The 56,291-nt window shown below is 69.5% G+C and carries 50 protein-coding genes, 2 tRNA genes and 3 pseudogenes (1 of these 55 running past the window's edge); 19 read left to right on the top strand and 36 right to left on the bottom strand.

Annotated features, from left to right (window positions below):
* Nucleotides 1-76: the beginning of a sugar phosphate isomerase/epimerase family protein gene (locus tag ACFWBQ_RS00275; RefSeq protein WP_385482198.1), read on the bottom strand. It extends 785 nt beyond the left edge of the window; the window shows 76 of its 861 coding nt (coding positions 1-76); its start codon is at nt 74-76; its stop codon lies beyond the left edge, outside the window.
* Between the two features lie 4 nt (nt 77-80).
* Entirely contained in the window at nt 81-3,578 is a 3,498-nt protein-coding gene (locus ACFWBQ_RS00270; RefSeq protein ID WP_385482195.1) for a ThuA domain-containing protein, read from the bottom strand.
* Nucleotides 3,579-3,776: 198 nt separating this feature from the next.
* Here ACFWBQ_RS00270 and ACFWBQ_RS00265 point away from each other — a divergent pair, with 198 nt between their 5' ends.
* Nucleotides 3,777-4,148, top strand: a complete 372-nt coding sequence (locus ACFWBQ_RS00265; RefSeq protein ID WP_385482192.1) for an MmcQ/YjbR family DNA-binding protein — start codon at nt 3,777-3,779, stop codon at nt 4,146-4,148.
* A gap of 7 nt (nt 4,149-4,155) precedes the next feature.
* On the opposite strand, the gene ACFWBQ_RS00260 is transcribed toward ACFWBQ_RS00265, so the two are convergent.
* Both ACFWBQ_RS00260 and ACFWBQ_RS00255 read right to left on the bottom strand, forming a co-directional pair.
* The gene (locus tag ACFWBQ_RS00260; RefSeq protein WP_385482189.1) at nt 4,156-5,055 is read right to left on the bottom strand and encodes a transketolase family protein; all 900 of its coding nucleotides are present in this window, start codon (nt 5,053-5,055) and stop codon (nt 4,156-4,158) included.
* A 41-nt stretch (nt 5,056-5,096) separates the two neighbouring features.
* Nucleotides 5,097-5,798 carry a transketolase gene (locus ACFWBQ_RS00255; RefSeq protein ID WP_385482186.1) on the bottom strand — a complete coding sequence of 234 codons (702 nt, stop codon included), beginning with the start codon at nt 5,796-5,798 and terminating at the stop codon, nt 5,097-5,099.
* Between the two features lie 129 nt (nt 5,799-5,927).
* Between ACFWBQ_RS00255 and ACFWBQ_RS00250 the strand changes: the two genes are divergently transcribed.
* Nucleotides 5,928-6,001 (top strand) — tRNA-Pro (locus tag ACFWBQ_RS00250).
* A gap of 408 nt (nt 6,002-6,409) precedes the next feature.
* Here the strand turns inward: ACFWBQ_RS00250 and ACFWBQ_RS00245 are convergent.
* The 6 genes and pseudogenes from ACFWBQ_RS00245 to ACFWBQ_RS00220 form a co-directional block, all read right to left on the bottom strand.
* A complete protein-coding gene (locus ACFWBQ_RS00245; RefSeq protein WP_385482184.1) occupies nt 6,410-7,249 on the bottom strand; it encodes an SDR family oxidoreductase in 840 nt (279 codons plus the stop codon).
* Nucleotides 7,246-7,545: a hypothetical protein gene (locus tag ACFWBQ_RS00240; protein WP_385482181.1), complete on the bottom strand. Its 300-nt coding sequence runs from the start codon at nt 7,543-7,545 to the stop codon at nt 7,246-7,248. The genes ACFWBQ_RS00245 and ACFWBQ_RS00240 overlap by 4 nt, the downstream gene beginning before the upstream one ends.
* Nucleotides 7,542-8,560, bottom strand: a pseudogene (locus ACFWBQ_RS00235) (zinc-dependent alcohol dehydrogenase family protein). Before ACFWBQ_RS00235 ends, ACFWBQ_RS00240 begins: the two are co-directional and overlap by 4 nt.
* 159 nt (nt 8,561-8,719) lie before the next feature.
* The gene (locus ACFWBQ_RS00230; RefSeq protein ID WP_385482179.1) at nt 8,720-9,091 is read right to left on the bottom strand and encodes a DUF2255 family protein; all 372 of its coding nucleotides are present in this window, start codon (nt 9,089-9,091) and stop codon (nt 8,720-8,722) included.
* A 19-nt stretch (nt 9,092-9,110) separates the two neighbouring features.
* The gene (locus ACFWBQ_RS00225) at nt 9,111-9,959 is read right to left on the bottom strand and encodes an aldo/keto reductase (RefSeq protein ID WP_385482176.1); all 849 of its coding nucleotides are present in this window, start codon (nt 9,957-9,959) and stop codon (nt 9,111-9,113) included.
* Between the two features lie 39 nt (nt 9,960-9,998).
* Complete coding sequence (locus tag ACFWBQ_RS00220) at nt 9,999-10,976, bottom strand: aldo/keto reductase (RefSeq protein WP_385482173.1); 978 nt, start codon at nt 10,974-10,976, stop codon at nt 9,999-10,001.
* A 244-nt stretch (nt 10,977-11,220) separates the two neighbouring features.
* Between ACFWBQ_RS00220 and ACFWBQ_RS00215 the strand changes: the two genes are divergently transcribed.
* Nucleotides 11,221-12,108, top strand: a complete 888-nt coding sequence (locus tag ACFWBQ_RS00215; protein ID WP_385482170.1) for a helix-turn-helix transcriptional regulator — start codon at nt 11,221-11,223, stop codon at nt 12,106-12,108.
* A 179-nt stretch (nt 12,109-12,287) separates the two neighbouring features.
* Here the strand turns inward: ACFWBQ_RS00215 and ACFWBQ_RS00210 are convergent, their stop codons facing one another.
* The 12 genes from ACFWBQ_RS00210 to ACFWBQ_RS00155 all read right to left on the bottom strand — a co-directional run bounded on the left by ACFWBQ_RS00210 (nt 12,288) and on the right by ACFWBQ_RS00155 (nt 25,231).
* Nucleotides 12,288-13,271, bottom strand: coding sequence for a terpene synthase family protein (locus tag ACFWBQ_RS00210; protein ID WP_385482167.1), 984 nt, complete (start codon nt 13,269-13,271; stop codon nt 12,288-12,290).
* The gene (locus ACFWBQ_RS00205; protein ID WP_385482165.1) at nt 13,268-14,629 is read right to left on the bottom strand and encodes a cytochrome P450; all 1,362 of its coding nucleotides are present in this window, start codon (nt 14,627-14,629) and stop codon (nt 13,268-13,270) included. The genes ACFWBQ_RS00210 and ACFWBQ_RS00205 overlap by 4 nt, the downstream gene beginning before the upstream one ends.
* A gap of 57 nt (nt 14,630-14,686) precedes the next feature.
* On the bottom strand, nt 14,687-16,255 hold the full coding sequence (locus tag ACFWBQ_RS00200) for a prenyltransferase/squalene oxidase repeat-containing protein (protein ID WP_385482162.1): 1,569 nt from the start codon (nt 16,253-16,255) through the stop codon (nt 14,687-14,689).
* A 51-nt stretch (nt 16,256-16,306) separates the two neighbouring features.
* A complete protein-coding gene (locus ACFWBQ_RS00195) occupies nt 16,307-17,383 on the bottom strand; it encodes a polyprenyl synthetase family protein (RefSeq protein WP_385482159.1) in 1,077 nt (358 codons plus the stop codon).
* A 156-nt stretch (nt 17,384-17,539) separates the two neighbouring features.
* Nucleotides 17,540-18,835: a cytochrome P450 gene (locus ACFWBQ_RS00190; RefSeq protein ID WP_385482156.1), complete on the bottom strand. Its 1,296-nt coding sequence runs from the start codon at nt 18,833-18,835 to the stop codon at nt 17,540-17,542.
* Nucleotides 18,832-19,452 (bottom strand): ATP/GTP-binding protein, encoded by a 621-nt coding sequence (locus tag ACFWBQ_RS00185; RefSeq protein WP_385482153.1) that lies wholly within the window; start codon nt 19,450-19,452, stop codon nt 18,832-18,834. Before ACFWBQ_RS00185 ends, ACFWBQ_RS00190 begins: the two co-directional genes overlap by 4 nt.
* Nucleotides 19,424-19,795, bottom strand: coding sequence for a DUF742 domain-containing protein (locus tag ACFWBQ_RS00180; protein ID WP_385482150.1), 372 nt, complete (start codon nt 19,793-19,795; stop codon nt 19,424-19,426). The genes ACFWBQ_RS00185 and ACFWBQ_RS00180 overlap by 29 nt, the downstream gene beginning before the upstream one ends.
* On the bottom strand, nt 19,792-20,220 hold the full coding sequence (locus ACFWBQ_RS00175; protein ID WP_385482148.1) for a roadblock/LC7 domain-containing protein: 429 nt from the start codon (nt 20,218-20,220) through the stop codon (nt 19,792-19,794). Before ACFWBQ_RS00175 ends, ACFWBQ_RS00180 begins: the two co-directional genes overlap by 4 nt.
* Nucleotides 20,217-21,485 carry an ATP-binding protein gene (locus ACFWBQ_RS00170; RefSeq protein ID WP_385482145.1) on the bottom strand — a complete coding sequence of 423 codons (1,269 nt, stop codon included), beginning with the start codon at nt 21,483-21,485 and terminating at the stop codon, nt 20,217-20,219. The genes ACFWBQ_RS00175 and ACFWBQ_RS00170 overlap by 4 nt, the downstream gene beginning before the upstream one ends.
* Before the next feature lie 955 nt (nt 21,486-22,440).
* Nucleotides 22,441-23,337 (bottom strand): DUF2510 domain-containing protein, encoded by an 897-nt coding sequence (locus tag ACFWBQ_RS00165; RefSeq protein ID WP_385482143.1) that lies wholly within the window; start codon nt 23,335-23,337, stop codon nt 22,441-22,443.
* 257 nt (nt 23,338-23,594) lie between these two features.
* Nucleotides 23,595-24,275 (bottom strand): response regulator, encoded by a 681-nt coding sequence (locus tag ACFWBQ_RS00160; protein ID WP_385482140.1) that lies wholly within the window; start codon nt 24,273-24,275, stop codon nt 23,595-23,597.
* Nucleotides 24,276-24,277: 2 nt separating this feature from the next.
* Entirely contained in the window at nt 24,278-25,231 is a 954-nt protein-coding gene (locus ACFWBQ_RS00155; RefSeq protein ID WP_385482137.1) for a HAMP domain-containing sensor histidine kinase, read from the bottom strand.
* A gap of 200 nt (nt 25,232-25,431) precedes the next feature.
* Between ACFWBQ_RS00155 and ACFWBQ_RS00150 the strand changes: the two genes are divergently transcribed.
* From ACFWBQ_RS00150 to ACFWBQ_RS00130, 5 genes are all read left to right on the top strand, one after another.
* Nucleotides 25,432-25,716: a DUF3040 domain-containing protein gene (locus ACFWBQ_RS00150; RefSeq protein WP_385482134.1), complete on the top strand. Its 285-nt coding sequence runs from the start codon at nt 25,432-25,434 to the stop codon at nt 25,714-25,716.
* Nucleotides 25,717-25,794: 78 nt separating this feature from the next.
* Nucleotides 25,795-26,517 (top strand): FadR/GntR family transcriptional regulator, encoded by a 723-nt coding sequence (locus ACFWBQ_RS00145; protein WP_385482132.1) that lies wholly within the window; start codon nt 25,795-25,797, stop codon nt 26,515-26,517.
* A 145-nt stretch (nt 26,518-26,662) separates the two neighbouring features.
* A complete protein-coding gene (locus ACFWBQ_RS00140; protein ID WP_385482129.1) occupies nt 26,663-27,430 on the top strand; it encodes a (Fe-S)-binding protein in 768 nt (255 codons plus the stop codon).
* Complete coding sequence (locus ACFWBQ_RS00135) at nt 27,427-28,971, top strand: lactate utilization protein B (RefSeq protein ID WP_385482127.1); 1,545 nt, start codon at nt 27,427-27,429, stop codon at nt 28,969-28,971. The genes ACFWBQ_RS00140 and ACFWBQ_RS00135 overlap by 4 nt, the downstream gene beginning before the upstream one ends.
* Nucleotides 28,968-29,603, top strand: coding sequence for a lactate utilization protein C (locus tag ACFWBQ_RS00130; RefSeq protein WP_385482124.1), 636 nt, complete (start codon nt 28,968-28,970; stop codon nt 29,601-29,603). Before ACFWBQ_RS00135 ends, ACFWBQ_RS00130 begins: the two co-directional genes overlap by 4 nt.
* A 215-nt stretch (nt 29,604-29,818) precedes the next feature.
* On the opposite strand, the gene ACFWBQ_RS00125 is transcribed toward ACFWBQ_RS00130, so the two are convergent.
* The 8 genes from ACFWBQ_RS00125 to ACFWBQ_RS00090 form a co-directional block, all read right to left on the bottom strand.
* Nucleotides 29,819-30,058: a hypothetical protein gene (locus ACFWBQ_RS00125; RefSeq protein ID WP_385482121.1), complete on the bottom strand. Its 240-nt coding sequence runs from the start codon at nt 30,056-30,058 to the stop codon at nt 29,819-29,821.
* On the bottom strand, nt 30,034-30,261 hold the full coding sequence (locus ACFWBQ_RS00120) for a hypothetical protein (protein ID WP_385482118.1): 228 nt from the start codon (nt 30,259-30,261) through the stop codon (nt 30,034-30,036). Before ACFWBQ_RS00120 ends, ACFWBQ_RS00125 begins: the two co-directional genes overlap by 25 nt.
* A 105-nt stretch (nt 30,262-30,366) precedes the next feature.
* The gene (locus tag ACFWBQ_RS00115; RefSeq protein WP_385482116.1) at nt 30,367-32,271 is read right to left on the bottom strand and encodes a DUF2264 domain-containing protein; all 1,905 of its coding nucleotides are present in this window, start codon (nt 32,269-32,271) and stop codon (nt 30,367-30,369) included.
* Nucleotides 32,268-33,296, bottom strand: coding sequence for a hydroxyacid dehydrogenase (locus ACFWBQ_RS00110; RefSeq protein ID WP_385482114.1), 1,029 nt, complete (start codon nt 33,294-33,296; stop codon nt 32,268-32,270). Before ACFWBQ_RS00110 ends, ACFWBQ_RS00115 begins: the two co-directional genes overlap by 4 nt.
* Before the next feature lie 38 nt (nt 33,297-33,334).
* Nucleotides 33,335-34,210: a carbohydrate ABC transporter permease gene (locus ACFWBQ_RS00105; RefSeq protein WP_385482112.1), complete on the bottom strand. Its 876-nt coding sequence runs from the start codon at nt 34,208-34,210 to the stop codon at nt 33,335-33,337.
* Complete coding sequence (locus tag ACFWBQ_RS00100; protein ID WP_385482109.1) at nt 34,207-35,208, bottom strand: carbohydrate ABC transporter permease; 1,002 nt, start codon at nt 35,206-35,208, stop codon at nt 34,207-34,209. Before ACFWBQ_RS00100 ends, ACFWBQ_RS00105 begins: the two co-directional genes overlap by 4 nt.
* 46 nt (nt 35,209-35,254) lie before the next feature.
* Nucleotides 35,255-36,622, bottom strand: coding sequence for an ABC transporter substrate-binding protein (locus tag ACFWBQ_RS00095; protein ID WP_385482106.1), 1,368 nt, complete (start codon nt 36,620-36,622; stop codon nt 35,255-35,257).
* A gap of 102 nt (nt 36,623-36,724) precedes the next feature.
* A complete protein-coding gene (locus tag ACFWBQ_RS00090) occupies nt 36,725-37,873 on the bottom strand; it encodes a substrate-binding domain-containing protein (protein ID WP_385482103.1) in 1,149 nt (382 codons plus the stop codon).
* A gap of 156 nt (nt 37,874-38,029) precedes the next feature.
* On the opposite strand from ACFWBQ_RS00090, the gene ACFWBQ_RS00085 reads away from it, so the two are divergent.
* A complete protein-coding gene (locus ACFWBQ_RS00085; protein ID WP_385482101.1) occupies nt 38,030-38,803 on the top strand; it encodes a sulfite exporter TauE/SafE family protein in 774 nt (257 codons plus the stop codon).
* Between the two features lie 22 nt (nt 38,804-38,825).
* On the opposite strand, the gene ACFWBQ_RS00080 is transcribed toward ACFWBQ_RS00085, so the two are convergent.
* Complete coding sequence (locus tag ACFWBQ_RS00080) at nt 38,826-40,355, bottom strand: amino acid permease (RefSeq protein WP_385482098.1); 1,530 nt, start codon at nt 40,353-40,355, stop codon at nt 38,826-38,828.
* Between the two features lie 74 nt (nt 40,356-40,429).
* The gene (locus tag ACFWBQ_RS00075; RefSeq protein ID WP_385482096.1) at nt 40,430-41,437 is read right to left on the bottom strand and encodes a hypothetical protein; all 1,008 of its coding nucleotides are present in this window, start codon (nt 41,435-41,437) and stop codon (nt 40,430-40,432) included.
* A 370-nt stretch (nt 41,438-41,807) separates the two neighbouring features.
* Between ACFWBQ_RS00075 and ACFWBQ_RS00070 the strand changes: the two genes are divergently transcribed.
* Genes ACFWBQ_RS00070 through ACFWBQ_RS00060 form a run of 3 tightly spaced genes read left to right on the top strand, consistent with a single transcriptional unit; the run spans nt 41,808 to nt 45,879 of the window.
* Nucleotides 41,808-43,241: an FGGY family carbohydrate kinase gene (locus ACFWBQ_RS00070; RefSeq protein ID WP_385482094.1), complete on the top strand. Its 1,434-nt coding sequence runs from the start codon at nt 41,808-41,810 to the stop codon at nt 43,239-43,241.
* A complete protein-coding gene (locus ACFWBQ_RS00065; RefSeq protein WP_385482091.1) occupies nt 43,238-44,659 on the top strand; it encodes an NAD(P)/FAD-dependent oxidoreductase in 1,422 nt (473 codons plus the stop codon). Before ACFWBQ_RS00070 ends, ACFWBQ_RS00065 begins: the two co-directional genes overlap by 4 nt.
* Nucleotides 44,656-45,879, top strand: a complete 1,224-nt coding sequence (locus tag ACFWBQ_RS00060; protein WP_385482088.1) for an FAD-dependent oxidoreductase — start codon at nt 44,656-44,658, stop codon at nt 45,877-45,879. The genes ACFWBQ_RS00065 and ACFWBQ_RS00060 overlap by 4 nt, the downstream gene beginning before the upstream one ends.
* A 15-nt stretch (nt 45,880-45,894) precedes the next feature.
* Here ACFWBQ_RS00060 and ACFWBQ_RS00055 read toward each other — a convergent pair whose 3' ends face one another.
* The 3 genes from ACFWBQ_RS00055 to ACFWBQ_RS00045 all read right to left on the bottom strand — a co-directional run bounded on the left by ACFWBQ_RS00055 (nt 45,895) and on the right by ACFWBQ_RS00045 (nt 47,450).
* Complete coding sequence (locus tag ACFWBQ_RS00055) at nt 45,895-46,281, bottom strand: hypothetical protein (protein WP_385482085.1); 387 nt, start codon at nt 46,279-46,281, stop codon at nt 45,895-45,897.
* 95 nt (nt 46,282-46,376) lie between these two features.
* Complete coding sequence (locus ACFWBQ_RS00050) at nt 46,377-46,799, bottom strand: DUF350 domain-containing protein (protein ID WP_385482082.1); 423 nt, start codon at nt 46,797-46,799, stop codon at nt 46,377-46,379.
* A 96-nt stretch (nt 46,800-46,895) separates the two neighbouring features.
* The gene (locus ACFWBQ_RS00045; protein ID WP_385482080.1) at nt 46,896-47,450 is read right to left on the bottom strand and encodes a DUF309 domain-containing protein; all 555 of its coding nucleotides are present in this window, start codon (nt 47,448-47,450) and stop codon (nt 46,896-46,898) included.
* A gap of 109 nt (nt 47,451-47,559) precedes the next feature.
* On the opposite strand from ACFWBQ_RS00045, the gene ACFWBQ_RS00040 reads away from it, so the two are divergent.
* The 5 genes and pseudogenes from ACFWBQ_RS00040 (at nt 47,560) to ACFWBQ_RS00020 (ending at nt 53,551) form a co-directional block, all read left to right on the top strand.
* The gene (locus ACFWBQ_RS00040) at nt 47,560-50,217 is read left to right on the top strand and encodes an ATP-binding protein (RefSeq protein ID WP_385482077.1); all 2,658 of its coding nucleotides are present in this window, start codon (nt 47,560-47,562) and stop codon (nt 50,215-50,217) included.
* Nucleotides 50,218-50,267: 50 nt separating this feature from the next.
* Nucleotides 50,268-50,341 (top strand) — tRNA-Pro (locus tag ACFWBQ_RS00035).
* Nucleotides 50,342-50,490: 149 nt separating this feature from the next.
* Nucleotides 50,491-50,612: pseudogene (locus ACFWBQ_RS00030) on the top strand (oxidoreductase); the annotation flags it as partial.
* Nucleotides 50,613-50,747: 135 nt separating this feature from the next.
* The gene (locus ACFWBQ_RS00025) at nt 50,748-50,969 is read left to right on the top strand and encodes a hypothetical protein (RefSeq protein WP_385482074.1); all 222 of its coding nucleotides are present in this window, start codon (nt 50,748-50,750) and stop codon (nt 50,967-50,969) included.
* Nucleotides 50,970-51,448: 479 nt separating this feature from the next.
* Nucleotides 51,449-53,551, top strand: a complete 2,103-nt coding sequence (locus ACFWBQ_RS00020) for an N-acetylmuramoyl-L-alanine amidase (protein ID WP_385482071.1) — start codon at nt 51,449-51,451, stop codon at nt 53,549-53,551.
* 78 nt (nt 53,552-53,629) lie between these two features.
* Here the strand turns inward: ACFWBQ_RS00020 and ACFWBQ_RS00015 are convergent, their stop codons facing one another.
* Nucleotides 53,630-54,628: a LacI family DNA-binding transcriptional regulator gene (locus tag ACFWBQ_RS00015; protein ID WP_385482068.1), complete on the bottom strand. Its 999-nt coding sequence runs from the start codon at nt 54,626-54,628 to the stop codon at nt 53,630-53,632.
* 661 nt (nt 54,629-55,289) lie between these two features.
* On the opposite strand from ACFWBQ_RS00015, the pseudogene ACFWBQ_RS00010 reads away from it, so the two are divergent.
* Nucleotides 55,290-55,585: pseudogene (locus tag ACFWBQ_RS00010) on the top strand (iron chelate uptake ABC transporter family permease subunit); the annotation flags it as partial.
* A gap of 8 nt (nt 55,586-55,593) precedes the next feature.
* Nucleotides 55,594-56,291 (top strand): ABC transporter ATP-binding protein (locus ACFWBQ_RS00005; RefSeq protein WP_385482065.1); only part of this gene is annotated, 698 nt, incomplete at its 3' end.

Raw genomic sequence — 56,291 nt, 5'->3', positions numbered from 1 at the left:
GTGCCGTCCCCACTGCTGCTGCTGCTGCGGCGACGCCCAGGGCCGAACCGAGAAACGCTCTCCGTGTGCCGTTCATGCCGTCACTCCCCTCCACGTACGTCGATCCGGACCGATCCGGTGCTGGTGTCGCCCTTGTCGTCGGTCACCGTCAGATGCGCGGTGTACGCACCCGCACGGGCATAGGTGTGCGTGGCGGTCGCGCCCTCCGGGGCGGCCGGATCCGTGTTGTCACCGAAGTCCCAGTGGTACGAGGCGATCGTGCGCCCGCTCACCGGTTTGACCACACTGCTCAGCGACACCGCCAGCGGCGCGTCACCGCCGGCCGGGGCCGCCCGCACGCCGACCTTCGTACCGGGCTTCTTCTCCACGCCGGTGCCGTTGAAATGCAGCCAGTCGACCGAGAGCAGGTCGGCCTTCTCGCTGCTCCAGTCGGGGTTGGTGAACACCGCGTACAGCTTCGTGCTGCTGCCGGGGTTCTCGAGCGCCGTCGTCGGCGACACGAACGAGCCCCAGCCGCCGGTGTCCGGGACGGACACGGAGCCGAGCAGCCGGCCGTCCGGTGAACCGGCCCGGAACTCGACCGTTCCGCCGAGGCCGCCGGAAGACGCACCGACCGTCACCGACGCGATGTTCTTGAGGTTCACCGGATCGAAGGCGACCCAGTCGCCGTCCTCGATCTCCGTCAGTCGCTTGCCGCCCGAGCCATCCGCTCGGTCCGCGACCACCACACCGTCGTGGGCGCCTCCGGTCGAGGTGAAGTGCTCCGCCTCCCGGAACGTGGTGCGCAGCGTCAGTGATGCCGAGCCGGTGAGTGCGGGGGAGTCCGGGGCACCCTTGTCCGTGTACTGCGCGGTGATCCCGTAGTAGAGGTTCTGGCCCGGCCCGTGGCTGTCACCGGCATCCGTGGCGATCTCACCCGCGCACCCGGTGTAGTTGTCGAGCGGGTGCAGGTGCGTGTCGTGGCCGAGCTGGGACTGCACCACGACCCGCGAGCAGTCGATCGGCGCGTCCTTGCCGTCCTCCTTGTCCTTCACCTTCACGGTGAAGGGGATGGTGTCGCCGAAGCTGAACATGCCACCGTCCGGGGGCTGTTGGATCGTCACCTGGGGCCTGTTGTTGCCGACGGTGATGTCCTGGACCGCGAGTCCCGTCAGACCACCCGGCCCGGTGACCGTGAGGCGCGCCGTGAACAGGCCCTTGGTCCGATAGGTGTACGAAGGGTTGGCCTCGGTCGAGTCGGTGCTGCCGTTGCCGTCGAAGTCCCAGGCGTACGTGACCGGTTGTTCGCCGGGGAGGCCGGATCCGGCGCTGGAGAACGCGACGGTCAGCGGGGTCGAGCCGTTGTCGCGGTCGGTGGTGATCTTCGCGTCGGGCAGCCGGCCGTCACCGACGTAGTCGATGCGGTAGATGCCCGCGCCCTCGTTGCTGCCACCGCGGCCCGTACCGCTGCCGAGCCCGAAGTCGATGACGTACAGCGCCCCGTCCGGGCCGAAGTCGGCGTCGAACGGCTGGTTCCACGCCATGTCCTTGAAGACGCCGTTGATGGACTGGAGATCGCCGGCCGCCACAGGAGCGAACCTCGGATCCGAGAACGTCTGGTCCTCCCGCTGGAAGGAGAAGGTCTTGAACCAGCGTCGGGTCAGCTCGTAGTTGAGCCACTTCCCCTCGAAGTACTCGGGGAACTTGGTGCGGTAGGTGTTCTCGGGGTCGTAGTCGTAGACGGGACCGCTCATCGGGCCGCCGCCCCCGGTGCCGAGCTCCGGGAATTCGGCGGACGCGGAGTACGCGTACCAGACGGTGGCCGGCTGTGCGGGCGGCAGTTCGCGCAGACCGGTGTTGTTCGGCGAGTCGTTGACGAGCGCGGCGCAGTCGAAGGCCGGACCCGAGGTCTTCGTGGTGAAGTCGTAGTCGTTGAACGGGGTGTTGTTGCCGGTGCAGTAGGGCCAGCCGAAGTTCCCCGCCTCCGTGATGCGGGTGTACTCGACCGTCCCCTCGGGCCCGCGGCCGGCAACGGCCTCCCTGGCGTCGGGTCCGTAGTCCGCGACCATGAGCGCCCCGCTCAGCGGGTCCGTCGTGATCCGGAACGGATTGCGCATGCCCATCGCGTAGATCTCCGGGCGGGTCCTGTCCGTGCCCGGCGCGAAGAGGTTGCCCTCGGGCACCGTGTACGTGCCGTCGTCCTCGGGAGTGATCCGCAGGACCTTGCCCCGCAGATCATTCGTGTTGCCGGAGGTGCCCTGTGCGTCCCAGGCGCGGCGGCCTTCGCCCTCGTCGATGGGCGCGAAGCCGTCGGATGCGAACGGATCCGTGTTGTCGCCCGTCGCCGCGTAGAGATTTCCGGCCTTGTCGAAGGCCAGCGAACCTGCCATATGGGAGTTGGCCCTGCCCTCGCCCCGGAAGGTCGGAATGGTCAGCAGGCGCTTCTCGGACGCGGGATCGACGGTGTTCCCGGAGGCGGTGAAGCGGGAGAGGTTCAGCCGTTTCTCGGTCTTGTCGGAATGCAGCAGATAGAGCCAGTTGTTCTCGGCGAACCCCGGATCGAGCGTGAGGCCGAGGAGCCCGTCCGACTGACTGGTCATCTCCGGCGTGTACGCGAAGTCCAGCGCCGTCGACACCTTCATCGTCTGCTGGTCGATGACCTTGAGCTTTCCCGTGCGCTGGGCGAAGAACACCCGGCGGTCGGGGGCGACGGCCAGCTCGAACGGGTCGGCGAGATCGCTGGTGGCCAGCGGAGTGCGCTGGAACGAGCCCGTCCGGGTGGCCGTGCAGTCACCCTGCTCGGCACCCGCGGCCCATTCGATGCCGCCCAACAGGTGCTTGACGAAGCCCTCCTCCTGGAAGGCCGAGGCCGCATGACCGCCCGCGGTGAACCAGGAACGCCCGCCGTCGTAGTTCTGGCACCAGGACCACGGATGGTCCACACCCTCGTCGAGCCCCGTGATGCCGTCGCGCACCTTGATCTGCGCGAGGGTGTGCACCTGGGAGGTCGGATTGGTGCGCCAGTTGTACCACTCCTCGGTACGTTCCCAGAGGTCGGGAAGGTCCTTGGTGGAGGGGTGTGCGTGGTCGAGGACCTTGACGCGTCCGGTCTGCACCGCCGGGTGCTGGTCGAAGATGGCGCCGACGAGACCCTCGTACCAGTCCCAGTCGCGCTCACTCGCGGACGCGGCATGCAGACCGACCCAGCCGCCACCCGCCCGGATGTACTTCTGCAGGGCGGCCCGCTCGTCGGCGGTCAGCAAGTCACCTTTCTCCGGTGTGGAGTTGGTGTTGTTGAACACGATGGCCTGGAAGCGGGCCAGATCGGTGTCGTTGAAGACGGCGGAATCGTCCGTCGCCTCGACCTCGAACCCGTTCTCGGAACCGAGTTTCTTGACTGCTTCGATCCCGGCGGGAATCGAGTCGTGGGTGAAGTTCGTGACCTCGGAGTAGACCATGACGCGGAACGGCGCCGCCTGGGCTCTCGGCGGAGAGGCCACCAGCAGACCGAGGATCAGCGCAAGAAGTGCGGTGAGGGCGATGAGGGGCGTGGGGAATGCCTGGGACGAGGAACTGCTCCGTAACGGGCGACTGCTCATTGGGCGCTCCCTGTGCGGTTGAAGCCGACTGTGGGGTGTAGAAAGCGCTTTCTGGAGTGCGTTGTTCAGAGTAGGTTCACGTCTTCGGCGGGGTCAATGGGTCGGCAGGGCTCGGTGGGACTTCCCGCGATTGTCGGTGCCGGGCGCTACGGTCGAACCGACCGCAGCCGCCGGAGCTCACCGGATCGGGGACCGTGGATGACCACCACCGCCGACGATGTACGCACCATCGCGTTGGCTCTGCCCGATACGGCCGAAAGGCTCGCCTGGGGGCAGCCCACCTTCAGGGTGGCCGGCAAGATCTTCGCCGCGCTGGGCGATGACGACACGACCATGGGTGTGAAGTGCCCGGTCGAGGACCGGGCCGAGCTGATCGCGTCCGAGCCCGAGAAGTTCTTCGTGCGCAAGGGGCACGACGACAACTACGCCTGGCTGCGGGTGCGGCTCGCCGCCCTGGAGGATGCGGCCGAACTGACCGCCGTCCTCACCGACTCCTGGCGGCAGGCCGCCCCGCGCAAGCTGCTCGACGCCCACCCGGAGCTGGGCCTTCCGCCGGCTGTCGACGGCTGAGGGGTACTCAGGGCCTCAGGAAGCCGGTGATCCGCTGCCGCAGACCGCGCGCATCCAGGCCGTGCGCCGCGAGGTGTTCCTCCAGCTGTCCGTACCTGCGCAGCTCGGCCCGGCCCACCCCGAGCCCGAGTACGCGGTGCGGCAGCTCGGTGAGTGCGTCGCCCGCCGCAGCCGTGGATGTGCCCGCCAGGTAGGGCTCGACGATCACGACATCGGCGGTGGGGCCCCCGCCGGCCGCCCGGCGCAGTCCCGCCGAGTCGAAGGGCCGCACGGTGGTCGCATACAGCACGGTCACATCCAGGTCCTGCGTCGCCGCGAGCACGTTGTCGAGCATCGGTCCCACCGCGATCACCACCCCGCCCGCTCCCTCCCGGACCGTGTCGAAGCCGGTCCCGCTGACGGGGCGGCCCGTTCCGTTGGACTGGAGGGAGAGGCGCACGTAGACACGGCCGTCCGCCGCGACTGCCTGTCTCAGGAGCGCCTCGGCCTCGTCCGGGTGGCCCGGCACATGCACCGTCCAGCCGTCGAGCGTGTCCAGGAGGGCGACGTCGCCCGGCGACATATGGGTGAAGCCCCCGGCCGGCCAGTCGTACGAGGCCCCGGCGCTGACCAGTACACCGCCGACCCCCTGGTGACCCAGGTCCAGCTTCACCTGCTCGAAGGGCCGCTCCACCAGGAAACTGGCGAAGGAGTGCATGAGCGGCCGCATCCCGGTCAAGGCCATCCCGGCCCCCGTGCCGATGAGCAGCTGTTCCCTGATCCCTACATTGATCACCCGGTCGGGATGCGCCCGCTCGGCCCGGTCGAAGCCGTCCCGGCTGATCTCGGCGAGCACCAGGGCGAGGCGGGGGTCCTCGTCCAGCAGTCGCGACGTGGTGGCGATGAACCGGTCACGCATGGTGTCCATGATGAAGTGCCTCCGTTGTCCTGTTCGTTGGGTGCGGGCGTTCAGCGCTTGGGTGTCACGCGGGCGATCACGGCGTGCGGCCGGCCGGGATGCGGCGCGGTGAAGGCGCCGTACAGCGCCTCGTGGTCCCGGCCGTCCACGACCCGTACCGACCAGCCGGCGGCCTCGAACCGTGCGGCGATGCCCCCGGGCCTGGCGTGGGTCGCGGAGGCGTTGTCGATCACCAGGGTGTGGAGCTGCTCGAGTCCGGCCGGGCCCGCGTAGGCGATCGCCTCGTGATTGCTGCCCTCGTCCAGCTCGGCGTCCCCCGTCAGTACCCAGACGCGTGGCTCGGTCAGCCCCTGCGCCCGAAGCCCCAGCACACTGCCCACGGCCAGCGGGAGACCGTGGCCGAGGGACCCGCTGCCGATCTCGGCACCCGGGACCAGCAGCCGGTCGGGGTGGTGCCCGAGCGGTGAGTCGTAGGACCCGAAGCCCGGGAGCAGCTCCTCGCCGAAGAAGCCGCGTGCGGCCAGCACGGCGTAGTACGCCATGGGTCCGTGGCCCTTCGAGAGCAGGAACCGGTCGCGGTCGGGGGCGTCGACGGTGCCGGGCGAGACCCGCAGCACCCGGTCGTACAGCACCCAGAGGGCGTCCAGTGTGGAGGTCGCGGCGGGCCCGTGCTTCTCGTCGCCCGTCATCAGGCTCATCAGCCGGTTCAGGTCGCTGTACCCGTGGACCGGCACGGCAGTCGTGTTCGTCATGCCGCTCAGCGTTCAACATCAAGCATGGTTGAGGTCAAGGTCCGTAAACGGGTTCGTGACCACCCGTCCGAGTGCGGTATTGTTCTCATGCGCGTTCGGCCAGGGGAAAAGACCAGGTCAGATGGGCATCGGGACGTGGCGCAGCTTGGTAGCGCACTTGACTGGGGGTCAAGGGGTCGCAGGTTCAAATCCTGTCGTCCCGACTCGAGAGAGTCGCAGGTCAGGGCCGTTTTCGGAGAAATCCGAAACCGGCCTTTGATCATTTCTGGGGACCAGTTGGGGACCGGTGTTCTTGGCTGACGCCGCCGGAGGTGGCGTCGGTGTCGGCGAGCATGAAGGCGTCGGCGTTATCGAGCGCCGTCGCACGGGCACGCGCACCACGATCTGCCCGGCTTCGGGTACGGGGACCTGGCGGGTGGTCCGGTCGGGTCAGGGACCACCGAGCAGGGCGGTCATCGTCTCGGGCAAGCGGGGCTCCCCCCGCGGGTGTTGGGTCAGTGGCTGCGGGTGCGCGGGGCGTTGTACGGCTCGTCGGTGATCCCTCGACGGCGGCGCGGACGCTCGCGGGGCGCGTTCCGTGCCTCTGGCTCGTCGCCCGCTCGAGCCCCCGGTCATTGTCCAGCGGGGAAGTCCGTCGAGGCTGCCAGGCCACGCTGCGCCTCGAAGTCGTCGATCCGCTTGCGCAGCACGCCGAGGGTCGAGTCCAGTGCTTGCGAGCCGAGCATCATCCGCAGGGGTGCCGGTTCGATGTCGACGGATTCGATGATGCGCGCGGCCATGCGCTGTGGGTCTCCGGGCGCCAGTCCCTTCGCCGGGTCGAGCATGGCCTGGAAAGCATGGGCGGGGTTGCCGTCGTAGACGTCCATGAGTTCGGCGACCTGAGCGCTGCCGTACCGGAACTCGGTGCGAGCCCCGCCCGGCTCGACGATCGTCATGCCGATACCGAACGGAGCAACCTCCTGTGCCACCGACTCGACGAATCCTTCGATGCCCCATTTGGTGGCGTGATACATGGAGTTGCCCGGGAAGGCGACCTGCCCGCCGTAGGTGGAGAGCTGGATGACGCGTCCGCCGCCCTGAACGCGAAGGTGGGGCAGGGCGGCGCGGATGAAGGTGATGGAGCCGGTGAGGTTGGTGGCGATGATGTGGTCGATCTGGGCGTCGGTGAGTTCTTCGGCGGCCCCGAACAGCCCGTAGCCGACGTTGGAGACGACGACGTCGACCCGGCCGGCGGCGAACGCCTCGTCCACCACCTTGCGTGCGGCGGTGGTGTCGGTGACATCGAGCAGGGGTGCCGTGAAGGTGTCCGGATAGGTCTCGAGCAGGTCGGCCACTGTCTCCGTGGACCGGACGGTACCCCGGACGCGGTCACCCTTCTGCAGGAGCTGAGTGGTCAGGGCGCGGCCGAATCCGCGGCTGACGCCGGTGATGAGCCAGGTACGCGTGGTCATGCTTCTTCCTTCGTGGACGTGGTTCTGGAGGCGGCGGCCGGGGCGATGGCATCAACGGTGGCCAGGGCATGGAGCATGCGCGGGTAGCCGACAGTGAGGGCGGCGATCAGAAGGGGGCGGTTGTTGTCGACGTTCAGGTTGGCCGCCACATGCCCCTTCACCTGTGGGCCGGCGCCGCCGAGGGCGGAGGCGAGCTGCGTCATCAGCCGTTCCGGATCGGTGACGGCCGGGGTCGAGACGTGGCCGGGGAAGAGCCGCTCGTGTGCCGCTGCGGTAGGGGGCGTGCGGGCGGTCACGGGCGCACCAGCACCTTCAGTGCCTCGCGGTCGTTCATCGCCCGGTAGCCCTCCGCGATGTCCTCCAGGTCGACCGTACGGTCGAAGACGCGGCCGGGCCGGATCGAGGCGTCGAGGATGTGCGGCATCAGCTCCTCGATGTAGGCGCGGGCGGGGGCCACACCGCCGGTGAGGGTGATGTTGCGCATGAAGTCACGTCGGTGAACTGCGGGGCGCCGACCCGGCTGATCGTGCCGCCGTCGCGCACGACGCCGAAGCTCTGCACGATGGCGTCCTGCAGTCCGACGCATTCGAGGACCTTGTGGCTTCCCTCGCCGCCGGTCAGCTCGCGTACACGGGCGATACCCTCCTCCCCGCGCTCGGCGACCACGTCCGTGGCCCCGAAGTCGCGGCCCAGGTCGGTGCGCGCGGTGTGGCGGCCCATGAGGAGGATCTGCTCGGCGCCCAGCAGCTTGGCGGAGATCACGGCGGCCAGGCCCACCGCGCCGTCGCCGACGACGGTGACACTGTCGCCGCGGTGCACGCCTGCGGTGCGGGCGGCGTGGTAGCCGGTGCACAGGATGTCGGAGAGGGTCAGCAGGTCCGGCAGCAGGTCGGAGTCCTCGCCGACCGGCAGCTTGACCAGGGTGCCGTCGGCGTGGGGGACGCGGGCGGCCTGGCCCTGGCCGCCGTCGACGCCGTTCACCCCCCACGATCCGCCGCGCACGCAGGAGGTCTGCAGGCCCTCGCGGCAGTACGCGCAGGTGTTGTCGGAGTAGACGAACGGGGCCACCACCAGATCACCGGGATTCAGCGTGCGCACAGCGGAGCCGGTCTCCTCGACGACGCCGAGGAACTCGTGGCCCATGTGGCGGGGGCTGTCGGTGGGCGGTGCCGACTTGTACGGCCACAGGTCACTGCCGCAGACGCAGGACAGCACGACCCGAATGACCGCATCGGTGGGATTTTGGATCGTGGGGTCGGCGACGTCCTCGACGCGTACGTCGGCGGCGGCATACAGCAGGGTGGCTCGCATGAGTAAAGCTCCTGGGGGTGCAAGACAGTGTGGCGGGGGCTGCCGTCGGTGACGGCGTGGCTATCTGCGGGGCTCGGCGCCGGCCGGGCTCGGCGTCTGCGGGGCTCGGCGCCGGCCGGGCTCGGCGTCTGCGGGGCTCGGCGCCGGCCGGGCTCGGCATCAGCGCGGCTCCAGGCGGAGGGTGGAAGCACGGGCGCTGTCGGTCAGGACGTGCTCGACGATGCTCGGGTAGCGCCCGTACTTCTCCCGGTAGGCGGTGTCCACACCCGCGTACTCGTCGGGGCCGGCTTCGCGGAAGGTGACGTCCTGCCGTACACCGCCGGCTTCGATGCGGCCCTGGTGACGGGACTGCGTTCCCTGGTACCAAGGGCCGGCGGTGCCTTTGACCGAGCGGACGTAGACGTGGTCGCCGGCGCGCACCACCCACATGGTCACCGGATTGCGCAGCGTGCCGTCGGCGCGCTCGGATGCGAGGTCCAGCTCCTCTGCAGCGCCGATCTCTTCCAGGTCCGAACCGTTCCAGGTCGTCATGATCGTTCCTCCGGGCCGTTCAGGAGCCGAGGGCGACGTTGCCGAGTCTGCTGACCACGGCCGGGTCGCGGTGGTCGAAGAACAGGGAAGCCCCGGTGTCCAGGGCAGCGACGGCTGTCATCTGGTCGTCGGTGAGCGCGAAGTCGAAGACGTCGAGGTTCTCCGCCATGCGCTCGGCGCGCACCGACTTGGGGATGACGACGACGCCGCGCTGGATGAGCCAGCGCAGCACGACCTGCGCCACGGACTTGCCGTGCCCGTCGGCGATCTCGCTCAGGTGCGGGTCGGTGAAGAGGTTGTTGCGTCCCTCGGCGAAGGGACCCCACGACTCGATCTGGACCCCGCGCTCGCGCATGACCTCCTGGTCCGCTGTGCGCTGGAAGAACGGGTGGGTCTCGACCTGATTCACCGCGGGGGTGATCTCGTTGTGGTCGACGAGGTCCACGAGCCGGTCCGGGTAGAAGTTCGAGATCCCGATCGCCCGGATGAGACCTTCCTTGTGCAGGCTCTCCATGGCCCGCCAGGAGCCGTAGACGTCTCCGTAGGGCTGATGGATCAGGTAGAGGTCGAGGTAGTCCAGACCGAGCTTGCGCAGCGAGGTGCCGAAGGCGCGCTTCGCCTTGTCCTCGCCGGCGTCGGAGATCCACAGCTTGGTCGTGACGAACAGGTCTTCGCGCGGGATGCCGCTGCGCTTGATCGCGCGACCGACGGCCTCCTCGTTGCCGTAGGCCGCGGCCGTGTCCAGGGACCGATAGCCGGCGGCGAGGGCATCGGTGACGGTCTGCTCGGTCTGCTCGGGCGGGATCTGGTAGACGCCGAAGCCGAGGACCGGCATCTCGATGCCGTTGTTCAGGGTGACGGTCTGCATGGCTGTCCCTCGTTCTTGGGTAGGTGCGGATACCGGGAGTCAGCGTTCGAGCATGTGCCGGGCGCTCTCGGGATGGGTTTCGCCGGCGGCCGGGGGCAGGCTGGAGAGCCTGTCGAGCTGCTCGGAGGTCAGCTGGACATCGGCGGCGGCGGTGTTCTCCTCGACCCGGTGAACGCGCTTGGTACCCGGGATGGGGGCGATGTCTTCACCCTGCGCCAGCAGCCAGGCCAGCGCGACCTGCGCCGGAGTGGCCCCCGCGTCCGCGGCAACGGCCTGGACCTCGTCGGCGATCCGCAGGTTGCGCTGGAAGTTCTCGCCGGTGAAGCGAGGGTTGCCGTGTCGGAAGTCGCCTTCCTTGAACGCGGACTCGTCCCGGACCGTGCCGGTGAGGAAACCGTGGCCGAGCGGGGAGAAGGGCACCAGCCCGATGTTCAGCTCGCGCAGCACCGGCAGGACCCGCTCCTCCAGTCCACGGGTCCACAGCGAGTACTCCGACTGGACGGCGGTGACGGGGTGGACGCCATGGGCGCGGCGGATGGTGTCCGGGCCGGCCTCCGACAGGCCGAAGAAACGGACCTTGCCCTCGGCGATGAGCTCCGCCACCGCCCCGGCGGTCTCCTCGATCGGAGTGTTCGGATCGACACGATGCTGGTAGCACAGGTCGATGTGGTCCGTACCCAGCCGCTTCAGTGAACCTTCCACGGCACGGCGGATGTTTTCCGGGCTCGAGTCCAGGTTCCACGCACCGGCACCGGCGTGGGCGATCATGCCGAACTTCGTCGCCAGCACCGCTTCCTCACGCCTGCCCTGCAGGGCCAGGCCTACCAGCTCCTCGTTGGCGTAGGGGCCGTAGATCTCGGCCGTGTCGATGAGGCTGACGCCCAGCTCCAGCGCCCGGTGGATGGTGCGGACGGATTCCGCGTCGTCGGTCCCGGAATCGCTGTAGCCGTGGGACATGCCCATAGCGCCCAGCCCGATACGGGAAACCTCCAGGTCGCCCAGCTTGATGTGCTGCATCGCTTGTCGCCTCTCGTCGTTCCCCGGCCGGTCGTCGCAGTCGGGGGCTCGTACAGCGGTACCCGCCAGGCTCCGGTGCGTCTCAGCCGCTACGCCGTGCGGGCACATCGTGCCGACGCTGACCAGCTTGCCCCCGCGCGCCGACGACAGGCAGGGCGAGCCGTTCGGGGGAGTGGCCAGCGGGGGCGTGACAGGGCCCCCCTCGGCAGGCGTGTCAGGACGACGCCGGAGGGACACTTGCCTCATGGGACCTGAGCAGCACAGCAGCGGCGACGAGCTGGGACGTTTCCTGCGTGCCCGCCGCACACAGACCAGTCCGCAGAGCGCCGGCCTCACCCCCGGCCCCGGCGTGCGCCGCACTCCCGGCCTGCGGCGCGAGGAACTGGCCACCCTCGCCGGGGTCAGCATCGACTACTGCACCCGGCTCGAACGCGGCAAGGAGACCAGGCCCAGCCCCGCCGTGATCGACGCCCTCGCCCGCGCCCTCCAGCTCGACGATGCCGAGCACCAGCACCTGCGTGCCCTGGCCGTGCGCGCCGCCCGCTACGCGCCCGAGCCCGCGCCGGCACCCAGCCGCACCGTGCGCCCGCATGTGAAGCTGCTGCTGGAGAGCGTGCGCCCGAACCCGGCCTACGTCGTCAGCCGCAGTATGGACGTCCTGGCTCACAACCCCGGCGGTCTCGCCCTGTACGCCGGCATCGCCGAGTGGCCGGTCAAGCAGCAAAACCTTGCCCGCTACCTCTTCCTCCACCCGTCTGCTCGTGATGTCTTCCCTGACTGGGAGAACCAGATCCGTGGCTGCGTCGCCCGATTGCGCGCTCTGGCCGGCACCGACCCCGACGCTCCCGACCTCACTCAGCTCGTCGGCGAACTGCTGCTCAAAAGCCCCGCCTTCGCGGGCCTGTGGGAGCGCTACGAGGTCACCGGCCGCAAGATCGCCACCAAGACCTTCCAGCATCCTCAGGTCGGGAAGATCACCCTCGCCTTCCAGGGGATGGCCCTGGAAGGCACCCCAGGCCACCGGATGGGCATCTACACCGCCGAACCGGGAACACCCGACCATGACGCCATGCTCATCCTCGACATGACCACCGCACCTGCCGAGCCGAGGCCCTCCACGCAGCAGCGGTGAACCGCGCAGAGGTGCCGTGCGACACGCTCGCCGACGAAGAAAGCCGTGACAGAGAACGGGCCGTCCCAGGTGCGACCACCGGCGATATCGCTTCCTGAACCGCCCCGTGTCGCACCAACGGGGCGGCATGGCGGAGAGCCTCGCCGGGCCGCCGTGATTCCGCGCTCCGCCTACCGAGGTCAGGGACGGTAGCGGGAGTGCCCGATATGCCAGACGTAGGAGGCGGCAATGGACTCCAGGGCCCCAGCGTGATCGGCGAGTTCACCGGCGGAACCGGCGGTGAGTTCGGTGAGGCGACTACGCAGGATGACGGCCTCTTCTTCACACATCCGGGCAGCTCGTCGGAAAGCACTCTCGATGTCGCAGTCGTACTGATGCATCAGTAGCGTCGGCAGGCTCAGCGGGCCCGGCCCACCGTGGGCTGCTTCCTTCGCGTACGAAGCGACATCGTTGATCCATCCGGCGAGGTTGCCTACGGCCGATTCCACCTCTCGGACCGCCGTCGAGGAACGCTGCTGCGGGGTGAGCTCGTATCCGAGCGCCACCTCCGCGGCTGCCATGACGGTGCGTACGAAGACCGTGTGGGGGCGCATGGCCCGGTAGTCACGGACCGTGACCTGGTCGGGGGCGTGGAGGTGATGTGCTTCCCAGAGGATACCGAAGAAGTTGTCGCGCAGGTGGGCGGTGATCCTCAGATACTGGGTGGGCGTGGCCCGTTCCTCGAAGCGGGCCAGAAGGTCCCGCAGGGATGCGCCGAAGACGCTCGGCTCGACGGCGGACCGTTCGTCGTGGTGGCCGGCGAGCAGTTCGATGAATTCACCGCTCCTGCGGACCAGTTCGGCAAGGTCGTCGGCTCCCGCGGTCTCACCGCAGGTGTCGTCGAACGCGGTCAGCCACAGGAACAGGTCGGCGCAGAGAAAGAGGCTGCCGATGTCGGCCGTCGGGAGGGTGCGGGCGATGCCCTGGCTCGTGATGTTGCACAGGGCCGCTCGCGCGCCCGGCGAGCCGATCAGGGGATAGGTGGTGAGCCAGTCGTCGGCATGCCGCTCGATGGCGTCGGCGTGAGGGCTGATGGGGAAGGGGCCGGGAAAGGAGTCGCGGAGGTCGGGCATCGGCAGTGCGGCGGGGAGCGAACGGGGCGCCCCTGGAGGGGAGTCGCTCATGCCGCAATCTCCACGACCGCATGCTTCCTGGCCTCGACGGTCATGTCGAGGGAGGACGGGTGCACGGTGATCTCGGGTATCGGGCGGACCGGCTTACCGGGGGCCGGGCGCAGTCGCCATCGGGACGCGACGAGTGCCGTGATGACAACGGCCTCGGTCAGGGAGAACTGGTCGCCGATGCACATTCTCTTGCCGACCCCGAACGGGATGAATGCTCCTCGCGGCGGCTGGGGCCGTTCCGGGAGCCAGCGGTCGGGGTCGAAGCGCAGCGGGTCGGGAAACAGTTCCGCGTCCCTGTGCATGGCGTAGGGGCTCCACATGACGTCGGTCCCTGCCGGCAGACGGAATGCGCCGATCTCCACAGGGGAGATGGCCTGCCGGGTAAGGATCCAGGCGGGATTGTGCAGCCGCAGGGTCTCGTCGACGAGACGGCGAGTGAAGACGAGCTGGGGAATGTGCTCGAGGGCGATCGGTCCGGCGGCGAGCACGGAGTCGACTTCCTCGTGCAGTCTGCGCTCCAGTTCCGGATTCTGGCCCAGCTCGTGGAAGAGCCAGGCCAGGGTGACCGCAGTGGTCTCGGATCCTGCGGCGAGCAGCGCCGTGACCTCCGCCATGACCTCCGCGTCGCTCAGATGACCGCCGGTCTCGTTGGGGGCGGTCATGAGCAGGGAAACGAGGTCGTCGTGTGCGTCGGGGTTCGCCCGGTGGTCGGCGATGATGGCCGTAATGGCCTCGCGCAGTACGGCGTTGGCGGCCCGTGCCTTGCGGTTGCCGGGCGTCGGCAGCCGTTCCAGGGCCGAGATGGGGACCATGGCGTGCGTCAGAGCGGCCTTGAAGACTGTGTCGACGCTGTTGAGGATCGTCTGTGCCGGTCCGGGTTCCGGGGTGGAGGAGAACAGGGCCGCCATGACGACGCCTTGGGCCATCAGCTGCATTTCATTGCACACGTCGACGGTTTGGTGGTCGCTCCACGCCGAGATGGACGGTTCCACGGTGTCCCGCATCATCTCGATGTAGCCCTTGACCTGTTCGCGGTGGAGGGCCGGCGACATCATGCGCCGTCGGTTCAGGTGCTGCTTCCCCTCTGCCACAGGCAGCGGGTTTCCGCCGAAGAGCTTGAGCTTGTCGAAGAGCAGCCCCTTGTTGAAGTGCTGGGACCGGCGGGTGAGTACGTCCTGGAGCAGCTCGTGCGAGTTGATCACAACCATCGGCTTCGGGCCGATGTTCATGCGCACGATGGGCCCGTAGGAGCGGAGTTTCTGGACGTACGCCAGTCGGTCCCTGATGAGCGGCAGTGCGTGTCCTATGAGCGGCAGTCGCCCGGGTGCGGTCGGCGGAAGATCTTTGTCGGCGCTCAAGTGCCTGTCCTCATTGTCTTGCGTGTTCACGGGTGTTCGTGCAGGTGGTCGATCGACTCAGAGGTGACGGATCCGCAGCATCTCTCGCGCGCAGAGGATCTCGGCTTCGATCATCGCGTCGGGCGCGTAGAGGGTCTTGTCGTGCCACAGGGCGGGGTGCTGGGCGCGTGCGTCCACTGCGGCGTCCAGGTATGCCTCGGCGCGCACAAGGGCGCGGACCTGGCGTGGCCCGGGTGCGGGAGGGGCGGCGGAGAGCAGAATCTTGACGGCGTACGCGGTCTCCTCGGCGGTGCCGCCCCAAACGCCCCAGGAGCCGTCGTCCCGTTGCGTGTCCGCGGTCCAGGCGGCGGCTTGTGCGACCGCGGCCGTGGCATGGTGACCGCCGTGCTGTGCGAGCGCGCTCACGCACCGCTCGGTGGAGTAGTAGGGGGAGGCGTGCCATTTGTCGGTCCAGTGGCCTTCGGTCCTCTGCTGGCCGATCAGCCAGTCGCACAGCTTGTCCGAGCGGGGATCGTCGATGCCGTCCGCCGGAGGCAGGTGCTGCGAGCAGCTGACCAGTGCCTGGAGTGCATGGGCGTTCGCTGTGACCGACCCGGTGTCCTCTCCGATGTAGCAGTCGAAGTGGCTGCCGTTGTGGAACAGGTCGAGCGGGCCGGGCCCGTACGGCCGGCCGACGAGTGAGGCCACCAGTACGGCCATGGCAGTGTCGTCGGCATCCGTCATGAGGCCGGGTGCGCCGCGCACTCCTTCAGGGTCGTAGATTTCGTCGACCCACGTACGGACGGTGGGCACGCCGGCGGCCGGCAGGCCTGCCCTGGCCAGCGCAGCGGCAACCCACAGCCGTTCGAAGACGCGGATAGGCGCTGCTTCGGTGAAGAGACCGTCGTATCGATGTGCGACGGGTTCCAGGTGGGCGACAGCCTCTTTCACGGCGGCAGATGTACGTCGTGATGCGGCCCAGGCGGCGGTGGCGGCCGGCGAGCTACCCAGGAGACCGTCGATGTCGGGTATGAGAGCCGGAGGTATGTGCCCGGCTATGCCTTCAAAGGTGTGGTGGAGTTTGACGGGAAGGGCACCTGCCGCCTTGTACCGTCCGGCGACGTATGCGGGGGCCCCCTCGTGATACCCGCCCGGTACCGCCAAGCGGTCTGCCGTGCCTACCCCGGCGAGGCCGGGAATTTCCTCGGCGGCGAGGGCTAGGTGCTCGTTGACCTCGGAGATGAGGCTGGGCACGAGGAGCTCGGCTGCGGCCGTGTCGGGCCACGGGCCCTGCGGCGGAAGTGCGCGCAGCGCGGCAAGGCCTCGTCCTGCTGCGCTTGTGAGCCGGTCCCTGACATCCCCGGAGACGGTGGCCCGCCGGAGTACCGCCAGCGTGGCCTCGACCGCGCTGAGGGTCGGGAGCAGACGATAGGGCTCCGGGCCGTCCCCCCAACTGCCGTCGGATGCCTGCTCATCGAGCAGATATTCGACCCGGCGCGTCTCGCCGTGCAGCCAGGGTGCCGCCGAGGTGACGCGGGCTGTCTCGTACAGGGAAGGGCGGACGCTGCCCCACCTGTCCTGGTCGACCCTGGCCACCAGACGGGTGGCCTGTTCGGAAAAGGTCGTACCGGTGGGCGCGTTGCTCATGGGGGTGGTTTTCTCCTCACTGTCGGGATGTACGTACGGGCGGTGCTGCCCTTATGCCTGGCGTATGGTCGCGGCGTCCGCAAGACGGCGCAGGGCGGCCGTCGTGACGTCTGGGAAGGGGGCCTCGTCCAGGGCTGTGAGCGCGGCGGTCCGTCGCACGGAGATCATTTCCTCCACGCTCTCGCGGGCGCCTGTGGAGTCGAGGACGGAACGGACCGCGTGCGCCTGATCCTCGTTCAGATCGCTTCGGCCGACGAGGCTGCGCAGGGTGTCCAGCTCCGCGGGAGAGGCTCGCTGGAGCGCGAGTGCCATCAGTACGGTGCCTTTGCCCGCGCGTAGATCGTCGAGTACTGATTTGCCTGTGTCGAGGGAATCACCGAAGACCCCGAGCAGGTCGTCACGCAGCTGAAACGCTTCTCCCAGCGGTATGCCGAATCCCGTGCACGCCTCCAGCACCGGCGGAGCGGCACCGGCCAGCGCCGCCCCGATGTGCAGAGGGCGCTCTATTGTGTATTTCGCTGTCTTGTACCGGATAATGTGCAACGCTGTCTCGACATCGTCGGACAGGCGGCCCGTGGTCTGAAGATCCAAAAGCTGGCCGTACATGACCTCACTCCGCATTTTCGCCAGGAGCGGCCGTACTTGGGCAAGCCGGTCAGGTGCGGCCCCCGCTGTTTCCAGCAGTTCGTCGGACCACACGAGCGCCAGGTCTCCGAGGAGTACGGCGGCGCCGAGGCCGTGCGCCTCGGCCCTGTCGCGGCGCCCGCCGCCGTCGGTGTAGGCGCTGGCGAGCGCGCGGTGGGCGGACGGCTGCCCGCGACGTATGTCGCTGTCGTCCATCACATCGTCGTGTATCAGGGCGAACACCTGGAAGAGTTCGAGGCTGGCGGCCGCGCGTACGGCGGCCGCCGGGTCACCTGTCGCCCCTGCTGCCTCCCATCCGTAGAGGCACAGCATGGAGCGCAGGCGTTTACCGCCGACGAGGAGTCTGCGGAGGGTGGACGTCAGGTGCAACAGCTCGGTACCTGGGGCCGTTCGGTCCTTGGCGTCCAGGAACCCCGTCAGGGCGGAGCCCACCTTGTGGTGCAAAGAAGAGAGGTCAGGGAGAGCGGGGAGTATTTCTGTCATCGGTCGATCCCTTAATCGAGAACCGTCGTGAAGTTCTTCATGCGCACAGAGGACGGGCCGGAGACAGAACTCTCCTGGATGGCGCGGTGGTGCCGACCGTTTCCACGGACTGCACCACCGCGTCACAACGGCCGTGTGAGGCTGGGCCGAGGGCCTCTACGACGCGCTGAGATCTGTATCCGCCACGGCTGACCCGTCATTCCTCCTGGAGCCGGCGGGGCTCCGGGACCAAGGCGTTGCGCCCTTGGCATCGGGGGTCAGCGGCGTGAACCGTGCGGGCAGCGCGGTGAGCGTCCGGTGGACGGCCCCGGCCCGGTAGGCGAGTTGTTCAGCGGGGACGGCCAGCTCGATGTCCGGCAGATAGCTGACGAGGCGCTCGATCGCGGTGGTGGCGATGAGCAGTGCCACGTCACTGGCGGGACAGGCGTGAGGACCAGCCGCGAAGGCCAGGTGCGCCTTGGTGCCCGAGCGGTAACCATCGGACGGGGCCCCGGCGTGAGGACAGGTGTTCGCGGCGGCGTACGAGACCATGACGGGTGAGCCTGCGGCTATGGCCGTCCCGTGGAAGTTGATGTCCTCCTTGGGCACATGGAAGCTGTAGTTGGCCAAAGGCGATTCGTTCCACAGCGCGTCGTTGATGGCATGCTGGATGGGCAGACTGCCGGTGGTCAGGGTGCCGAAATAGCGCTCGTCACTCAGCATGCGGACGAGCGTGTTCGCGATGAGATTGACCAGCGGTTCGTTTCCCGCGCCGAGCGTGATCAATATCTGGTTGGTGGCCTCTTCCTGGTTCAGGCCATTGGGGTGATCCATGAACCAGGAGGTCAAATCCTGGCCCCGCTGGGCGGACTTGGTGGCGTACAGCGTCTGAAGGTAGGCGCCGAACGACTGTCCGCCTGCTGCCTGCTTCTCCGGATCGCTGTCCACCATCGCCGCGAGGGCTTGCACAAGCCGTGGGCCGTGTTCGTCCGGCATGCCGAACAGGGCGTTGAAAATCATCAGGGGCAGCTGCTGCGCGTACTGACGGACGAGGTCGACACTTCCGGTATCGGCGAAGTCCTGGAGCAGCGTGTCGGCGTAACGGCACGTCAGGGCGCGCACCTCGTGGGGATCCAGGAGGCCGAAGCTGTCCGTGATCACACGCCGCAGGTGTGCGTGCTGCTCACCGTCGGCGAAGAAGAGGCTCGGCCGCCATTCCACCAGTGGCCTGATCGGACTGTCCTCCGGCACCTGGTGAAGCCAACTACGAGTGTCCTTGGACCAGGTGTCCGTGTCCCGCAGGAGTTCGATGGCGGCCTGGTAGTCGCTGACCAGATGGACAACGACACCAGGGGCGACCTCGGCGACTCCGACGGGCCCCTGCCGGCGCAGCAGTTCATAGCTGCGCTGGGGGTTGGCAGCGTGCTCGGCCCCGTACAGGGAGACGGGCGCATCGGTCGGGGTGATGGTCACGGGGTTTCGGCTCCGGAGGAGGAGATGGAATGGGCGGTCAACGCGATGAGGGCTTCGAGGCTGCTGTTCATATCACGGGCATCGCAGGTGACCAGCGGGGTGGTCGAGTCGAGATCGAGCTTCGAACGGAGCAGCTGTATCGGGTAGTCGGGCGAATCAGGGAAGGTATTGACGGCGACCGCGTACGGCAAACCGCGCTCCTCGATGAGATCCATCACCTCGAAGGACTCGTCCAGACGCCGGGTGTCGGCCAGGACGAGTGCTCCGAGAGCTCCGAAAGCGATGCCCTCCCACAGAGGAAGGAAGCGGCGCTGCCCCGGAGTCCCGTAAAGATACAGAACGATCTTGTTACCCGGCAGGGTCCGGCGGCCGAAGTCGATGGCCACCGTGGTGGTGGTCTTGTGGCGCAGACCGACGAGGCTGAGGTCGTCGGTGGAGGCCGCAGCGTCGGTCATGACCTCGTCGGTGTGCAGCGTCGGTATCTCCGACAGCGTTTGTATCGACGTCGTCTTGCCTACGCCGATGGGACCGGCGACGAGAATCTTGATGCGTTTGTGTGTCCCCTCCGGCAGGTAGACCGGGCGCGCGCTAAGCGACGAGGAGTTGGCGGAGTCCACTCAGAACCTCTTCCATAACTGCTTTCGACGGACGGTCGGCGCGCAACGCGGAGAGAGCGTCCGGAACAGGGTCACTTGCCTCTAACTGCCCCTCACTGACGAGCTGCCCGGCGATCATGAGGCTCGCGCCGACCGGGAGCTTGAGGTAGCCGGCCACCTCGATGACGCTGAGGTAGCCGTCCACGACGAGTTCGACCATGCGCAGCTGTATCGGTGTGTGATGAGAGGGGAGAGGAAGGCCGGTGGCGCGCAGGGCTGTCAGCCTGTCGAGGTTGCCCGTGATCGGGGCCTCGGAGCCCCCCGTTCCCAGATAGGGCGGAAGCAGCCTCCGCTCCCGACTCATGACAGGCCGTCCTGGGCGCGGGCGGGTACGGACATGCTCTGCTGGCCGAGCTTCATGGCCTGACGGGCCATTGCGCCCGCCACCACGCCCATGGGCATGTCGTCAGTGCCCGCGGCCGCGATCAGAGTGTTGTCCCCAGCAGGCATAACCATGTAAATGCCGTGTTCGTTCTGCGTGGTGGCAGTCACGAGTGGTGTGTTCTCCGGCTGGCCCAGAGCCGTATTGGTGGCAGCCCTGGCGGCGGCGTAGAAGGCGGACGTCATCGCGCCTATGCCTTCCGCGTCGTCCCGCTTGAGATTCTCCGAGGTCGCCTGAACCATCCCGTCGCGGGTCATCGTCAGGGCGTGCAGGACGCCCTTGATCTCGGTGATGGGCTTCAGGTACCAGGCGGACTGATCGGGCTGGCTGTAGCTGTTGAGGGTCACGGTGTTTCCTCCGAATCGGTGGTTGCTCGGCCGCTGGCCAGCCCCTCCTGGAAGTCGTTCCAGGTGTCCTGGGCGCGGAGAGGATCCTGGGGCCGGTACCTGGGTGCGGCATCCTCGGTGGCCGGTATCGCGGCGCTGCGCCGGTTGCGCTGAGGCAGTTCCGGCGCAGCCGCGGCAGCAGCTGAGCTGCGGCTGGGTGCGGAGTCGGCAGGCGGGGCCGGGACGGTGCGCTTGCGGACCTGGGGTGGCGAGGCAGGCAGCGGAGCCATTGCGGAAGGGGGTTTCGCCTCCTCGTTCATCGAGGTCAGCAGGTTCGGCGGAATCGACAGCACAGCACGCACCCCGCCGTAGGCAGATTGGTGGTTGACGGAGACGGCGAAGCCGTAGTCGGCCACCAGCCGGCCGACGGCGGCAAATCCCTGCGACGGTGGGTCACCGAGCTCGGTGAGCATCACCTCCTGCTGGTTGCCCGACAGCAGGCGTGTCCCGCGGATGGTCGCCTCCGCGGTCATGCCCGTACCCGAGTCGTCGAACGTGATGCAGACATTGCCGTTCCCGGTCTGGAGCACGCTGACTTCCACCATCAGGTCGTCGCGTGAATGCTCCAGCGCATTGGCCATCAGCTCCGCGCAGGCCATGGCGATGGGCTCGGCGGCACGTCCGACGACGCCGATGTCGGAGGACCGGAGCCGTGAGGTGATCTGGATGCGTTCGAAGCCGCGCAGCCGCGAGGAAGCACCACCGATGATCTCGGTCACATACGTGTCCTTGCGGACATGCCCCGGCCAGGCCCCGTACGCCACGGCGGACTTCTGAAGGAGCCGCAGAAGCTGCTCGTTGAGGTGGTCCGCCTTGAGCAGCCTGGTGGTCAGACTCTGCGGGGCGCTGAATTCGTGCTGCAGCTCGTCGATCTCCGTCTGCAGACGGTAGGAGAGCGCCTGTGCGTCCTGGTTCGTACCGCGCAGGGCAGCTCGGGCAGCAGCGTCCACACGGCGTCGTTCCTTGAGGAGACTGACGGATACGTGCTCGAGCACGGAGTCCAGGAGAAGCGCATCGTCGGAACCGGCGAGGTCCTCGTGCAGCAGGCCGGGAACGGGATGGTGTGAACTGATCAGATTCAGTGCCAGAGCAGGAAGCCGCGCGGAGACAAGGTGGCGTACCTCGTCGCGGAACTCCGCTGCATCGGCTTCGGCCTCCTTGGCGTGGGTCTCAGCGGATTTCTTCTCCTGCGCTGCGGTCAGCGCACGCCCTTCGGCATCTCGCATACGGGATTCAAAGCCATTGCGGGCCGATTCGTATTCATTGCCGCGCCGTATGTGTTTCCTGCGCGAGCGTGCCAACAGCACGACAGTGACGGCCATAAGGACTGTCACGGCGCCGAGTGCTATGGCGGAGTCTGATAGCAAGGTCACGGGGGAGGGGTCCTAGGGTCGGGTTCGAGCTGCCGGGAACTTGCCCGGCGGACACGTCGGTCGATAGAGGCTGGCTGTCATTTCCGGATGCGCCTGGCGGCCCTGTCCGTCCTGTGGTCGAGCGTCGTTCGCAGGGTGTGAATGATCTGTGAAGGATGAACAAGCGGAGGCGGCTCGGTCGCTCCTCGACGGCCGACCCGGCACGGAGCAAAGGAAGGCAGTCGCAGGTGCGGCGCTGTGGTCCTTGGCGGCTTTCTCCGGTTCGCTTCCGTCGGACACCCCGTCACAACCACTGCGACGCCGCGCCTTTGGCGCGGCCGCAGGGCCATCCGGCCTTCGTGAACAGGGGATCAGGGTCCATCAGAGCTCCGTCGAGAACGGGGTCGCAGGCGATATCGGGGCTCTCCGCCATCAAGTGCAGTGGTGCCGCAGCGACCCGGCATGCCAAAACGCCGTCATTGTACGGCGGTTGAAGCGCTTGCGCAGCGTGGGCGAGTGCGACAACCGGAACCTATTCAGGGCGAAGGGGATCATCCTTGCAGCCGGCCCGGCTGCGGAACGAGCGCTTTCACCGCCGCCTACTGACAGTTCATCACCGCTCACCGGACGAAGCAGGCCCTGATGCGTTATCCCGCAGGGTGATTCGCGAGTTGATGTCTGTTTCGTGATGACGATTGGATGAATTGTGTTGGTCGTCAGCTCGTGCCTGCTGCTGTCGGCCCCGCCCGTTCCCGACTTTTCGAACTCGTAGCACAGAGGCCGCATCGGATCTTTCCGATGCGGCCTCTGTGTTGTTTCGGGACTCTTCTCAGGCCGTCCGGCCGGAGCCCGCTCCCGTTGCGGTCTTGATGCCCTTGGTGATGTCGTCCAGGACGGAGAGTTTCGGCGCCTTGGTGTTGACGTCGAATCCGGAGCGGACCAGGACCAGCATGTTCTTGGCGTTGGGGGAGGGGAACGCGAGCGACTGGACGTATCCGTCGTCGCCGTTCTTCGTCACCACCTTCCAGCGCACCAGGTAGCCCTTCTGGCCGGCCACCGTGACCGCCTCGGACTTGAGCTGCTGGTGCGAGGTGATGCCTCCGTAGATCTCCTCGCCGTACGACTCCTCGGAGTTGGCCTTGATGTCCTTCTCCGCTGCGGCCTTCGCCGTTGTCGCCTCGTTCTTGAGGGCCTGTGCGGGGGCGGAGAACACGCCGCCGCGCACGCACGTCTGGCTCTCGTCGCCGGGGCAGGTGTACTCACCGGTGGTCACCCCGGCCCCGACCGGACCGGACCGGCCGGTCCAGCCGTCGGGTACGGGGATGCTGATTCCGCTGGCCAGGTCGGTCGCGTACCCCTCCTCGGTCTGCGGGATCTCCTCGCCGGGGTTCTGCCCGCCGCCTCCGTCCTCGCCGTCCTCGCCGCCCCCGGGTGCGCCCGGGCGGTCGGGGTTGCCCGACGGTGCGGGCGCGGGGGACGTGGCTGAGGTGCCGGCCCGGTCGCCGGAGTCGTCCCCCAGCAGATAGGCGCCGCCGCCGACGGCAGCGAGTACGACAACACCGGCGGCGATGCCGGTGCCGATGCGTATCCGGCGGCGCCGGACGGCCGCGGGCGCTGTGCGGAGCTGGTCGGTCCACCGGCTGCCGTCCCACCAGCGTTCCTGGCGGGGGCCGATTCCTGAATACCCGGGGTCTGCATGCCAGCCGGGCGGGGTCGTCTGGGTCACGAGGAGCACCGTAGGCGCACCGGGTGAGAATCGTATGAAACGCACAGCGTGGTTGTAGTCACTCCTCGCGGAAGCCGTGTCCGGCGAGCGATACGGCAACGCCGTTCACCGCCGGGCTTCGTGCATCGCCACGGCTGCCCCGGAGCTGCCGGCAATCGTGGCGACCTGACCCGTACATACGCGTACGCGGCGGCGGTGCGCCCGCACCTACGGCCGGGGTGGGGGCGTCCTCGGGCGGCGAAGGCAGCCGTGCCCGGCTACGGCTCGATCAGCCCGGCCCGGATGGCGTACCGGGCGAGCTCCAGGCGGTCGCGGAGGCCCAGCTTCTGCAGCAGGTTGGCCCGGTGCCGTTCGACGGTCTTGACGCTGATGACCAGAAGGCCCGCGATGTCCTTCGACGAGTGGCCCTCGGCGACCAGCTTGAGGATCTCCTCCTCGCGTTCGGTGATGGTCCGCGCCGGGACGTCGCCACCCTGCCTGACCCTGTCGAGGTAGTTGCGGATCAGGGCGGTCACCGCACCCGGGTAGAGGAACGGCTCGTCACGCATCGCTGCCCGGCACGCCTCCACGAGGTCCCGGTCCGCGACGGACTTCAGTACGTAGCCCGAGGCCCCGGCCTTGAGCGCTTCGAAGAAGTACTGCTCGTTGTCATACATGGTCAGCATCAGAATGCGCAGTTCGGGCTGGACCCGGGACAGCTCCCGGGCGGCCTGAAGGCCCGTCAGGCGGGGCATGGCGATATCGAGGATGGCCAGGTCGGGGTGTTCGGCGCGGGCCATGTCGATGGCCTCGGCGCCGTCGCCCGCCTCGGCGACGACCTGGAGATCCGGCTCGCCGTCGAGGATGAGCCGCACCCCCCTGCGGACGAGGGCGTGATCGTCGGCGAGCAGGATCCGGGTCGGGCCGGAGGACGAGCCGGAGCTCGGGGAGTGGGGCATGGTCAGGTGCTTCCGTTCCGGACAGGCACGTCGAGGCGTACTTCGGTACCGCCGGACGGACCGGCACCCAGGGTCAGTTCGGCGCCGATGAGCAGGGCGCGTTCACGCATGCCGCGCAGACCCGCACCCTCGGGGGCGCCCCCGAGGCCGCGGCCGTTGTCACGGATGCGCAGTTCCACTCCACCGGGGCTGCGGCGCAGCGAGAGTTCGAGCAGGGTGGCCCGCGCATGGCGGACCGTGTTGGTGAGGCACTCCTGGGCGATGCGGTAGACGACCAGCTCGGCCTCCTCGCCGAGGTTGGGCAGATCCTTCTCCATCTGCCGTCCGACCCTGAGGCCGTCCGGCGTCGGGGTCTCGGTGGTCAGCGCCGTCAGCGCACTGACCAGACCCAGCTCCTCCAGCATCCCGGGCCGCAGTCGGCGGGCGATCCGGCGGATCTCGTCCAGGCTTCCCCGGGTGATCTCCTGGACCTGGTGCAGGTCCTCGCGCAACGGGTCCGGGGCGTGGTCGGCGACCCTCTTGAGTTCGAGCAGGACGGCGGTGAGGGTCTGGCCGACCTCGTCGTGCAGTTCCTGCGCGACCCGGCGGCGCTCGGCCTCCTGGGCCCAGAGCGCCCGTGCGCTGCTGGTCGCGCGCTCCGCCTCCAGCCGGTCGAGCATGCTGTTGAACGTCTGGATCAGGTCGGCGACCTCTCCCTGTCCGGCGACTTCGGGGCGTGGACGGGGGCTCAGCAGGTCGATGGTCGTCATCGCCCGGGTGACCCGCTGGAGGGGAGCGAGTCCCAGCCTCAGGAGCGCCGCGTTGGCCCCGAGCATCGAGGCGATCCCGCCGGCCAGGATCAGGGCCTCGGCCAGCAGGACCGGTGCGGATACGGTGATGGGGCCGAGCAGCAGAAGGGCCCCGGCCGCGACCAGTACCGCGGCGTTGAGCAGGAAGATGCGCCAGAACAGGGACACGAGCGCACGGTCTCCTTCCGGTGGGCGGGCGGGTGACGGACTCCACTATTGCCGGTACCGGGAGGTACGGGCGGGTCCAGGGATGCGGGCGCACGTGTCTGCAGGGTGCGCACCCCCGAAGATGGGTGTCGGCCCCTATGGTCCGCGGCCCGGCCTCCGGGTGACGATGAGGTCCGATTCCTTACCGGGAGGGAGTCACCATGCCCCACTACGACGAGCGGCTGTGCGGTCTCGAGGACCGGCTCCGCAGCGATGGTCCCGACGTCGCCGACGGCTTCGGCCGCGGCACTCCACGTGTTCCGCGCGAGTTCCGGTACGGCCTCGCCTGGCTGTGGCTCACCGTGGGTCTCGTCGGTCTGGTGACCGGCATCGTCATCGGCCACGGTCTCCTCATCGCCGCCGCCCTCGTGGTGGCCGGGATCGCGGGCCAGCTCTTCGACCCGCAGCGGAGCAGCCGCCGGAGCCGTGTGCAGCGCTCCCCCTGACCCTCGCTCTTTGGTCCGACCACACGCCTTGTGTGACATAGTCGGACGATGCGTATCGCCCGGAGCAGGGAGTAGCGGATGCCCGTCGAGTGGCAACCCGTACGGCAGTCCCGCACGCACGAGCTCGTGCTCCAGAGCATCGAGGAGCGTGTCTTCGCCGGAGAGCTCAAGGCGGGCGACCGCCTACCGCCCGAACGGGAACTGGCACCGGTGCTCGGAGTCAGCCGTTCGGCTCTGCGTGAGGCACTCCGGGTGCTGGAGACCATCGGCGTACTGGTCGCGCAGCCGGGCCGGGGACCGGATTCCGGGGCCCGGATCGTGCGCAACCCTGACGATGCCCTGGGCCGTCTGCTGCGTCTGCACTTCGCCCTCGGCAGCTACAGCCTGCATGACGTGCTCGAGGCGCGCGTCGTACTGGAGCGCTCCAGCTGGGAGGCCGCCGCCCGGTACGCCCCGGCCGAGGACCTCGACGAAGCCGAGCAGCTCCTCGTACGGATGGGGGATCCGGATGTGGGCGTGGCCGAGTTCAACGATCTCGACACCCGCTTCCACGTGCTGATCGCCGGGAGTTCGGGCAACGCGCTGACCTCGACGCTCACCTCCGCGGTGCGGGAGTCCGTACGTCCGTTGATCCTGCGGGCGCTGGAGGAGACCGAGGACTGGCCGGCCACCGCGGGCGCACTCAACGCCCAGCACACGCGGCTGCTGCGGCTGGTGCGCGAGGGGCGGGGCGGCGAGGCGGCGGACCTGGTCGAGGAACACATCCGTGGCCTGCACGGCACGCTGGTGGATGAGACATAGCCCCGCACGGGGCTGCGGAGGAGCGGGGACGGTGCGCACGAGCACCGTCCCCGCTCCTTTTTTGTCCCCCCGTTGTGCCGCACGGTTCCCCATTCGGACCGAGGCTAGTATGGTCGGACCATAAAAAATGACCCGGGGAGGCCCCATGCGCATCGGACTCTTCGCCACCTGTCTGGGAGACACACTGTTCCCGGAGGCGGTGAAATCCACCGCAGTGCTGCTCGCCCGTCTGGGCCACGACGTGGTGTTCCCGCCGGACCAGACGTGCTGCGGCCAGATGCACGTCAACACCGGCTACCAGCGCGAACCCGTCCCGCTGGTGCGCAAGTTCGCCGAGCAGTTCGGGGACGCGTCCATCGACGCGGTCGTCATGCCCTCAGGATCGTGCGCGGGCTCGGTCCGGCACCAGCACCAGATCATCGCCGAGCGGTACGGGGACGCCTCGCTGCGCGCCGGCGTCACCACCGTCAAGGCCAAGACGTACGAGCTGTCGGAGTTCCTCGTCGATGTCCTCGGCGTCTCCCAGGTCGGCGCGTACTTCCCGCACCGTGTGACCTACCACCCCACCTGCCACTCCCTGCGGATGCTCCGGGTCGGCGACAAGCCGCTGAAACTCCTGCGCGCCGTCGAGGCGATCGATCTCGTCGAGCTCCCCGAAGCCGACTCCTGCTGCGGTTTCGGCGGCACCTTCGCCGTCAAGAACGCCGAGACGTCCACCGCGATGCTCCAGGACAAGATGCGCAACATCGCCACGACGGACGCCGCCGTGTGCACGGCCGGAGACTCCTCCTGCCTGATGCACATCGGCGGCGGACTCTCCCGCATCAAGTCCGGTACGCGCACCCTGCATCTCGCCCAGATCCTCGGATCCACCCGTACCGCGCCGTACGCCCTGACGGAGGCCGCCCGATGAGTACGTTCCTCGGCATGCCCGCCACGCCGCCCCGGTCCCCGTACGGAACGGGAAACCTGCGCGGCGACCGGACGTTCCCGAAGGCCGCCCACGACGAGCTCCGCAACGAACAGCTGCGCCGCAACCTCGGCAAGGCCACCCGTACCATCCGCACGAAGCGGCTGGGCGTCACCGGTGAACTCCCCGACTGGGAACAGCTGCGCGACGCCGGATCCGCCATCAAGACCGACACGATGAACCGGCTCCCCGAACTCCTGGAGCAGCTGGAGCAGAAGGTCACCGAGCACGGCGGAACGGTCCACTGGGCGCGCGACGGATCCGAGGCCAATGAGATCGTCGCCCGGCTGATCCGGGCGACGGGCAGCAGCGACGTCATCAAGGTCAAGTCGATGGCCACCCAGGAGATCGGCCTCAACGAGCACCTCGAATCCATCGGCATCACTCCGTACGAGACCGACCTGGCCGAGCTCATCGTGCAACTCGCCGACGACAAGCCCTCGCACATCCTGGTGCCCGCGATCCACCGCAACCGCGACGAGATCCGGCAGATCTTCCTCGACGAGATCCCCGGCGTCGACCCGGACCTCGACAACGTGCCCGCGCATCTCGCCGCCGTGGCCCGCGCCTATCTGCGCGAGAAGTTCATGACGACCAAGGTGGCGGTCTCCGGAGCCAACTTCGGCATCGCCGAGACCGGCACGCTGTCCGTCGTCGAGTCGGAGGGCAACGGCCGGATGTGCCTGACCCTGCCCGACACCCTCATCACCGTGATGGGCATCGAAAAGGTCCTGCCGCGCTACCAGGACCTGGAAGTCTTCCTCCAGTTGCTGCCGCGCTCATCGACGGGCGAGCGGATGAACCCGTACACCTCGATGTGGACCGGCGTGACACCCGGCGACGGGCCGCAGGACTTCCACCTGGTCCTCCTCGACAACGGCCGCACCGCCGCACTCGCCGACTCGATCGGCCGCGAGGCACTCAACTGCATCCGTTGCTCGGCCTGCCTCAACGTGTGCCCCGTGTACGAGCGGACCGGCGGGCATGCGTACGGATCGACGTACCCCGGTCCGATCGGCGCGGTCCTCACCCCGCAGCTCGCCGGCATGGACGCGGCGAAAAACGACCCCAACAGCTCGCTGCCGTACGCCTCCAGCCTCTGCGGCGCCTGCTTCGACGCCTGCCCCGTCAAGATCGACATCCCGTCGATGCTCGTCGAGCTGCGCCATCAGCACACCGAACAGTCCGGCACCACCGCGGAGAAGCTGGCCATGAAGGCCGCCGCCGGCGTGATGAAGCGGCCGAAGCTCTTCACCGCCGCGCAGAAGGCCGCCGTTCTCGGCCGGATCGCCGGTGGACGCGACGGCACGATCTCGCGTCTGCCCGCCCCGCTCAGCGGCTGGAGCGACAGCCGCGACACCGCCGCCCCGCCCGAGCAGACCTTCCGCTCCTGGCTGGCGTCGGCCGAGGGCGTGGCAACGATGAGCGCCGCCGCCGAAGAGGGCGCCCGGCGCACCGCCGACGACCACAAGGAGGACCAGTGACGACGACCGCCCGCGACACGGTACTCGGCCGGATCAGGGACGCCCTGGCCCTCGCACCCGCGCCCGCCACCATCGTTCCCCGCGACTACCGCACCGGCCGTACCCTCCCCGACGAGGAACGCCTCGCCCTCCTGACCCACCGGCTCGTCGACTACAAGGCGACGGTGTACCCGTGCACAGGCGACCGCACCGCCCGGACGATCGCCGAAGTGCTGCGGGCGCGTGGCGCACGCCGGATCGGGGTGCCGGCCGGGCTCGACGAGCAGTGGCTCACCGCCTATGACGGCGAGGTGCAGCGGGACTCCGCCGACATTCCGGCGCCGAGCCTCGACGCGCTCGACGGGGTGGTGACCGCCTCGGCCGTCAGCTGCGCCGAGACGGGCACGATCTTCCTGGACGGGTCGCCGGACCAGGGCCGACGGGCGCTGTCCCTCGTACCCGACCTGCATGTGTGCGTCGTCGACCTGTCCTCGGTCGTCGTCGGAGTCCCGGAGGCCGTCGCCCGGCTGGTGCCGGAGCGTCCGACGACCCTGATCAGCGGTCCGTCGGCCACCTCCGACATCGAGCTGGAGCGGGTGGAGGGCGTACACGGCCCCCGCACCCTCGCGGTGGTGATCCGCACCGACGTCTAGACGTGTCCGGCCGAGGGCGGGCTGCTTCGGGCCCATGCCCTTGATGCCCGGCGGGGATCTCACGGACGCCGAGTCCACCATTTCCCTGCCGTCGGCAGGTGCGGCTCCAGCCCGACCCACCGTGCATTCCTGACCGGGAGCGCAGGACGGCGCCCCGCCCGTCGGCCCGGCGCCCTCGCGGGGGCCGGACCGACGGACGGGGCGCCGAGTGGGCCTCAGCCCCGGCTCAGGTGAACGGCCACCGTCTCGCTGACAGTCACCGGCCGCTCGTAGTCCGGGTCCGTCGCCGTGGCCCGCGCCTCGACCTCGACGTCACCGCGCTGGAACGGCACCGACCCCGTGGGGACGGCCGTCGCGGTCCAGGCGACCGGCGCGCCCGGGACACACTTTACCGACGCGGAGTAGGAGCCCCGGATGAGCTGCTGCCGCTTCACCTGCTTGACGTCGCCCGCCACCTCCACCTGCACCCGGCTTGTTGCAGCTCACCGTGCCGTGCAGGGTGGCCAGGGGTGCTCGCCTTGCCGTCCAGCGCCACGGCGAGGCCGAGCTCGGCGGGCGGGGCCGGGTTGTCGATGTGCACCTCGCCGCGCGCGGCGGGGTCGCCCCCCTCGCAGTGCTGCTCGAAGGAGGCGTCGAGTTCCTTCAAATTTCGCTTCAAACACGCCGGGTTCAACCGTCAGCCGCCACCGAACCGGGCACGACGGGCCCTCCGGCGCGTGACCCTCGCGCGTCGGAGGCCGGCCGCGCCCGGTCGTGGCGGACATCAGAGACCGTGGGTGACCTCCAGCGGCGCGAAGCCGATACGGGTCGTCGTACCGTCATCGGCCCAGCGCACAGCGACCGTCTCCCCGTTCACGTCCACCCCGCTCACCGCCGAGGCGAGAGGGCCGGCGTCCGGCCCAGCGGTGAGCGAGGCGAGCGCCACCAGCACCTCTGTCCCCTCCACATCGGCACCGAGCCTGGGCAGTACGGCCCACCGGGTGAACGCCGTGCCCTGCGGAGCACGTACCTCCTCTTGCTCCGCCCAGCCGTGCAGCCCGTGCAACGCGGAACGCACCGCGCCCTCGGGATCCGTCGCCCAGCCCGTCTGCTCGGCCCGCGTCCCGGCGGGCGCGCCCAGGATCCGGTGCAGCCGTAGTTCGTACCGCCCCCGGACGACGGTCACACTCTCCACCCGCAGGCCGGGCGCGGTGGGAGGGCCCTCAGGGAAGACCGGGCAGTGCCAGGACGCGGCCCAGCCCCAGCCGTCGCCGTGACCCGCGCCCAGCGGGTGGATCCGTACCCGGCTGCTGCGGGAGCCCCCGACCCGTACCGACAGATGATTGTCCGCGGTGTTCGCGGACGCGGTGGGACCGGTGGCCGTCGAATACGCGAGGCGCGCGTAGAGCGGGTCCGACAGATCCGCCGTCTCGCCCTCGTGCGGCCGGACATGGTCGCTGCCGTGGTTGTGCAGCCGCACGATGCCGTCCGCCCGGGTCGACTGCACCAGCAGTCCCGGCGACGGCAGCGACAGCACCCGGTCCGGGCCCTCGCTCGGGGCGGGCTCCTCGGTCGCCGTCCACAGTGGATGCTCCGGCGGGGCAAGCAGTGAGACGAACGCCTTCGACGCCCAGTACGGTGACGCGGGCCCCGAGTACACCTGGAGCGTCGCGTCGTGCGAACCGTGCCAGCCAAGGCTCAGCAGACCGTCGTCCTCGGCCGCACCGCGCTCCAGGAAGTACCGCAGCGACCCGCTGATCAGCCGCCGCGAGACGCCCGGAGCCAGAGGCGTGTGCCCGGACACCGCGCCCATCCCGACGGCCGCGCCCGCCGCGAAGCGGTAGGTGAGGGAGCGTCCGAAGTGCGGCGGCGCACCGTCCGCGCCGAACATCAGGGAGAAGCTCTCCAGATGTTCGCTCAGCCGTGCGCCGTAACGCGCGGCGAGCTCCGTATCGCCCGACAGATACGCGTCCAGTACGGGGTACAGGTGCAGCGCCCAGCCGTTGTAGTGGTCGAAGGCCCGCCCGTCCCCGTCGGCGTACCAGCCCTCGCCGCGGTACCAGCCCTCCAGCAGGTCCAGCGCCCGCTGCCGTGCCCGCGCCGTTTCCGCGTCGCCCCGGCCGACCGACTCCAGGAATCCGGCGACGGAGTACGGGAACAGGTACCAGTTGTTGGGCGCGGGCGTGTGCCGCAGGGCGCCGCGCAGCCACTCCTCCGCCCGGTCCTGCGTACCCGGATCGAGCCGGTCCCACAGCCATGGCCTGGTCAGCCGCAGCCCGATCGCCACGGACGCGGACTCGACCATCGGCTGGCCGAAGACGGTGTGGTCGAGGATCAGCGGCCAGGACTCGGCGTCGTCGCGTCCCGCTGTACGCGTACCGGCACCGAGCCCGTCGGCGTACCGCTCCAGCCAGTTGTGCGGATCCTTGCCCTCCGCCCCGGCGACCCGGAACGCGGCGGCGAGGAACGTACGGGCGTAGCCCTCCAGGCCGTCGGAACGGACACCCGAGCGGGACGGGCGCCCCGGCAGGTCGAGCAGGGCCCGGCCGGGGGTGGCCCACTTCCAGGCGGCGTGCAGCAGACCGTCCGCCGCCGCTTCCCAGTGCGCCCGGGTGTAGCCGGTGTGCGGGCTCGACCCGCGGTCCTCGGCGGGGAGTTCGAAGGGGTACGAGGACGAGGTGGAGGTCATGCGAGGAATGCCAGCCTTTCGCGTCGTACGGGATGGGCGAATCCGTCGCCCGCGGCCCAGCGGGCGACCTCACCGACCGCCAGATCTGCCAGCCGGCGCAGTTCGTTGCCCTGGGAGCCCGCGAGGTGCGGGGTGATGGTCGCGTTGTCGAGGTCCCACAGCGGATGACCGGCCGGCAGCGGGTCGGGGTCGGTGACGTCGAGTACCGCCCGGATCCGGTCCGCACGCAGTACGTCGGTGAGCGCGTCCTGGTCGACGACCGCGCCCCGGGAGGTGTTGATCAGGACACCGTCGGGCCGCATCGAGGTGAGGAGTTCGCGGCTGACGAGGCCCGTGGTCGCGGGCAGCAGTGGGGTGTGGACGCTGACCACGTCGCTCCGGGTGAAGAGACCCGCAAGGGTGACGGGGCGGACCCCGAGCTCGGCCGCCTCGCTGTCGGAGACGTACGGATCGTGGAGCAGCACCCGCAGGTCGTAGGGGCGCAGCAGCTCGATCACCCGGCGGCCGATCAGGGAGGCGGACAGAATGCCCACCGTACGGCCGTAGTTGCCCACGTCGGGCGGGGTGGCGAGCCAGGCGTCGCGGTGGCGGGCGGCCCGGAAGTCCCGGGCCCGCTCAAGGACCCGCTTTCCGGAGAGCAGGATCATCGCGACGGTGTACTCCGCGACCGGCAGCGCATTGGCCGCCGCGGCCGACGACACCTCGATGCCCCGGTCCCAGCAGGCCTCGGTGACATGGCCGCGCACGCTGCCCGCCGTGTGCACGACGGCCCGCAGCGCGGGGGCGGCGGCCAGGACGTCCGCCTCGATGGGAGGGCAGCCCCAGCCGGTGACCAGGATCTCCGCGTCCGCGAGAGCGGCGCGGGCCCGCGCGGCGGCGAAGTCGTCGATGACGGGCAGGGGCGAGAGCGTGCACACCGCGGAGAGAGCGGCCATGGAGCCTGGGGAGAGCACGGCGGCTGCGGCGTCCGGACCCATGGCGAGCGCGGCGCGCGGCCGGCGGTGTGCGGGGGAAGTGCTGTGCATGGTTCTCCTGGTGCGGTGGTCCGGTCGGGGCGGCACGGCTACTTGACGGCACCCGCTGTCAGACCGGACCGCCAGAAGCGCTGGAGCAGGGCGAAGGCGAGGATCAGCGGCAGCACCGCGAGCAGCGAACCCATGATGACGACCGGGTAGTACTCGGGGGAGACGGACGCGGAGCTGTTCCACGTGTACAGGCCGAGGCTCACCGGATACAGGTCCTGGTCGGAGAGCATCACCATGGGCAGGAAGAAGTTGTTCCAGATCGCCGTGAGCTGGAAGAGGAAGACGGTCACCAGACCCGGTCCGAGCATGCGCAGCGCCACCCGGAAGTACGCGGTCAGTTCGCCCGCGCCGTCCATCCGCGCCGCTTCCAGCACCTCGTCGGGCACGTACCCCTGGCTGAAGATCCGGCCGAGATAGACACCGAAGGGGTTGAAGAGGACCGGGATGAAGACCGCCCAGAACGTGTTGACCAGTCCGGTGCCGGATGCCATCAGATAGAGCGGCAGAGCGAGCACGGTCTGCGGCACCATCACCGCGGCGAGCACGAGCCCGAACAGCTTCTCCTTGTGTGCGAAGCGGTACTTGTCGAAGGCGTACCCGCAGGCGATGCTCACCAGTGCGCCGAGGGCCGCGCCCAGGACCGCGTACAGGAGGCTGTTGCCGTACCAGCGCCCGTACAGCCCGCCGTCCATGGCGAACAGGTCCTTGATGTTCTGCACGAAGGAGAAGTCGCTCAGCGAAAGGATGTTGCTGCTGAACAGCGCGTTGCGGTCCTTGGTCGCCGCGAGCACCAGCCACAGCACCGGCAGCAGGGTGTACAGCACCGAGATGCCGACCACGAGGTTGACGACGGAGCGTCCGAGGAGCCGGGGCCGCAGGGGTGCGGCGGTGCGAATTGCGGTCGACGCGCTCATCGGGCGTCCTCCTCGGCGGCGTTGGAGCGGTTGGTCCAGCGGGTGACGCCGTAGGAGAGGGCGATCGTGCACAGGAGCAGGACGACGGAGGCGGCTGCCGCGAGGCCGTAGTTGTTGCGGGTGAAGGCGGCGTCGTAGATGTACATGCTGGGCGAGAAACGGGAGTTGATCATCGGTGTCGACTGGCTGAGCAGCATCGGCTCGGTGAAGAGCTGCAACGCGAAGATGAGGGTGAACATCGCCACCATCACGACCGACGAACGCACCAGCGGAGCCTTGACCTGGAGCGCCGTGCGGACCGGACCCGCGCCGTCGACGACCGCCGCCTCGATCACCTCGCGGGGGACGGCCTGCAGCGCCGCGTAGAACACGACCATGTTGTAACCGAGGTTGCTCCACAGCGCGATGTTCACGATGGACGGGAGCACGGTGTGCACCCCGAGGAAGTCGACGGTGATGTCGGCCTTGCCGAGAAGTTCGATCACCGGACTGATGCCGGGGGTGTACAGGTACAGCCAGATCAGCGCGGCGATGATGCCGGGCACCGCGTGCGGCAGGAACAGTGCGAGCTGGGCCGTGCCCCGCAGGCGCACGACTCCGGAGTCCAGCAGCAGGGCCAGGGCGAGGGCCCCGATCACCATGAGCGGGATGTAGACCAGGCAGTACAGGGCGACGATGCCGAGACCGCCGAGGAACGTCGGGTCGGTGATGACGGCGGTGTAGTTGCGGAGCCCGGCGAAGACCGTGCGTTCCGGGCCGAAGCCGAGTCCGGGCTGGTCGTCGCTGAAGAAGCTCAGATAGACGGCGGTGGCGACCGGAATCAGGAAGACGGTCACCAGAAGGACGAAGAACGGCGTCATCAGGACGCCGCAGGCGCCGAGTTCACGCCGTCGGGCGGACCTGCGGGCCATCGGTACCGGTGCGGGGGCGGCCGGACTCTTCGGTGACGGCCGAGCGGGGATGTCCGCCGGGACGGATACGGGGGTGGCGCTGGTCATGGGTGTCACCTGCCTCTCTGCTGCTGGGAACGGGCGTGCGGATCGGTCAGGTGGAGTGCCGGGTGGTGGAGAGGCCGAGTGCCTTCAGGTCCGGCATGGTGCCCTCCTGAGCCGCCCTGACCGCTCCGAGGATGGAGCCCTGGCCCCCGCTCGCCCGCGCCAGCCCGTCCTTCATGATCTTGCCGGTCGCTGTCATCCGGGGGCCCCAGACCCAGCCCGGGCGAATCTTGTGGGCCTCCTGCTCGAAGAGGGTGTAGATGTCCTGGCCGCTGTAGTAGGTGCGGTCGAATGCCTGGCGGCCCACCTCGACCAGGCCGGGCGCGGCGGGGTACTGGCTGCTGGCGCCGCTGGAGAGGCGGGCGCGCAGGGCGTCCGGGTGCGATACCTGCCACTCGATGAACTCCATCGCGGCCTCGGGGTCCGCACTGTCCTTGGTGACCGCGAAGGTGGAGCCGCCATGGGTCCCGACACCGGGATCGGCCGGATCCCACTGGGGGATCGGTGCCAGCGCCCACTGGCCCTTCTGACCCGGGCGGGCCTTCATCTGGGCACCGGCGTCCCACGCACCGCTGAGCCGGCTGAGCACCAGGCCGTTGCCGATCTGGACGTCGCTGTGGCGGCTCTCCACCGCGTTCATGAAGACCAGGTCCTGGTCGGTCAGCCGCTGCCAGAAGGCGGATACGCGACGGGTGGGTGCGTCGGCCAGCGAGACGTTCCAGGCGCCGCCGGCCGTGTCGAACCACTGGGCGCCCGCCTGCCACGCGAAAGCGGCGAGATGGGTGTCACCGTCGGTCGGGAAGAGCGCCATCCGGCGCTCACCGCCCTTGCGGCGTACGGCCCTTGCCGCGTCCTCGAAGTCCTCCCAGGTACGCGGGGCGGTCAGCCCGTACCGCTCGAAGAGGTCGGTGCGGTAGTGCAGCACCATCGGCTCTATGTCGAGCGGAACGCTGAACACCCGCTTCTCGAAGGTGGTCAGCCCCAGTGCCTGCGGCAGCAGTTCGGCGCGCAGCCCGTCGCTCACCAGGTCCGTGATGTCGCGGCAGACGCCGTCGATGGCGAAGCCGGGGACCTGGGGATACTCGATGGTGGCGACGTCCGGGGCGTTGCCGGCCCGGGCCGCGTTGCTGAGTTTGGCGTAACCGCCCTGGGCCCCCGAGGGGACCTGCTGGAAATCGACCTGAAGGGTGTCGTGCCCGCGGTTGAACGCGTCCACGACTTCCTGACTGCCCCGCAGCGCGGACCAGAACGTGATCCGTGTCTTCCTGCCGGTCCTGCTGCTTACGGTCCTGCCGGTACTGCTCGTACTGCCCGATCGTGTCTCTTTGCCGCCGCCGCTGCAGGCGCTGAGCGCACCTGTCAGAGGCAGCGCGGCGATCGTGGCGAGGACGGATCGACGGCTCTGTCGATCAGGCATGGGTGCCTCCCGCGGCTCCTGATTCAAGACACGGGGAATACTGATCGGCTGATCGATAGCGGTCAATAGATCGATCAAAAGGAGCTTGAAGCGGTCAAACGCTCAGAGGCCCGTACGGGGGAGGGCTTGTGCCGATCCGCGTACTTTGAGCTCGGGCAGCAGCTCCACCCTGCGCACCGGACCCGTCGTACCCGCCGGGTGTGCCAGCCGGTGCAGCAGCAGTTCGGCCGCCGCCCGACCGATGTCGGCCCTGGGGGGAGCCACCGCGGTCAGCGGCGTGCTGCCCAGGGCCGAGACCACATCGTCGTACGCCACGACCGAGCAGTCCTGCGGCACCCGCACACCGGTCTCCGCCAGCCGCTGCACCAGCATCAGCGCGTCCTCGTCGCCGTGCAGGACGGCGCCCGTGACCCCACGCTCCCGCAGCAGCGCGGCCAGATCCGGAGCAGGCGCGTCCGGCGTGGCGGGGGGCTGGAGGCCGGCCCGACTCCCGGAGTCCGGTCCCGCGTTCGGGGAACTGAGCACCACGGACCAGTCCTCCACCTCCGGGCGGGCGGCCGCGATCTCGGCGAACGCCGCCCGGATGGAGCGAGCGGTGGGGCTGTCGTTCCGGGCTGCCAGGACGATACGGCGGTGGCCCAGCGAGACCAGATGGTCGACGGCGAGATGTACCCCGTACCAGTGATCGGAACAGACCGAGTCCAGGGCGTGCAGCGCGCTGCCCGGCCGCGGCCGCCGCTCCATCAGGACGGTCGGCACGCCCACCTCGGCGAGCCAGCCGTAGTCCGCCTCCTCCCCGACGGCGCTGCGCCATCGCGGGGCGATGAGCAGCCCGCGCGCCCCGCCTGCCAGGGCCCGTTCCACCTGGGGCCGTTCGGCACCGTCGGACTGCGGCGCGATATGCAGGGCGATCCGCATCCCCGCCGCCTCCAGAGCGGTCCGGGCGCCGTGCAGGGTCTCGTAGAGGTACGAATGCCGCTCGGGCACCACCAGGGCGGTCGCACCGCCGTCCGCGGACTGCTCGCCCGGCCGTGCGACCGGGACAGCCGTCGTCTCCGCCGCGTCCCCCACCGGGCGGGCCACCCCGTGGCCCCGCCGGAGCCGGCCCGCCCGGGCCAGCTCCTCCACGTCCCGCCGGAGTGTGACCACCGAGACGTCCAACTCGGCAGCGAGCGTGGTCACCTTGACGGCACCACGTGCGTGCACCACCGCGAGTATGCGCTTCCGCCTCAGTTCAACCGGCTCCCGCATGCTGCTGGCCCCCTTGCCGTACTGCTGCGCGTTGTTCGTTTGAGCGCTTCTGGTGAGCACTTCGCTGGCAGCATAGCGAGCGATCGGCCGTCCCGGTGGTCACGGGATGGACCGATCATCCGACGGAAAGCCGGTGTATCTATCATCTGATCCGGAATGGACACCATCACACTGTGGCAACTGGCCGCGCTCGCGGCGGCATCCCTGCTCGTCGGCTTCTCCAAGACGGCCGTCAGCGGTGCCAACACGATCAGCCTCGCGGTCTTCGCGGCCGTACTCCCGGCCCGCGAATCGACCGGCGTGCTGCTCCCGATCCTCATCGCCGGCGACATCCTCGCCGTGCTGGTCTACCGTCGGCATGCACACTGGCCCACGCTGCTGCGGCTCTTCCCCGCCGTCGCCGTGGGCGTGGTGGCAGGCACCGTCTTCATGCTGTGGGCCGATGACGACGCCGTCGCCAGATCGATCGGCGCGATCCTGCTCTTCATGGCCGGCGTCACCCTGTGGCGCCGGCACTCCGCGGCCCGTGCCGAGGAGACACCCGAGCAGCAGGACGCGGACAAACCCGCGCGTGCCGGGCGGGCCAAGGCCCGGTCGTACGGGGTGCTCGGCGGCTTCACGACCATGGTCGCCAACGCGGGCGGCCCCGTGATGTCGCTTTATCTGCTCTCCGCGGGCTTCCGCAAGCTCGGCTTCCTGGGAACCTCGGCGTGGTTCTTCCTGATCGTCAACACGTCCAAGGTGCCCTTCAGCGTGGGACTCGGGCTCATCGACGCGCAGTCCCTGCTGCTGGACGCCGCCCTGGTCCTGTTCGTCATCCCCGGTGCGTATCTCGGCCGTGCGTGCGTGGGCCGGATCAACCAGAAGCTCTTCGAGCGGATCGTGATCGGCGCCACCGTGCTGGGCGGCCTTCAGCTGCTGCTGCGCTGAAGGCCACCCGGCGACGGAGCGGTCAGACGATGCTCTCGGCGATCTCCGCCTGCTCGCGGGCGTTGCCGTACGCGGCCGGAGTGCTGTACGAGCGGCGCGCGACGAACCACCACACGGTGGCCAGGACCAGGACGGCGACCAGGGCGATCGACGCGTAGTTCATCGAGTCGATGGTCACCGGCGAGGACTGCGGCAGCAGGAACAGCACGCTCACGATGGCAACCCACACCACGGCGATCCAGCCGATCGGCTTGGACCAGCGGCCCAGATGCCACGGCCCACGCTCGAACCTGTCACCGGCGCGCAGCTTGAGATAGATCGGGATGGCGTACGCGGGCGTGATGCCGATGACGTTGATGGCGGTCACCGCGCCGTACGCGGTCGCTGAGTACAGCGAGGGCACCGCGAGCAGAGCGGCGACGCACACCGACAGCCACACGGCCGGCACCGGTGTCTGGGTGCGGGAGCTCACCTTGCGCCACAGGGCGGAACCCGGCAGCGCGTTGTCACGACTGAACGCGAAGACCATCCGGCTCGCGGCGGCGACCTCGGCGTTGCCGCAGAAGAGCTGCGCGGCAATCACGATCAGCAGCATGGCGGTGGCGCCCGCCGTACCCAGCGCGTCGATCAGGATCTGTGCGGGTGGCACTCCGGTGGCGCTGTTCTGGGTGCCCGCGTAGTCCTGGATGGCGAAGGTCAGACCGGCCAGCAGGACGAAACCGGCGACCCAGGAGACCCAGATCGCCCGGACGATGCCCTTGGCCGCGGTCACCGACGCGTTGGACGTCTCCTCGGAGAGATGGGCGGAGGCGTCGTAACCGCAGAAGGTGTACTGGGCCAGGAGCAGACCGATCGCCGCGACATAGAGCGGGTTCTCCCAGCCGGTGTCATTGACGAACTCGGTGAAGACGAACGACGGCGACTGGTGGTGGGAAGGCACGATCGCCAGCGCCGCCACGATCACGGCCACACCGCCCAGGTGCCACCACACACTGATCGAGTTGAGCACACTCACCAGGCGGACGCCGAAGAGGTTCAGCACGGCGTGCAGCAGCAGGATGCAGAGGAAGATCACCATCGTGGATCCGGGAGTGGGGTCGAATCCCCACTGCAGATTGAGCAGCGCACCCGTGAACAGCGCGGCGCCGTAGTCGATGCCGGCGATCGCTCCCAGCAGACCGAGCAGATTCAGCCACCCGGTGTACCAGCCCCACTTGCGGCCACCGAGCCGGTCGGCCATGTAGTACAGGGCCCCCGATGTCGGATACGCACTGGTGACCTCGGCCAGGGCCATGCCCACGCAGAGGACGAACAGGCCGACACCGGCCCAGCCCCAGAGCATCACGGACGGTCCGCCGGAGGACATGCCGAAGCCGTACAGGGTCATGCATCCGGAGAGGATCGAGATGACGGAGAAGCTGATGGCGAAGTTGCCGAACCCGCCCATACGGCGGGCCAGCACCGGCTGATAGCCGAGCTCGCGCAGCCGCTGTTCCTCGTCCTTCTGTGGAGCGGCCTCCGGGCTCGACGGGGTCGACGCGGATATGGACATGGGAATACCTCCGGGAGGGGACGGTGGGGGGAAGAGGGGAGGGGAGGGAGGGGAGGCGGGTCGGGTGCCTGCGGTCAGCCGTGCGGCCCTCGGGCGGGCTCGCGCTCGGCGGCGAGACACCGGCCCCGGGCCCGCAGGAACACGTCCTGCGCCTCGGCGGGTTCGTTGGGTGTCCGCGTGCGGCAGGCCCACGGGATCGAGGTGTAGTACGGGCCCAGCGAACGGAACACCGGTGCCGCGTCGGCGAATTGGAGTGACCCCCACAGTGCGTGGGCCAGATGGTTCAGATCGAGCAGGGACTGCACGGCCGGGTCGGTCCGCGCGAACCAGCTCCGCAGCGCACGACGGGCGTCGCGTTCGCCGTCCTCGGTGACCCAGTGCAGGTCGAGTGCCTTCTCGTTGCCGTGCCTGCGCCGGTAGCGCTCCACACGCACGTACAGCGGAAGAACGTGGAGGGAGGAGCCGTCGGGTGCCGAAGAGGCCGCCCACTGAACGAAGTTGACCGCCTCGGAGAGCGTGCCGCCGGCCTGCCGCGCGTACACGAACTGCAGCATCCGGTGATAGGCCTCGCGATTGAACGGGTCCCGCTCGTCCGCCTCGGCCAGCAGGCCCCAGGGCCCGGGAAACAGCATGGGTCCCGGCGGACGCAGCCGGTGCTCATCGAGGCGCTGGCCTTCGTCGAGCTGGGCCAGAGCCAGCAGACAGACCCAGGGAACCGGGTCCGTAGGGGAGGCGTGCGCCGCGGAGCGGCAGCCCTCCCAGGCCTCCTGCCACAATTCCTGTGCGCGCGGGTGTTTTTCGCGGTGGGCGCGCACAGCGCGTTCCACGACCACCCGGGCGTGCATCACGGTCGCCGCCACACTCCGCGGCTCCTCGGTCAGCCAGGCGTGGACAGCGTCGGAGCCGGCGGCAACGGTCGCGAGGACCTGGGTGCGCTGGGTCCACAACGCCCAGTTCGGCGTGCTCTCCAAGAGATTCCGCATGGACAGCCAGCGACCGGTGCGCAGGTCCTGTAACGCTCCACGTAGTTCGTGGTCGTGTCCTGCGGGGTGGTAGACCGGCCGGAATTCACTGGGCGTCATCTGCTCGCCCCGCCCCTGTACAGCCTGTGGGGGCGGGGCGGTATGCCGGGCAAAGCGGCACGGGGCATGGTCTGCTCGTCATGAATCCTCGAGGACGTGGGGGGTTGGACAGCTCTGGTCATGAACTGCCCACGAAGCGTCCGGTTGGGTGCTCGGCGGTGAGTGTAGGGCCCGTCGTGCCGATCATCCGAGAACTCTGCTGATCTTACTCAAGTAGCGCCTTTGCACCGGACGTTGATCGCAATCGGCTCGTTTGGACGGGATGTCCGGACGCGCTTGACGCGGGCCGTGGTCTGCACGACTGTGGGCGGAGGAACGGATGATCACGCTCCCGCCCGGTCTCCGGGCGGCCCGCCCGACTGGAGTGTCGATGACAGGTCCGGTACTCGCCATCGACCAGGGAACGTCCGGAACCAAGGCGCTGGTGATCTGTCCCGAGCGGGGCGTGATCGGTTCCGGTTCCGCCCCCGTCCGTCCGCGGTACGGGGCAGGCGGAGTCGTCGAGGCCGATCCCGCCGAGCTGCTCGGCTCGGTCCTCGACGCGGGCCGGCAGGCGGTGGACGAGGCTGCCGAACCCGTGACGGCGGTAGGCCTGGCGAACCAGGGCGAGACGGTCCTCGCCTGGGACCCCGGCACCGGCCGGCCGCTCACCGACGCCGTCGTGTGGCAGGACCGGCGGGCGGCGGACCTGTGCGCCGGACTCGCGGCACACCAGGAGGAGTTGAGGCTGCTCACCGGTCTGCCGCTCGACCCGTACTTCGCCGCGCCCAAGATGGCCTGGATACGCCGTGAGCTGACCCGCGAAGGGGTGGTCACCACCAGTGACTCCTGGCTCGTCCACCGGCTGACCGGGGCCTTCGTCACGGACGCGGCCACCGCAGGACGCACCCAGCTGCTCGACCTCCACGACGTCGACTGGTCACCCGCCGCACTGGAGATCTTCGGCCTGTCCGACGAGCGGCTCCCCGCCGTCGTCGACTGCGCCGGTCCGGTCGGAACCACCACCGGCTTCGGCGGCGAGATCCCCCTGAGCGGACTCGTCGTCGACCAGCAGGCAGCCCTGCTCGCTCAGAACGCCCTGGAGCCGGGCAACGCCAAATGCACCTACGGCACCGGGGCCTTTCTCCTCGCGCAGACCGGATCCCGGCCCCGCACCAGCTCCAGCGGCCTGGTCAGCTGCGTGGCCTGGCGCCTCGGAGGACGTACGAGCTACTGCCTCGACGGGCAGGTCTACACGGCCGCGTCCGCCGTGCGCTGGCTCACCGATCTGGGCGTGATCTCGGGTGCCGCAGACCTCGACCCCGTGGGGTCCTCCGTCCCCGGCACGGGCGGTGTCACCTTCGTGCCCGCGCTCGCCGGCCTCGCCGCTCCGTGGTGGCGCAGTGACCTGCGCGGCTCCGTGACCGGTCTCGGCCTCGACACCACAGCGGGCCACCTGGTCCGCGCCCTGTGCGAAGGCATCGCGGCTCAGGTCGTCGCCCTGGCCGATGCCGCGGCAGCCGACCTGGGCGCACCGCTGACCGCCCTGCGGGTCGACGGCGGCCTGACCCGCTCCACCCTGCTCATGCAGACCCAGGCGGACCTGCTGCAACGGCCCGTCGAGGTCTCGGCACTGCCCGACCTCACCGCGCTCGGTGCCGGTGCCATGGCCCGGCTCGGACTCGACCCGCACCTGCCGCTGCGGCAGGCGATACCGGAGTGGAAGCCGTCCGCCGTGTACGAACCACGGATCGGCTCCGACGAGGCGGCCGCGCGCCTCGACGGTTTCCGTACGGCGGTGGACACCCTGCTGGAGCGCTCATGACGGTCACGATCACCACGGCGGGTGACCTCATTCCGGCAGCTGCAGCGGACGGCACGTACGACGTCACCGTCCTCGGAGCGGGCGTCGTCGGCACGGCCATCGCACGCGAGCTGGCCGGATACCGCCTGCGCACCGCCCTGGTGGACGCCTCCGACGACGTGGGCAACGGCACCTCGAAGGCCAACACGGCGATCCTGCACACAGGTTTCGACGCCGTGCCCGATTCGCTGGAAGCCCGCCTCGTGCGGGAAGGGCATCACAGGCTCCGCGCGTACGCGGCAGAGACAGGCATTCCCGTCGAGCGCGTCGGCGCCCTGCTCGTCGCCTGGGACACGAACCAACTCGCACAGCTTCCGCGGCTGCTGGCCAAGGCCGGCCACAACGGCTACCACGCGGCACGCATCATCGGCGCCGACGAACTCCAGGATCGCGAACCGCATCTGGGGCCGGGCGCCCTCGGCGCGCTCGACGTTCCCGACGAGAGCATCATCTGCCCCTGGACCACACCGCTCGCCTTCGCCACCCAGGCCGTCCGTGCGGGGGTCCATCTGCATCTGAACTGCCGGGTGCTGGACATCGACAGCGAGGCCGGCGTCCACGCACTCACCACCTCGCGCGGCACGCTGCGCACCCGCTACCTGGTCAACGCCGCCGGGCTGTACGCCGACGAGATCGACCGGCTCCTCGGGCACGAGGTATTCACGGTGACACCGCGCCGCGGCCAGCTCATCGTCTTCGACAAGCTCGCCCGCGAACTCGTCGGCCACATCCTCCTGCCGGTGCCGACCGCGGCCGGCAAGGGTGTTCTGGTGGCACCGACGGTGTTCGGCAATGTGCTCCTGGGCCCCACGTCCGAGGAGCTCGACGACAAGACCGCCACCGGATCCACCGCCGGCGGTCTGCACCTCCTGCGGGAGAAGGGCCGCCGGATCCTGCCCGAGCTCCTGGACGAGGAGATCACCGCCGTCTACGCGGGACTGCGGGCCGCTACCGGGCAGGAGGACTACCGGATCCAGGAGTACCCCGCCCAGCGGTACGTCGCCGTCGGCGGCATCCGGTCCACCGGACTCACCGCGTCCATGGCCATCGGCAGCCACGTCACCGGGCTCCTCGCCCGGGCCGGCCTCGATCTCGGTGCTCCGCGCGACCTCCCGCCGGTCACCGTGCCCAACCTCGGCGAGGCCTTCCCCCGGCCCTTCCGCCGGGCCGACCTGATCGCGAAGGACCCGGCGTACGGCACGCTCGTCTGCCACTGCGAGCACGTGACCCTCGGCGAGATCCGTGACGCGCTGTCCTCCACCGTCCCGCCGCAGTCCCTGGACGGCTTGCGGCGCCGTACCCGCGCGTGTGGCGGCCGGTGCCAGGGCTTCTACTGCGGCGCCCCTGTCCGCGCCCTGTTCGAGGAGGCACAAGCGTGACCCGGAGTGAACGGAACGTCGACGTCCTGATCGTCGGTGCGGGCCCCGCCGGCCTCGCCGCGGGAGCCGAACTCGCCGCGGCCGGTGCGGGGCGGGTCGAGATTCTGGAGCGCGAGCAGGAAGCGGGCGGGATCCCCCGCCACTGCCACCACGGACAATTCGGCGGGCGCTTCGTCCGGGGAGGGATGAGCGGACCCACGTACGCCCGGCAGAGTGTGGCCGCGGCGTTACGCGCGGGCGCCGGCCTGCGCACCGGAGTGACCGTCACGGGCTGGGCAGGACCCGCCACCGTGGAGACCACCGGGCCCGGCGGGCTCGAACGGATCACCGCCGGGGCAGTCGTCCTCGCCACCGGCGCCCGCGAACGTCCACGCTCCGCGCGCCTCGTCCCCGGCAGCCGCCCTCCCGGCGTCCACACCACCGGCGAACTGCAGCAGGCCGTCCATCTGTACGGCCAGCGGATCGGCACCCGCGCGGTCGTCATCGGCAACGAGTCCGTCGCGCACGCGGCGGTCGCCACCCTGCGTGCGGCCGGGGTTCACGTCGTCGCCGTGGTCACCGACCGGCCCGCCGCCCCGCTCCGTGTCCGGCAGCGCATTCCACTGCTCACCGGCGCCACCGTCACCGGCCTCACGGGCAGGACCAGACTGTCCGGGGTGTCACTGCGCCACGACGACGGCCGCACCACGACCCTGCGCTGCGACACCGTCGTCTTCACCGGCGACTTCGTCCCCGACCATGAGCTGGCCCGGCGCGGCGGGATCACCCTCGACCCCGGCACGCGCGGGCCGGCGTACGACGCGGCGTACCGCACCTCGCGGCCGGGCGTGTTCGCCATCGGGAATCTCCTGCACGCGGTGGAGCGCGCGGGAGTCGCGGCGGACGAGGGCCGGGCCGTGGCCGTGTCCGTACTGCACCGCCTGTCCGGCACCGATGAGCCACCCGGACGCGGGCGCCCCGTGGTGGTGGACGCGCCCCTGCGGTGGGTCGCACCCAATCTGACAGGCCCCGACGGTGCGCGCCCGCTCAAGGACCGGTTCGTGCTGCGCACCGCACGACGGCTGGCCCGGCCGCTGCTGCTCGTCAGCCAGGGCGGGCACGAACTCCACCGGCAGCGACTGCTGTTGCCCGCTGTCCCCGGGCAGCCGTTCCATCTGGCTGCCGGCTGGCTGGACCGGGTCGACCCGCACGGTCCGCCGGTACGGATCACCGCGCGGTGAAGCCCGGGCCCGGCGTCAGGGAATGAGCAGCCAGTCCGCACCGACGGCCGCTGCCAGGCCGATGCCCAGCAGCCAGCTGCCGAGACGCGTGCGCCCGTTCCTGCTGAGCTCGATCACCACACCGCACAGGATGAGTGCGAGCCCGTACACCCCGACGACCAGGACGGAGGAACGGCTCGCGATGCGCAGGGCGAGGACGACGGCCATCGCCGCCATGCCGACCGAGGAGAGAACGACGCGCAGGCGTCGTGCCTGACGCGGCGTCAGTCTCCGTTCCCCGGCCGCAGACGCGGCTATGCCCTCATCCGTGTTCTCGTCGCTCTCGTCGACCCTGTCGGGTTGCTGGTCCTGCTGTTCGTCGGGCTGCGGGGCCTGTTGCTGATCCTGGTCAGAAGTGCTCATGACGCCGGATCGTAATGGCTGAGCAGCGCCGTGTTCGCGGGACGGGGGCATCACCGGCTCGATCAGGCAATCGATCCGGCGTATCACCGGCTCGATCAGGCAATCGACGCCGACACGATGGCCGACACCGCCAGGTTGCAGGACGCCGTCACCCAGACCGCCGGGTGCGGCTCCCTCTCGACGAGTGTGGCTCCCAGCTTCCCGGGCGTGACCAGGTCCACCACGAGGAACGCCACGGCCATCATGATCAGGCCGAGCAGCCCGAACGCGGCGGTCGACGCCAGGCCCTTGCCGAAGTCGTCGTACGTCGTCCAGATCGACGTGAACACGATGCCGCCGATGCCCAGCAGCGCCGAGCTGAGCAGCACCGCCGCATTGCGGTTGCGCTCCTCCCATATCTGGCGGCCCAGCTTTCCGGGCGTCAGTGCGTCGATGAGGAATATGCCGAGAACGAGCAGTACGACGCCGAGGGCCCCGTAAGCAGTGGCACGGCCGAGGCCGTTGATGATGTCGGTCATCGGGGCGTCCGTCTCCTGAGCAAGCGGTCGAAGGATGGGTCGTGACCGCGTGATCAACACGCCGTCAAGAAAGAGCAAAACCTATCGCACGGGCTGTCATCCATCGCCCCGGCCCCCCGACCGCAGCCGAGGTGCCTCCGCCGCCGCGTCCACCACGCGCGCGCCCCCGGCCCCGGAGTCCCCCGCCCCGGGTTCCGCGGCCCCGGATTCCCGGCCGGGCGCATCCACCCGCCCGGCCAGCTCCTGCGCCCAGGCGACCAGCGGCTCCACCCCGATCCCGTGCGGTTCCGCATTCCGGAACGCGTCCATCGCGGCCGCGCCCCGCCGCAACAGCCGTGCTCCGCCCGCTGTGTTGCCCCGGGCGGCATGCGTCAGCCCCACGGCCATCTGTGCAAGGCCCCGCCACAGCTCCCGCTCCGCTTCGGGACCCGACTTCCAGGCATCCTCGAACACCTCGTGGGCATGGAACGGCATGCCCGCGTCCAGGAGCCGTTGCGCCTCCCGCACAGTCTCCTCGGGGGAGCGGACCACCCCCTCCGGCTGCCGCTCCACCCCCGGAGTGCCGTACGGCAAAGGGCGCCCCAGTCCGTCGCGGGGGCGCGCATTGCGCGCCCGGCCTTCGGCGTCACGGTCCCTGCGAGATTCGTCCACGCCCCCGATTGTGCCCCGCACCTGCGGTGAACCGTGCGAACCCTGTCCGTGGGCACCCGCGCACGACTAGGCTCACAACCCTCCGCAAACACCGTTGGGAAGGGGAGGCATGAAGCCGTCCCGGCCGTTGTACGAGCGCGAACCGGAACTCGCCGCTGCCGCACAGGCGGTGGACGCACTCTGCGGCGCACAGGCAGTCGGCGGTCTGCTCGTCTTCAGCGGCGAAGCCGGCATCGGGAAGACTGCGCTGCTCGGCGAGATCCGTGAGATGGCGGACGACCGCTGCACCGTCTGGCAGGCACGAGGCGGCGAGACCGTGACCTCCGTGCCGTTCCATGTCGTACGCCAGCTCCTGCAGCCCGCGCTCGACCAGCTTCCCGCCGACGAGACCAGGGCCCTGTTCGGTGACTGGTTCGAGATCACGGCGCCCGCACTGGGACTCGCCGAACCGACCGGCCCGCAGCCCGACCCGCAAGGTGTCAGGGACGGCCTCGACTTCGTCGTCTCCCGGCTCGCCTCCAGGCTCAGCCACCGTCCGCTGCTCCTGATAGTGGACGACGCGCACTGGGCGGACGGTGAATCCCTCGCGTGGCTCGCCGGCTTCACGGCCCGGCTGACCGAACTTCCGGTGCTGGTCGTCCAGGCCCACCGCCCGCAGGAGCTCGCCGAGCGCAACGCCGACTGGGCCATGGCCCGTACACCGGAGGGCAGTCGCCCCGAGGGCCATACGGCCCTGGTCCGCGTGGCCCTTCGAGCGCTCACCCCCGATGCCACGGCGGAGCTTGTCAGGGCAGGCCTCGGCGAGCACGCCGACGACCCCTTCTGCCGCGAGGTGTGGGCCGTCACCGGCGGCAATCCGTACGAGGCCGTCGAGCTCGTCGCCAAGGCGCAGGACCGTGAGCTGCCACCGGTGGAGGAGTCGGCCGGTCTGCTGCGCGAGCTCGGCGCGTCGGCCCGTGGCAGCGGTCTCGTCGCCCGCCTCGAACGGCTGGGCACCAACGCCAACCGTTTCGCCTGGGCCGCCGCGGTGCTGGGCACCGACATCTCCCAGGAACTGGCGGCGACGCTGGCCGGCATGAGCTCGGCGGAGGCCGCCGACTGTACGGCGAGGCTGCGCGACGCCCGAATCGTCAGCGGCTTCGACCCGCTGGAGTTCGTCCACCCTCTCATCGCCACCGCGGTCTACCGCTCCATCCCGCCGGCCACCCGCACCGCCATGCACGGACGGGCCGCCTGGGCCATCACCCAGGCCGGACTCGGTGCCGCGGTGGCCTCGCGCCATCTCCTCGAAGTCCACCCGGACGACGACCAGGAGCTGGTCGCGCAGCTCCGCGAAGCGGCCGGTCAGCATCTGGCGGTCGGTGCCCCGCAAGCGGCCAGGCGCTGTCTCGAACGGGCACTCCAAGAGCCGCCGCGGCCCCACGACAGGGCCGCCCTGCTGTACGAACTGGGCTGTGCCACCCTGCTCAGCTCGCCGGCCACCACGGTGCAGCAACTGCGTGCCGCTCTCGATACGCCGGGGCTCGACGAAACGCTGCGGGTCGACGCCACGTTCCGGCTCGCCGCCGCTCTCGCCCACAACAACCAGCTCAAGGACGCGGCGCTCTCCCTCGCCGCCGAGGCATCCCGTACGGCCCCCGGCCCCGGCCTGATGCGCCTCCAGGCAGCGCACTTCCTGTGGGAGGGCATGCAGGCCACCGAGAGCGACGGGCCCGCACGGTCGGCCCGGCTCGCCCGCAACGCCGACCACCTCAAGGGCCGCGACAATGCCGAGCGCGCCCTTCTCACGCTGCGTGCCTTCGACGCCATGCTCCGCGGCGAGAACGCCCAACTCGTCGTCGACCTCTGCGAACGCGCGCTCCTCGACGGCCGGCCTGCCCGCGGGCTCGGCTGGACCGACACCGAATGGGGCTTCGAACTCCCCACTCTGGTCGGCATCACCTACGCCTTCACCGATCAGCTCGACCGGGCGGAGGAACTCTTCGGCGAAGCCGTGCGCGCCTTCGAGATCTCCGGCTGGAGCGGTGCACACCTCGCGTTCGCCCACACCCTGCTGGGCCTCGTCCACCGTCGGCGGGGCAGGCTCGCCGAGGCCGAGGGCTTCCTGCGCGAGGGGCTGCGCCTCGCCGACCGTGTCGGCAGCGGGCTGCCGGTCCACTGGGACGCCGCCTGTCTGCTCATCGACACCCTTCTCGCCCGCGGCCGTACGGCGGAGGCGCGCCTGGTCGCCGACCGGTACGACTTCGGGCCGCCCTACCCCAGCGCCATGGTCCTGCCCGACGCCCCGTGCGTCCGCGGCCGGCTGCTGCTGGCCGAAGGCCGTACGAAGGAGGCCATCGCCGAACTCGAGGCGGCGGGCGCCGCACTGGAGCCCCGCGGCCGTTTCAACGGCATCTGGGCACCGTGGGCCGGCGACCTCGCCCGCGCCCTGGCCGACGACGACCCGGTGCGCGCGGCACAGCTCGCCACCCGTGCCCGCGTCCACGCGGAACGCTTCGGCACGGACACCGCGATCGGCGAAGCCCTGCGATGCGTCGCGCTCTTCGCGCCTGCGGAGGAGGCCGTGCATCTGTTGGCCGAGGCCGTACGCCGCCTCGAGGCATCGTCGTCCGCGTACGAGCACGCGCTGGCCCGCGTCGAGTACGGAATCGCGATCCGCTCGCCGCGGGAGCTCGCCCGGGCGCAGAAGCTGGCCGTCGCCTGCGGTGCCGAGGCCCTGGCCGCCCGCGCCCAGCAGGTGCGGACGTCGATCCGGTCCTCGGAGTGAGGTAATGTTTGTCCTGCGCAGCCACCCGGAACAACCGGGAGGAAACGCATCGGGACGTAGCGCAGCTTGGTAGCGCACTTGACTGGGGGTCAAGGGGTCGCAGGTTCAAATCCTGTCGTCCCGACTCGTGAGAGTCGCAGGTCAGGGCCGGTTTCGGAGAAATCCGAAACCGGCCCTTGATCATTCTTGGGGACCAGTTGGGGGCCAGTGTCCTTGGCTGGCGTCAGCGGGTGACCACGATCGGGCTCGGCAGGGAGCGTGGCGCGCTTGGGTCCGGCGGGCCTGGAGCGGATCACGGCACGGGCCGTGATCCCCGCCACAGGTGCCCGGGAGCGCCCCGCAGCGCCCGGCTGGTTCCTGGCTCCCGCCCGCAGGGTGTGCTGACCACCGGAGAAGCTGCTGCAGTCGGCCGCTCGGCGGCGGAGACGTCGTAGTTCCGCCCACCGGTACGGCCCGCCCGTCGGCCGGCGGGCAGGCCGTACCGGCCGGAGCCCGGCCCGCCGCTCGAGGTCCGGGCCCCGCTCGTAGGGGTGACGCCGAACCGGGGCACGGGCGTAGGCGGGCGGCCGCTGCTGCTGCGGTCCGGGGAGCCGTTGACCGGCCCGGTGGTGACGGTCAGCCAGGACGGTCGGCTGCTGTGGCGGCACCGGGTCGTGGGCCCGGTGCCCCCGTCCCGGTTGCTGCGGCTGCTGCCGGGGTGGATGGCCCAGGTCGACCGGGCGGGTGGTCCGCTCGTGGTGGACATCGGCTGACGGGGGCCACGAGTACGTGCCGTGGCCTTCAGAGGTTGTCAGGTCCTTGAACTCGATTTCAAGCCCTCCAGCCTCTGATTTTTCTTCAATCCGCAGCTATTTCTGTCAGTTTCCCCTGGAACAGCCCTCAACTAGGATGCCTCGACTTGGATTTGCACCCAGCATTGACGCGTCCATGTCGGGTCTGTACGTTGCGCTAGAAATCGATTTCACCCCCTGCCTGAGCCGGTGGAAGTGGGACTGTCCATGCCCTGGTCAACTCGAACTCTCACCATGTGGTGCGGTCCGCGAGCCGTCGTTCGGTGGCGGCCAGAAGCGGCACGACTTCTTCGGCCTCCCCGGCGACCACTTCTTCGGCTTGACCAACGTGCGCCTGCCACCGCTTCCTCTGCCGGCGCCTACCACCCCTGCCGGATCAGGCCGCACCATCGCCCGCACGTCCTTCCGTGCACCGTCCGGTCAACAGATCAGGAGACGAAATGTCCAGCATCGGAACATTATGGAGAGGGGTGCGCCTTGCCGTCTTCAGCGGCACCCTCGTCACCTTGCTCGCTTTCACCGGCCAACCCGCAGGCGTCGCCGCGCCGGCCGATCCCGGCCCGGTGGGCAACGGCACGATGAACCGAGCCTTCGCCCGGGCGACCTCCGCCTATCAAGTGCCCAGGGATCTGCTCACGGCTGTTGGATACGGGGAGACTCACCTCGACGACCACGAGGGCAAGCCCAGCCACGCGGGTGGCTACGGGGTGATGCATCTGGTCAGCAACCCGAGACGCACCACCCTGGAACTCGCCGCCGAGCTCACGGGTGAACCGGCCCACGCACTCCGCACCGAAAGCGCGGCCAACATCCGTGGCGGGGCCGCCGTCCTGCGTCACTACGCCGACGAGCTGGGGCTCAGCGCCAAGGACCGCCGAGACGTCGGGAAGTGGTACCCGGTGATCGCCCGGTACAGCGGTGCCGAGGACGACCGGACGGCCAGACTCTACGCCGATACGGTGTACGCAATCCTGGCCCAAGGCGTGCTGGCGGAGACGGACGGCGGTGAACGCGTCAGCGTGAAGCGGCAGCATGTGACACCGGCGCTTGGCAGATACGCGAAGGTCCGCCCGCTCGACAACTCCACCGGGAACGCCACCACTCAGCAGCAGGAGAGCACCCTCAGCGCCGACTACCCTCCCGCGCGCTGGGTTCCCGCGAACTCGGCGAACTACTCCAACGGCCGGTCGTCCGCCATCACCAAGGTGGTGGTGCACGTCACCCAGGGTTCGTACGCCGGGACCATCAACTGGTTTCAGAACCCGTCCGCCGGGGTGAGTGCCCATTACGTGGTCCGCTCCTCTGACGGCCAGGTGACCCAGATGGTTCGCGATGGCGACACCGGATTCCACGCAAGGTCCGCCAACGCGTATGCGGTGGGTATCGAGCACGAGGGCTACGTCGACAATCCCTCGTGGTTCACCGACGCCATGTACCGGTCATCGGCGGATCTCACCCGCCACCTGGCGAATCGCTACGGTATCCCCAAGACACGGGCATACATCGTCGGCCATAACGAGGTGCCCGGCAACGATCACACAGACCCGGGGCCGAACTGGAACTGGAACTACTACATGCAGCTGGTCAACAGCGGCAGCAGATTGATGCTCGGTGGTTCGCCGGCGGACTTCAGCGGTGACGGTAAGGACGATGTGGTGACGTTCACCCATGGGTCGTTGGCGGATGCGTATGTGGCGACGTCGACGGGCTCGTCGTTCTCCGGCACGTCGGTGAAGTGGAACGACTTTTTCGGGCTGAACGGTGAGACGCCGCTGAGCGGGGATGTCAACGGCGACGGCAAGGATGACGTCGTCACGTTCACCCACGGCCCGAACAACGATGTGTACGTGGGGCTGTCGAACGGCTCTTCTTTTGGAGGCGGCCAGAAGTGGAACGACTTCTTCTCGTTGAGTGGTGAAGTGCCGGCGACTGGGGACTTCAACGGTGACGGGAAAGACGACATCGTCACCTTCACCCACAACGCGACGGCGGATGTGCACGTGGGGTTGTCGAACGGCTCGTCGTTCAGTGGTGGCCAGAAGTGGCATGACTTCTTCGCCCCTGCGGGGGAATTCCCGGCGGTGGGTGATGTGAACGGTGATGGCAAGGACGACATCATCACATTCACGCAAGGCAGCAGTGCCGATGTGTACGTGGCGTTGTCGACGGGATCGTCGTTCGCTCCGTCGAAGAAGGTGCACGACTTCTTCGCACCGGGGACGGAGCAGCCTCGGGTGGGGGATGTGAACGGTGACGGCAGGGACGACATCGTCACGTTCACGAGTGATGCGAATGCCGATGTGTACGTGGCGTTCTCGGACGGTGCGAGGTTCACGGGCGGGGGCAAGGCCAATGACTACTTCGCGCTCCCCGGCGAGTTCCCATTTGTGGGTGACTACAACGGTGACGGCAAGGACGACATCGTGACGTTCACCCACACCGCTTCCGCGGATGTCTATGTGGGGCTGTCGAACGGCTCGTCGTTCGGTGGCGGTCAGAAGTGGCACGACTACTTCGGCCTCCCCGGCGAAACCACCTTCTAGCGGAGTCCTCCCCCGACTCCAGGCCGTGGGGGCGTCGGCGAGCCTTCGTCGGCGGTCCCACCGCGGAGGAAAGCGGGGTCACGGACAGGCAGTCGGTCCCACCGAACTCGAGCGGACCTGGAGGCTTGTCTGCAGCACCACCGTTTGATGGGGCTTTTCCTTTCCGGAGATACGTTCCAGCAGCAACCCGACGGCTGTTCGGCCCAGATCGTACGACGGCAGATCGACCGTAGACAGTGACGGCCCCACCAGGGACGTCCGGGGCACGCCGCCGAAGGACAGCACCCCGATCCGCGGCGGCTCTCTGTCCGCAACCCGCAGCGCTTCGAGGACACCGACCGCCATGAGGTCGTTCGTCACGAACACCGCGTCCGGCGGCTCCTCGAGTGCCAGCAGGTCGCACATCGCGGTACGGCCGCCATCGGGCTGGAAGTCGGCGTACCGGATGAGGTCCCGCAACTGCGCCTGATCCTGACCCAGTTCACGCAGATGCTCGCCCATGACGACGCGGAATCCGGTGAGACGTTCCTCCGAGACGGCGGCGCCCTCCGGGCCGGTGATGCATGCTATGCGGCGGTAGCCACTGCGCAGCAGATGCGCGGTGGCCTGCTCACCGCCGTGCTGGTTGTCGACCATGACGGCGTCGACCGTCGCCCCCAGTGGCCGGCGGTCGACGGCCACCACGGGCATCTCGGTGAAGCGGGACAGGTCGGTGTGGCTGCGTGAGGCGGCTGCGATGATCACGCCGGCCATCTGCTCGGCGAGAGCGGTGTCGAGGTAGCGGCGCTCCTTATCGACGTTCAAGTCGCTGTTGCAGAGAACGATCGAGAAATTCTTCCTCTGGGCGGCGTCCTCGGCACCTCGCGCCAGAGAATTGAAGTAGGGGTTCTCGATGTCCGGAATGATCAGTCCGATCACGCTGGACCGTTGCATCCGAAGGGCCCGGGCCACCCGGTTCGGTGCGAAGCGCAGCTCGGCCGCGGACCGGAGAACGCGTTCGGCACGCTCGGCGGTGACCCGCCCGCCGTTGAAGACACGGGAGACGGTTGCGGCCGACACCCCGGCGGCCCGTGCCACGTCATTGATTGTCGCCACAGCGGTGGTGAGCCCCTCATTCGGGCGCGGAGGTGGCCGCGCAATATGTGTCGTGCCCAAGAACTGTATGGGCGGAACGTCTTGACAGCGAGGGATGCCGACGAGGGAGGGGCCGTGCTCGCGAGGAGCGCCGGCCAGTTCTATGCCGCTCCGGCTCCGACGGCCCCCGCGGCGGCCGTCACTGTACGGCGCCCGCGCTCTGGAGCATCGCAGGCCGGCTCACGGCACGGTCCATGGCCCGCATCAGGGAGAGCCGTCCGGTAGACCGGCCGACGGGTCGGCGCCGATCAGGAACAGCCGGACGCCGCGGTCCACATCCACGAGTCCGGCGAGCCGCCGGCGGCCGTCCGCCGTGCAGGACGCCGACGGGGGACACGGTCGAGGACGACGTGGTGAAGCGCTCGGCGAGGGCGAGGTGGGTCGGTGACCGAGGTGGTGCTCTCGCGCAGGGCCTCGAAGCCCAGCCACGCGAGGTCGTCGCGCACGGCCAGGGCGGGCAGCTCGCGCAGGTGCCCGGGACGGTGACCGACTCGTCGGGCCGCGTCCCGGGCCGCGGCGCGGCGAGTTCGAACCGCCCGAGCAGGGCCTCGTCCCCGGCCGCGAGGGCGTGACCGTGTGAAGGCCCACGAGAATCTGGCCAGGGAAGGCGGGTGTGCTGGCCCTTGCCGTCGCTCTCGCCGGAACGGCCGTCGGCATCGGCGGGCCCATCGCCTTCGTAGCCCTCGCCGCTCCGATCCTCGCCCAGCGGCTGACCGGGCCCACCCGGGTCCCGATCGCCGCCTCCGCACTGACCGGTGCCGCCCTGATCGCCGCGGCCGACGCGCTGGGACGGGTCGCCGCACCCGTCGAACTGCCCGTCGGTGTCGTCACCAGCGTCCTCGGCGGCCCCTTCCTGCTCGGGTCCTCTTCCGCCCGGACCGTGCCACCGGAAAGGCCTGACCATCCCCATGACCGACGCACCCCGCACGACCGACGCACCCCGCACGACCGACGCACCCGACGACGCGACGCCCGGCATCCAAGTCCGCGCGCTGCACGCCGGATACCCGGGCCGCCCCGTCGTCGAGAACGTCGACCTGACCGTACCGGCCGGTCAGGTCGACGCGATCGTCGGCCCCAACGGCTGTGGAAAGTCGACCCTGTTGCGTACGATCGCACGCCTCGACCGGCCCGATTCCGGCACCGTCCGGATCGGCGGGGACGACATCAGGGAGCTCGGCCGACGCCGGGCCGCCCATCGTGTCGCCCTGCTCCCGCAGTCGCCCCGCGCCCCCGAGGCGGTCACGGTGGCCGGACTCGTCCGCTACGGCCGGCACCCCCAGCAGGGCCTGTTGCGCCAGTGGTCACGCGAGGACGAGAACGCCGTACGCGATGCGCTGGAGGCCACCGGAACCACGGGGCCGGCCGCCGAACGCCCCGACAGGCTGTCCGGCGGTCAGCGCCAGCGCTGCCGGCTCGCCATGGTCCTTGCCCAGCACACCCCCGCCATCCTGCTCGACGAACCGACCAGCGCCCTGGACCTCGGGCATGCCGTGGACGTTCTGGAGTTGGTCCGCGAGGTCGCCGCCGCCGGACGGACCGTCGTCATGGTCCAGCACGACCTCCCTGCCGCCGCCCGCTACGCCGGAGGCGGTGCGGGGGGCGG

The sequence above is a fragment of the Streptomyces sp. NPDC060035 genome (assembly GCF_042736635.1).
GTDB lineage: Bacteria > Actinomycetota > Actinomycetes > Streptomycetales > Streptomycetaceae > Streptomyces.
The sequence above is the reverse complement of the archived record's forward strand: the minus strand, read 5'-3'. Positions and strand labels throughout refer to the sequence as shown.

Excerpts from the sequence above, each read along its gene's own strand:
- ACFWBQ_RS00270 (WP_385482195.1), bottom strand. The coding sequence starts at position 3,578 with ATGAGCAGTCGCCCGTTACGGAGCAGTTCCTCGTCCCAGGCATTCCCC.
- ACFWBQ_RS00265 (WP_385482192.1), top strand. The coding sequence starts at position 3,777 with ATGACCACCACCGCCGACGATGTACGCACCATCGCGTTGGCTCTGCCC.
- ACFWBQ_RS00260 (WP_385482189.1), bottom strand. The coding sequence starts at position 5,055 with ATGGACACCATGCGTGACCGGTTCATCGCCACCACGTCGCGACTGCTG.
- ACFWBQ_RS00255 (WP_385482186.1), bottom strand. The coding sequence starts at position 5,798 with ATGACGAACACGACTGCCGTGCCGGTCCACGGGTACAGCGACCTGAAC.
- ACFWBQ_RS00245 (WP_385482184.1), bottom strand. The coding sequence starts at position 7,249 with ATGACCACGCGTACCTGGCTCATCACCGGCGTCAGCCGCGGATTCGGC.
- ACFWBQ_RS00230 (WP_385482179.1), bottom strand. The coding sequence starts at position 9,091 with ATGACGACCTGGAACGGTTCGGACCTGGAAGAGATCGGCGCTGCAGAG.
- ACFWBQ_RS00225 (WP_385482176.1), bottom strand. The coding sequence starts at position 9,959 with ATGCAGACCGTCACCCTGAACAACGGCATCGAGATGCCGGTCCTCGGC.
- ACFWBQ_RS00220 (WP_385482173.1), bottom strand. The coding sequence starts at position 10,976 with ATGCAGCACATCAAGCTGGGCGACCTGGAGGTTTCCCGTATCGGGCTG.
- ACFWBQ_RS00215 (WP_385482170.1), top strand. The coding sequence starts at position 11,221 with ATGGGACCTGAGCAGCACAGCAGCGGCGACGAGCTGGGACGTTTCCTG.
- ACFWBQ_RS00210 (WP_385482167.1), bottom strand. The coding sequence starts at position 13,271 with ATGAGCGACTCCCCTCCAGGGGCGCCCCGTTCGCTCCCCGCCGCACTG.
- ACFWBQ_RS00200 (WP_385482162.1), bottom strand. The coding sequence starts at position 16,255 with ATGAGCAACGCGCCCACCGGTACGACCTTTTCCGAACAGGCCACCCGT.
- ACFWBQ_RS00195 (WP_385482159.1), bottom strand. The coding sequence starts at position 17,383 with ATGACAGAAATACTCCCCGCTCTCCCTGACCTCTCTTCTTTGCACCAC.
- ACFWBQ_RS00180 (WP_385482150.1), bottom strand. The coding sequence starts at position 19,795 with ATGAGTCGGGAGCGGAGGCTGCTTCCGCCCTATCTGGGAACGGGGGGC.
- ACFWBQ_RS00170 (WP_385482145.1), bottom strand. The coding sequence starts at position 21,485 with ATGCGAGATGCCGAAGGGCGTGCGCTGACCGCAGCGCAGGAGAAGAAA.
- ACFWBQ_RS00160 (WP_385482140.1), bottom strand. The coding sequence starts at position 24,275 with ATGCCCCACTCCCCGAGCTCCGGCTCGTCCTCCGGCCCGACCCGGATC.
- ACFWBQ_RS00150 (WP_385482134.1), top strand. The coding sequence starts at position 25,432 with ATGCCCCACTACGACGAGCGGCTGTGCGGTCTCGAGGACCGGCTCCGC.
- ACFWBQ_RS00145 (WP_385482132.1), top strand. The coding sequence starts at position 25,795 with ATGCCCGTCGAGTGGCAACCCGTACGGCAGTCCCGCACGCACGAGCTC.
- ACFWBQ_RS00140 (WP_385482129.1), top strand. The coding sequence starts at position 26,663 with ATGCGCATCGGACTCTTCGCCACCTGTCTGGGAGACACACTGTTCCCG.
- ACFWBQ_RS00135 (WP_385482127.1), top strand. The coding sequence starts at position 27,427 with ATGAGTACGTTCCTCGGCATGCCCGCCACGCCGCCCCGGTCCCCGTAC.
- ACFWBQ_RS00115 (WP_385482116.1), bottom strand. The coding sequence starts at position 32,271 with ATGACCTCCACCTCGTCCTCGTACCCCTTCGAACTCCCCGCCGAGGAC.
- ACFWBQ_RS00110 (WP_385482114.1), bottom strand. The coding sequence starts at position 33,296 with ATGCACAGCACTTCCCCCGCACACCGCCGGCCGCGCGCCGCGCTCGCC.
- ACFWBQ_RS00105 (WP_385482112.1), bottom strand. The coding sequence starts at position 34,210 with ATGAGCGCGTCGACCGCAATTCGCACCGCCGCACCCCTGCGGCCCCGG.
- ACFWBQ_RS00100 (WP_385482109.1), bottom strand. The coding sequence starts at position 35,208 with ATGACCAGCGCCACCCCCGTATCCGTCCCGGCGGACATCCCCGCTCGG.
- ACFWBQ_RS00095 (WP_385482106.1), bottom strand. The coding sequence starts at position 36,622 with ATGCCTGATCGACAGAGCCGTCGATCCGTCCTCGCCACGATCGCCGCG.
- ACFWBQ_RS00090 (WP_385482103.1), bottom strand. The coding sequence starts at position 37,873 with ATGCGGGAGCCGGTTGAACTGAGGCGGAAGCGCATACTCGCGGTGGTG.
- ACFWBQ_RS00085 (WP_385482101.1), top strand. The coding sequence starts at position 38,030 with ATGGACACCATCACACTGTGGCAACTGGCCGCGCTCGCGGCGGCATCC.
- ACFWBQ_RS00080 (WP_385482098.1), bottom strand. The coding sequence starts at position 40,355 with ATGTCCATATCCGCGTCGACCCCGTCGAGCCCGGAGGCCGCTCCACAG.
- ACFWBQ_RS00075 (WP_385482096.1), bottom strand. The coding sequence starts at position 41,437 with ATGACGCCCAGTGAATTCCGGCCGGTCTACCACCCCGCAGGACACGAC.
- ACFWBQ_RS00070 (WP_385482094.1), top strand. The coding sequence starts at position 41,808 with ATGACAGGTCCGGTACTCGCCATCGACCAGGGAACGTCCGGAACCAAG.
- ACFWBQ_RS00065 (WP_385482091.1), top strand. The coding sequence starts at position 43,238 with ATGACGGTCACGATCACCACGGCGGGTGACCTCATTCCGGCAGCTGCA.
- ACFWBQ_RS00055 (WP_385482085.1), bottom strand. The coding sequence starts at position 46,281 with ATGAGCACTTCTGACCAGGATCAGCAACAGGCCCCGCAGCCCGACGAA.
- ACFWBQ_RS00050 (WP_385482082.1), bottom strand. The coding sequence starts at position 46,799 with ATGACCGACATCATCAACGGCCTCGGCCGTGCCACTGCTTACGGGGCC.
- ACFWBQ_RS00040 (WP_385482077.1), top strand. The coding sequence starts at position 47,560 with ATGAAGCCGTCCCGGCCGTTGTACGAGCGCGAACCGGAACTCGCCGCT.
- ACFWBQ_RS00020 (WP_385482071.1), top strand. The coding sequence starts at position 51,449 with ATGTCCAGCATCGGAACATTATGGAGAGGGGTGCGCCTTGCCGTCTTC.